This is a genomic window from Pleionea sp. CnH1-48 (assembly GCF_024124665.1).
In the GTDB taxonomy this organism is placed as follows: domain Bacteria; phylum Pseudomonadota; class Gammaproteobacteria; order Enterobacterales; family Kangiellaceae; genus JAMXSB01.
This window is the reverse complement of the sequence record NZ_JAMXSB010000015.1, coordinates 115,343-173,013: the sequence shown is the minus strand read 5'-3', so window position 1 is coordinate 173,013 and position 57,671 is coordinate 115,343. Positions and strand designations below refer to the sequence as shown.

At 42.6% G+C, this 57,671-nt stretch carries 47 protein-coding genes (2 of these 47 running past the window's edge); 25 read left to right on the top strand and 22 right to left on the bottom strand.

The window, feature by feature from the left end; genetic code table 11:
- The 4 genes in view from NH399_RS21280 to NH399_RS21265 are tightly spaced (at most 23 nt apart) and all read right to left on the bottom strand, a layout consistent with a single transcriptional unit that may run on beyond the window.
- Positions 1 to 609, bottom strand: the beginning of a protein-coding gene (locus NH399_RS21280; RefSeq protein WP_253043221.1) for a hypothetical protein. The gene continues 816 nt to the left of window position 1, outside the view; the window shows 609 of its 1,425 coding nt (coding positions 1–609); it begins with the start codon at positions 607 to 609; the stop codon falls past the left edge of the window.
- Positions 610 to 632: 23 nt separating this feature from the next.
- Positions 633 to 7,040 (bottom strand): non-ribosomal peptide synthetase, encoded by a 6,408-nt coding sequence (locus NH399_RS21275; protein ID WP_253043220.1) that lies wholly within the window; start codon positions 7,038 to 7,040, stop codon positions 633 to 635.
- 19 nt (positions 7,041 to 7,059) lie between these two features.
- Positions 7,060 to 8,769 (bottom strand): cyclic peptide export ABC transporter, encoded by a 1,710-nt coding sequence (locus NH399_RS21270; protein ID WP_253043219.1) that lies wholly within the window; start codon positions 8,767 to 8,769, stop codon positions 7,060 to 7,062.
- A complete protein-coding gene (locus NH399_RS21265; RefSeq protein WP_253043218.1) occupies positions 8,766 to 11,219 on the bottom strand; it encodes a penicillin acylase family protein in 2,454 nt (817 codons plus the stop codon). Before NH399_RS21265 ends, NH399_RS21270 begins: the two co-directional genes overlap by 4 nt.
- A 966-nt stretch (positions 11,220 to 12,185) precedes the next feature.
- Between NH399_RS21265 and NH399_RS21260 the strand changes: the two genes are divergently transcribed.
- Genes NH399_RS21260 through NH399_RS21250 form a run of 3 tightly spaced genes read left to right on the top strand, consistent with a single transcriptional unit; the run spans position 12,186 to position 14,309 of the window.
- Positions 12,186 to 12,500, top strand: a complete 315-nt coding sequence (locus NH399_RS21260; RefSeq protein WP_253043217.1) for a Spx/MgsR family RNA polymerase-binding regulatory protein — start codon at positions 12,186 to 12,188, stop codon at positions 12,498 to 12,500.
- The gene (dapE, locus tag NH399_RS21255) at positions 12,493 to 13,623 is read left to right on the top strand and encodes a succinyl-diaminopimelate desuccinylase (protein WP_253043216.1); all 1,131 of its coding nucleotides are present in this window, start codon (positions 12,493 to 12,495) and stop codon (positions 13,621 to 13,623) included. The genes NH399_RS21260 and dapE overlap by 8 nt, the downstream gene beginning before the upstream one ends.
- Positions 13,620 to 14,309, top strand: a complete 690-nt coding sequence (locus NH399_RS21250; protein ID WP_253043215.1) for a D-alanyl-D-alanine carboxypeptidase family protein — start codon at positions 13,620 to 13,622, stop codon at positions 14,307 to 14,309. The genes dapE and NH399_RS21250 overlap by 4 nt, the downstream gene beginning before the upstream one ends.
- On the opposite strand, the gene NH399_RS21245 is transcribed toward NH399_RS21250, so the two are convergent.
- Together NH399_RS21245 and phbB are read right to left on the bottom strand one after the other, a co-directional pair.
- Positions 14,306 to 15,088 carry a DUF4339 domain-containing protein gene (locus NH399_RS21245; protein WP_253043214.1) on the bottom strand — a complete coding sequence of 261 codons (783 nt, stop codon included), beginning with the start codon at positions 15,086 to 15,088 and terminating at the stop codon, positions 14,306 to 14,308. The two genes, NH399_RS21250 and NH399_RS21245, sit on opposite strands and share 4 nt — an antisense overlap.
- A gap of 222 nt (positions 15,089 to 15,310) precedes the next feature.
- The gene (gene phbB / locus NH399_RS21240) at positions 15,311 to 16,057 is read right to left on the bottom strand and encodes an acetoacetyl-CoA reductase (protein WP_253043213.1); all 747 of its coding nucleotides are present in this window, start codon (positions 16,055 to 16,057) and stop codon (positions 15,311 to 15,313) included.
- A gap of 154 nt (positions 16,058 to 16,211) precedes the next feature.
- Here phbB and NH399_RS21235 point away from each other — a divergent pair, with 154 nt between their 5' ends.
- The 7 genes from NH399_RS21235 (at position 16,212) to NH399_RS21205 (ending at position 24,050) form a co-directional block, all read left to right on the top strand.
- On the top strand, positions 16,212 to 17,321 hold the full coding sequence (locus NH399_RS21235; RefSeq protein ID WP_253043212.1) for a methyltransferase: 1,110 nt from the start codon (positions 16,212 to 16,214) through the stop codon (positions 17,319 to 17,321).
- A 16-nt stretch (positions 17,322 to 17,337) separates the two neighbouring features.
- Positions 17,338 to 17,901, top strand: a complete 564-nt coding sequence (locus tag NH399_RS21230; protein WP_253043211.1) for a YajG family lipoprotein — start codon at positions 17,338 to 17,340, stop codon at positions 17,899 to 17,901.
- 318 nt (positions 17,902 to 18,219) lie between these two features.
- Positions 18,220 to 18,981 carry a TIGR04219 family outer membrane beta-barrel protein gene (locus NH399_RS21225; protein WP_253043210.1) on the top strand — a complete coding sequence of 254 codons (762 nt, stop codon included), beginning with the start codon at positions 18,220 to 18,222 and terminating at the stop codon, positions 18,979 to 18,981.
- Between the two features lie 94 nt (positions 18,982 to 19,075).
- The gene (locus tag NH399_RS21220) at positions 19,076 to 19,954 is read left to right on the top strand and encodes an ABC transporter ATP-binding protein (protein WP_253043209.1); all 879 of its coding nucleotides are present in this window, start codon (positions 19,076 to 19,078) and stop codon (positions 19,952 to 19,954) included.
- Positions 19,954 to 20,961, top strand: coding sequence for an ABC transporter permease (locus NH399_RS21215; RefSeq protein ID WP_253043208.1), 1,008 nt, complete (start codon positions 19,954 to 19,956; stop codon positions 20,959 to 20,961). The genes NH399_RS21220 and NH399_RS21215 overlap by 1 nt, the downstream gene beginning before the upstream one ends.
- 262 nt (positions 20,962 to 21,223) lie before the next feature.
- Positions 21,224 to 23,551, top strand: coding sequence for a lipopolysaccharide assembly protein LapB (locus NH399_RS21210; RefSeq protein ID WP_253043207.1), 2,328 nt, complete (start codon positions 21,224 to 21,226; stop codon positions 23,549 to 23,551).
- A gap of 163 nt (positions 23,552 to 23,714) precedes the next feature.
- Positions 23,715 to 24,050, top strand: a complete 336-nt coding sequence (locus NH399_RS21205) for a hypothetical protein (protein WP_253043206.1) — start codon at positions 23,715 to 23,717, stop codon at positions 24,048 to 24,050.
- Between the two features lie 128 nt (positions 24,051 to 24,178).
- On the opposite strand, the gene NH399_RS21200 is transcribed toward NH399_RS21205, so the two are convergent.
- Together NH399_RS21200 and NH399_RS21195 are read right to left on the bottom strand one after the other, a co-directional pair.
- Positions 24,179 to 24,610 (bottom strand): hypothetical protein, encoded by a 432-nt coding sequence (locus NH399_RS21200; protein WP_253043205.1) that lies wholly within the window; start codon positions 24,608 to 24,610, stop codon positions 24,179 to 24,181.
- Between the two features lie 57 nt (positions 24,611 to 24,667).
- Entirely contained in the window at positions 24,668 to 25,969 is a 1,302-nt protein-coding gene (locus NH399_RS21195; protein WP_253043204.1) for an AmpG family muropeptide MFS transporter, read from the bottom strand.
- 26 nt (positions 25,970 to 25,995) lie between these two features.
- On the opposite strand from NH399_RS21195, the gene NH399_RS21190 reads away from it, so the two are divergent.
- The 3 genes from NH399_RS21190 (at position 25,996) to msrB (ending at position 29,285) form a co-directional block, all read left to right on the top strand.
- On the top strand, positions 25,996 to 26,901 hold the full coding sequence (locus NH399_RS21190; RefSeq protein ID WP_253043203.1) for a 2-dehydropantoate 2-reductase: 906 nt from the start codon (positions 25,996 to 25,998) through the stop codon (positions 26,899 to 26,901).
- Between the two features lie 259 nt (positions 26,902 to 27,160).
- Positions 27,161 to 28,897, top strand: a complete 1,737-nt coding sequence (locus NH399_RS21185; protein WP_253043202.1) for a HAMP domain-containing sensor histidine kinase — start codon at positions 27,161 to 27,163, stop codon at positions 28,895 to 28,897.
- A 1-nt stretch (position 28,898) separates the two neighbouring features.
- Positions 28,899 to 29,285: a peptide-methionine (R)-S-oxide reductase MsrB gene (msrB, locus tag NH399_RS21180; RefSeq protein WP_253043201.1), complete on the top strand. Its 387-nt coding sequence runs from the start codon at positions 28,899 to 28,901 to the stop codon at positions 29,283 to 29,285.
- 9 nt (positions 29,286 to 29,294) lie between these two features.
- Here msrB and NH399_RS21175 read toward each other — a convergent pair whose 3' ends face one another.
- The 4 genes from NH399_RS21175 to NH399_RS21160 all read right to left on the bottom strand — a co-directional run bounded on the left by NH399_RS21175 (position 29,295) and on the right by NH399_RS21160 (position 32,645).
- Positions 29,295 to 29,873: a hypothetical protein gene (locus tag NH399_RS21175; RefSeq protein ID WP_253043200.1), complete on the bottom strand. Its 579-nt coding sequence runs from the start codon at positions 29,871 to 29,873 to the stop codon at positions 29,295 to 29,297.
- Positions 29,874 to 29,906: 33 nt separating this feature from the next.
- Entirely contained in the window at positions 29,907 to 30,404 is a 498-nt protein-coding gene (locus tag NH399_RS21170; protein ID WP_253043199.1) for an RNA polymerase sigma factor, read from the bottom strand.
- A gap of 180 nt (positions 30,405 to 30,584) precedes the next feature.
- Positions 30,585 to 31,631 (bottom strand): medium chain dehydrogenase/reductase family protein, encoded by a 1,047-nt coding sequence (locus NH399_RS21165; protein ID WP_253043198.1) that lies wholly within the window; start codon positions 31,629 to 31,631, stop codon positions 30,585 to 30,587.
- A gap of 102 nt (positions 31,632 to 31,733) precedes the next feature.
- The gene (locus tag NH399_RS21160) at positions 31,734 to 32,645 is read right to left on the bottom strand and encodes a sel1 repeat family protein (RefSeq protein WP_253043197.1); all 912 of its coding nucleotides are present in this window, start codon (positions 32,643 to 32,645) and stop codon (positions 31,734 to 31,736) included.
- A 424-nt stretch (positions 32,646 to 33,069) separates the two neighbouring features.
- Between NH399_RS21160 and NH399_RS21155 the strand changes: the two genes are divergently transcribed.
- Positions 33,070 to 33,408: a hypothetical protein gene (locus NH399_RS21155; RefSeq protein WP_253043196.1), complete on the top strand. Its 339-nt coding sequence runs from the start codon at positions 33,070 to 33,072 to the stop codon at positions 33,406 to 33,408.
- 26 nt (positions 33,409 to 33,434) lie between these two features.
- Here the strand turns inward: NH399_RS21155 and NH399_RS21150 are convergent, their stop codons facing one another.
- From NH399_RS21150 to NH399_RS21140, 3 genes are all read right to left on the bottom strand, one after another.
- Entirely contained in the window at positions 33,435 to 34,130 is a 696-nt protein-coding gene (locus NH399_RS21150) for a 2OG-Fe(II) oxygenase (RefSeq protein ID WP_253043195.1), read from the bottom strand.
- A gap of 256 nt (positions 34,131 to 34,386) precedes the next feature.
- A complete protein-coding gene (locus tag NH399_RS21145; RefSeq protein WP_253043194.1) occupies positions 34,387 to 36,816 on the bottom strand; it encodes a S9 family peptidase in 2,430 nt (809 codons plus the stop codon).
- Between the two features lie 212 nt (positions 36,817 to 37,028).
- Positions 37,029 to 38,348 carry a diguanylate cyclase gene (locus tag NH399_RS21140; protein WP_253043193.1) on the bottom strand — a complete coding sequence of 440 codons (1,320 nt, stop codon included), beginning with the start codon at positions 38,346 to 38,348 and terminating at the stop codon, positions 37,029 to 37,031.
- 155 nt (positions 38,349 to 38,503) lie between these two features.
- Here NH399_RS21140 and NH399_RS21135 point away from each other — a divergent pair, with 155 nt between their 5' ends.
- Entirely contained in the window at positions 38,504 to 39,340 is an 837-nt protein-coding gene (locus NH399_RS21135; RefSeq protein WP_253043192.1) for a BPSS1780 family membrane protein, read from the top strand.
- A 239-nt stretch (positions 39,341 to 39,579) separates the two neighbouring features.
- The gene (locus tag NH399_RS21130) at positions 39,580 to 41,289 is read left to right on the top strand and encodes a GGDEF domain-containing protein (protein WP_253043191.1); all 1,710 of its coding nucleotides are present in this window, start codon (positions 39,580 to 39,582) and stop codon (positions 41,287 to 41,289) included.
- On the opposite strand, the gene NH399_RS21125 is transcribed toward NH399_RS21130, so the two are convergent.
- The 3 genes from NH399_RS21125 to NH399_RS21115 are packed head-to-tail and all read right to left on the bottom strand — an operon-like array spanning position 41,286 to position 44,245.
- Entirely contained in the window at positions 41,286 to 42,017 is a 732-nt protein-coding gene (locus NH399_RS21125; protein ID WP_253043190.1) for a hypothetical protein, read from the bottom strand. The two genes, NH399_RS21130 and NH399_RS21125, sit on opposite strands and share 4 nt — an antisense overlap.
- A gap of 23 nt (positions 42,018 to 42,040) precedes the next feature.
- Complete coding sequence (locus tag NH399_RS21120) at positions 42,041 to 43,732, bottom strand: TIGR03545 family protein (RefSeq protein ID WP_253043189.1); 1,692 nt, start codon at positions 43,730 to 43,732, stop codon at positions 42,041 to 42,043.
- Positions 43,733 to 43,741: 9 nt separating this feature from the next.
- Positions 43,742 to 44,245 carry a TIGR03546 family protein gene (locus NH399_RS21115; RefSeq protein ID WP_253043188.1) on the bottom strand — a complete coding sequence of 168 codons (504 nt, stop codon included), beginning with the start codon at positions 44,243 to 44,245 and terminating at the stop codon, positions 43,742 to 43,744.
- A 710-nt stretch (positions 44,246 to 44,955) separates the two neighbouring features.
- On the opposite strand from NH399_RS21115, the gene egtB reads away from it, so the two are divergent.
- Positions 44,956 to 46,191, top strand: a complete 1,236-nt coding sequence (gene egtB, locus NH399_RS21110; RefSeq protein ID WP_253043187.1) for an ergothioneine biosynthesis protein EgtB — start codon at positions 44,956 to 44,958, stop codon at positions 46,189 to 46,191.
- A complete protein-coding gene (egtD, locus tag NH399_RS21105) occupies positions 46,192 to 47,163 on the top strand; it encodes an L-histidine N(alpha)-methyltransferase (protein WP_253043186.1) in 972 nt (323 codons plus the stop codon).
- Between the two features lie 132 nt (positions 47,164 to 47,295).
- On the opposite strand, the gene NH399_RS21100 is transcribed toward egtD, so the two are convergent.
- Positions 47,296 to 48,207 carry a transcriptional regulator GcvA gene (locus NH399_RS21100; RefSeq protein ID WP_253043185.1) on the bottom strand — a complete coding sequence of 304 codons (912 nt, stop codon included), beginning with the start codon at positions 48,205 to 48,207 and terminating at the stop codon, positions 47,296 to 47,298.
- A 246-nt stretch (positions 48,208 to 48,453) separates the two neighbouring features.
- On the opposite strand from NH399_RS21100, the gene NH399_RS21095 reads away from it, so the two are divergent.
- The 3 genes from NH399_RS21095 to NH399_RS21085 all read left to right on the top strand — a co-directional run bounded on the left by NH399_RS21095 (position 48,454) and on the right by NH399_RS21085 (position 51,906).
- Entirely contained in the window at positions 48,454 to 48,741 is a 288-nt protein-coding gene (locus tag NH399_RS21095) for a hypothetical protein (RefSeq protein ID WP_253043184.1), read from the top strand.
- A gap of 273 nt (positions 48,742 to 49,014) precedes the next feature.
- A complete protein-coding gene (locus NH399_RS21090) occupies positions 49,015 to 49,950 on the top strand; it encodes an arginine deiminase-related protein (RefSeq protein WP_253043183.1) in 936 nt (311 codons plus the stop codon).
- Between the two features lie 201 nt (positions 49,951 to 50,151).
- The gene (locus tag NH399_RS21085) at positions 50,152 to 51,906 is read left to right on the top strand and encodes a protein kinase (protein WP_253043182.1); all 1,755 of its coding nucleotides are present in this window, start codon (positions 50,152 to 50,154) and stop codon (positions 51,904 to 51,906) included.
- 52 nt (positions 51,907 to 51,958) lie between these two features.
- Here the strand turns inward: NH399_RS21085 and NH399_RS21080 are convergent, their stop codons facing one another.
- Positions 51,959 to 53,176 (bottom strand): FHA domain-containing protein, encoded by a 1,218-nt coding sequence (locus NH399_RS21080; RefSeq protein ID WP_253043181.1) that lies wholly within the window; start codon positions 53,174 to 53,176, stop codon positions 51,959 to 51,961.
- Between the two features lie 487 nt (positions 53,177 to 53,663).
- On the bottom strand, positions 53,664 to 54,134 hold the full coding sequence (locus tag NH399_RS21075) for a DUF962 domain-containing protein (RefSeq protein WP_253043180.1): 471 nt from the start codon (positions 54,132 to 54,134) through the stop codon (positions 53,664 to 53,666).
- 161 nt (positions 54,135 to 54,295) lie between these two features.
- On the opposite strand from NH399_RS21075, the gene NH399_RS21070 reads away from it, so the two are divergent.
- From NH399_RS21070 to NH399_RS21055, 4 genes are all read left to right on the top strand, one after another.
- Positions 54,296 to 55,081, top strand: coding sequence for an S-adenosyl-l-methionine hydroxide adenosyltransferase family protein (locus tag NH399_RS21070; RefSeq protein WP_253043179.1), 786 nt, complete (start codon positions 54,296 to 54,298; stop codon positions 55,079 to 55,081).
- A 169-nt stretch (positions 55,082 to 55,250) separates the two neighbouring features.
- Positions 55,251 to 55,811: an RNA polymerase sigma factor gene (locus NH399_RS21065; RefSeq protein WP_253043178.1), complete on the top strand. Its 561-nt coding sequence runs from the start codon at positions 55,251 to 55,253 to the stop codon at positions 55,809 to 55,811.
- Positions 55,801 to 56,469, top strand: a complete 669-nt coding sequence (locus tag NH399_RS21060; protein WP_253043177.1) for an anti-sigma factor — start codon at positions 55,801 to 55,803, stop codon at positions 56,467 to 56,469. The genes NH399_RS21065 and NH399_RS21060 overlap by 11 nt, the downstream gene beginning before the upstream one ends.
- Before the next feature lie 11 nt (positions 56,470 to 56,480).
- Entirely contained in the window at positions 56,481 to 57,383 is a 903-nt protein-coding gene (locus NH399_RS21055) for a hypothetical protein (RefSeq protein ID WP_253043176.1), read from the top strand.
- A gap of 30 nt (positions 57,384 to 57,413) precedes the next feature.
- On the opposite strand, the gene NH399_RS21050 is transcribed toward NH399_RS21055, so the two are convergent.
- On the bottom strand, positions 57,414 to 57,671 hold the 3' portion of the coding sequence (locus tag NH399_RS21050) for an amidohydrolase family protein (protein WP_253043175.1). The gene runs 1,005 nt beyond the window's last position; the window shows 258 of its 1,263 coding nt (coding positions 1,006–1,263); its start codon lies beyond the right edge, outside the window; the stop codon is at positions 57,414 to 57,416.

Sequence of the window (57,671 nt, the reverse complement as noted above, 5' to 3'; positions counted from 1 at the left end):
AAAAAACAAGATATTGCCTGTTGCCGAATCACCTTTCTTACGATTAATTGATTGAATCAACCATTTGAAAAGGCTTTCGCAAACAGGGTGATGACGTAAATTCCAATCTTTTGAGTCAGAAAAATCTTGCAATGAAGACAACACTTCTCTTTGTAGCCAGTCCATCTGCCATCCACCTAAAGAAGCCCCGCAATTCAACTCAAGAAGTTTAAAGTCGCCTTGCTCTACGATAGCATCGTATCGAATAGGGATATCATTAGCATTAAGTTCATACTGAGCAAAAAACTCAAAGATAATAGGAGGCACGTTTAAATAGTCGCAAAAGTTATCTCGGCCTCTAGAGTGCAGAATTTTGAGCGCTTTAAAGAAAATGGCAGGAAAAGATCGAACCATATCTTTCATTTTATTCAAGAAAGATTCGTCGACTATGCACGGCCAAGGACTAACCACATGGCTATCATTATAATTGTGCATAAACACATCAATACGCTCTGAACGATAATTGAAAGGTTTATTTGCAGTGCTCTCGTGATTAACCAAAAGCCCCGCTAGCTTCTCATATAACTTAGAATAGTGACCATTATTCTTTTCAATACCTTCTTGATACATTTTTTACTCCCAAAATAAAAACACTAGAGTGATATTTTGTTCTTCTTTTCTTTTTTATCTGTCACTCTATTTAGCAATACTTTTTGCTCAATTAACTGCGCAACCTCTTTCACACTATGACGCTCAAAAAAGTCACGATAATCTAACTCGATATCAAAAGACTCTTTAACCATCGAAAAGAACCTCGTAACCAATAAAGAATGACCTCCGATATCAAAAAAAGCATCTGAAACACAAATATCTTGCGTTTCTAACAACATCTTCCACATGTCAATAACAGCTTGCTCATATTCATTAGCAGGAGCAATTAACTCACGAGGTTTCCCTATTTGAACTTTCGACCTTAACTGCTTATGGTCGACCTTCCCGTTTCCAGTCAATGGAATATCATTCAATAAAATGATATCTGCTGGAATCATATAACTCATAAGAGACTGGCGAAGGTGGCTTTTGATCAATGAAATGTCTATAGACTTATTGTCTTTTGTTGATACAAAGGCAATAATTTGTTCATCAGAATGTTCTTTCTTGATTGCATCAACAACAACTTTTTCGACACCATCAATATTTAAAATTGCGCGCTCAATTTCTGCAGGTTCGATACGAAAGCCACGGATCTTAATTTGTCTATCCATTCGTCCCATACACACGATATCGCCATTAGCGAGATAATACCCAAGATCACCCGTCAAGTAGATTCGATCTCGCACATCGCCGGTATATGGGTTAGTGATGAATTTAACTGAAGTCCGTGTAGCGTCGTTATGATATCCCAGTGTTAAAAACGGGCTTCTAATCCCTATCTGCCCTAGCTCTCCGATAGAACAAGTATTCAAGTCATCACTTAGAATAACGGCTTGAACATCAGCGACACCGGTACCAACAGGCACGGTAGAAAGCTCTAAATCGCGCTCACTTTTAACATGACAATAACTAACAGCACGGCTGGTTTCTGTAGAGCCATATACGTTGATGATATCAACTCGAGGAGCTAAGTTTTTAAGCCGCTTTACATGCTCAACCACCAAGGGCTCTCCAGAGAAAAAGATATGCTGAAGATCAGGCAAGCTTTGAATAGATTCCGATAATATAAAACGAGACAAGCTGGGCGTTAGATGAAGGCTCGTTATTTCTTTTTCTTGTACCCAATGACCCAACACCCCGGGTTGATAATCAGCATCACCAGGGATAAAAAGCGAGGCGCCTATGGATAGCGGTGTAAAAATGTCGCGTTGCAAAGGGTCATGCATTAGACCTGATAACATGCCAAACCTGGAACATTCATCAAGCTTAAAGGTTTGTGCCATCCAGGGTGTGTAGGCTGTCAACGAACCATGACAACCTCGAATCACTTTAGGCTGACCTTCCGTTCCAGACGTGAAAGTAAGGTAAGCGACATCAAGAGGATCGACAGAAAGCTCCAAAGCATCAAGATCGGAGAAGTCATCAAAGTTATGATGACAAATATTTATTACACAACATCGATTCTCTTCGACCCAGTTATTAATGGCAATAGATTGAATGGAGCTTTCATCTAATGTCATCAAAAAACAAGGTTCTGTCACATCAAGCTGATATGTCAATCGGGATGCAGGTGAATCTTCAGTTACTAAAACGTATGCTCCACCAGACTTAAATACTGCAAGCATGGCAACAACCAGCCAGTCGTTTCGCTTCGCTACAATCGCTACGACATCGCCTTTTTTTAGCCCTAACTCTTTCAGTCGCTTTGCATAACCATCAGATATTTTATCAAGCTGTTGATAAGTCCAGTTCCTCTGACTACTAGACAATGCAACCTGCTCAGGACTGCTGGAGGCATGCTGTCTGAAGCACTCATGAACGGGTCCAGGCCAACTCATGCTCAATGATTGGTTTAAACGAGGTAGGCAATCGACAATGGGTGCTAATTCATTAACATTCTGCTGTGCAGTTCCATTAAGATCGTACTGAGAACAAGGCAAAGATTCATCTAGAGCAATGCCTTCAATTAAACGAATGTATTGACTTACCATTAGCTTTATTGCACTGCGACTGTATTTTGATAAGTCGAAATGGAACTTCAGCTCAACTTCGTCATGACTATCATCAATATAAAGGGTCAATTCAAATTTGCTGTCGATCTCTGGCGCATATTCATACTCCGCCTTAAGGCGCGAGTTCTCCATTTCTATCTGTGGAATATTAAGGAAGTTAATAAACACCTGAAAAAGTGGTGTTGAATCGCTACGTTCCACTTCGACTTCTTGCAAGATGTGCTCAAATGGAACATCTTGATTCGACAGCACATTGGCTACATTATCAATCTGCTGTTTAAAATACCCTACAAACGATTGGGAACTATCAACCTGGCTTCTAATTGGAAGATTGTTAAGAAAAACACCCAACATATCTTCCGTTCCAGGAATATTTCTACCCGCAACGGGGGCACCAATAATTAAATCTTTTTCGCCTGTTAGTCGAGATAGCAACAAAGAAAATGATGACTGAAAAAAGTTAAATAGACTGCCTTGATATTGGCGTGACAGTAGTCTAATTTGGTGCGATAAGTCTGAAGGCAACTTATACACAACCTCATTAGATACATTCTCTTTCTCCCAGTTTTTTGCAGAGACAGGAAACAAAGAAAGTTTCTGCTGAGCACCGTCAAGATAAGATATCCAGAAGTCTTTCTGTTCTTGGTAGTGGTGAGTCTTAAAGAATTCTTGTTGCCATATAGAATAGTCAAAAAAGTCTAACTGGTGTTCATTTTCCTTAGGGATAGACTCTATATTTTCATAACGAGAAAATAGTTGGTTAACAAATAAAGAGAGAGACCAGCCATCAGCAATCAAATGATGGAAACTAAGATAAAGCATCCACTCTTGGTCTGATAGTTTTATAACCATAACTCTGAGAAGCAGGTCATTTTTTAGATCAAAATGCTTTACACTATGTTCATGGCCAATTGCTCTCGCTTCCAACTCTTGTTTATCAGTATTAAAGCTTGATAAATCATGAAAGCTAATATCAAGACTCTCTGCATGATGTGTTGACTGAAAAACATCATCTCCCAACTGTGCCACTTTAGCTTTTAACACTCGATGTTCTCTAAATAGCGAGTTAACCGCTAACTGAAGATGCTCAAAGTTTAACTCTCCTCGGACCCTGACACCTCCAGAAATGTTATGAGCATTCGAATCTTTATTGAGTTGCTCAGCGAACCATATCCGAAACTGCGTTGTCGACAATGTTACCTGTTCAACGCTTGTTGTTTTCTCTATCGGTGCAAAAGCGCGACCATGGGTACCTTGAATACATCGAGCTATTGCTCTGATCGTCATATCCTTGAACACATCTCTAGATGACAGTTGGCTATCAAAGGTATGTGCAATGGCTTCGATCATCCGAGGAATCAGCAGTGAATGCCCTCCCATTTCGAAAAAATGAGTATTCACACAGACCTGCTCTTTTGACATCGTGAGCAAATCAGCCCAGATATCGCGCAATTTCTCTTCTAACGAGCTGCCAGGCTCCTCTATGCTCTCTGCATCCAGAGTTAAATCCGGTTTAGGCAATGCGCCCCAATCAATTTTTCCATTTGTTGTTAATGGGAAGTTATCTATCACTACAAACGCTTGCGGACGCATATACTCAGGCAAAAGTTCTTTAACTTTTTGTTTAACCTTACCGAGAGTATCACTAACTTCCAGTGAGTCGTCAGCCAACACTAAGTATGCCGCCAGATAGGGTTCGTTCGTTATGTGATAACAACATCGAATAGCAGCCAGCTTAACGTCTGCTAGCTCAATGATTACAGTCTCAATTTCTGCGGGTTCTATTCGATAGCCACGAATCTTTATTTGCTCATCTATTCGACCAGCAAAAACCAGCTCGCCAGTCGGTAATCGATAAGCCAGATCACCAGAGCGATATAGCTTTCCGTTGCCGTAAGGATTGTTTATAAACGCTTTACTGGTAATATCTTCTTTGTTCAGATAATGGGACGCGAGTGGACCACCAATATAGATTTCACCAGTCATACCAATTGGGGCCATACTCTGGTTTTCATCAAGTAAATAGACGGATCGATTCTTTAATGGCTTGCCAATACGGACACAATGGCCATCAAACTCAGAAATTTCCTGAATAAGTGAGGTAATAACCGCCTCGGTAGGGCCATAAGCATTATATAATTTGCAGTGCTGAGATGCGCCTTGGCTAAACCACTCGTTAACTACGCCATGGCTTAACGCTTCTCCGCCCACAACAACACGACCTAAACTCAACTCTGACCAAAGCTGTTTATCACTGTGTTTTAATAATAAAGATAAGTAAGCCGGGGTTAAGTCAGTAATCGACACATTGTGTTGTCGAACATATTGAATGAAAGCATCGGGAGCTATCAGTTGATCGCTGGATAAAACAACAGCAGCACCAGAAAATAAGCAAGCCAGAGTTTGCTCGAGGAAGGTATCAAAACTGTATGCATTCAATTGCAAAGAAACATCATGCTCATCAATGCTCAAATAATCGATAATGCTTTCGATATGCTTTACTATAGCTTGCTGTTCGACAGCAACACCTTTTGGTTTTCCTGTTGAGCCAGATGTATAAATAACATAGGCGATGGCTTCTTCGTGTCCATAACAGATAGAAGCTAAATCTGCACTAATAGGCGCTTGAGACTCTGCTTGAGAATCCCAACATAGTTGAGCCACGCTCTGCTCTGCTATCTTACCGCTTGTCATGGATGAGGTAAGTACTAAAGCCACGTTGGCATCAGATAATATGTATTTAACACGTTCTTCTGGTGCAGAAGGGTCAATGGGTACAAAAACCAGTCCAGATCGTTGTGACGCAAGAAGTGTAACAAGAAGATCGGTGGAGCGCTCCATACATACAGCAAGTGATGCGCCTACTGGTAAATTCAACTTATGCGTCAAATGCTCAGATAAAGTCGTAACTTTATGTATTAGATCAACGTAAGAAAGGACCTTGTGTTCACAAATTGCTGCTGTCCTATCTAAATGCAAAGTGGCCGTTTTATAAAACGCGCCATAAACGCCTTGATTAGCACAGTGTACTTTTTGCTCAACTGGATAATTAGAAAAATTGAGCAACTGTTCATGCTCTTGTTCTGATAACAATGAAATCTTATCTATCGGAAGATGGGCATCCGTTAACATCTGTTCGAACAACCACGACATGCGTTGACAAAACCAGTTGATCTCTTTTGCGCAAAACATGCTTGTTTGGTAATCAATTAGGATATCAGTGCAATCTGTACCAGCACTGTCCCAAATGGTAAAAGTAAAAGGAGTTCGCTCATGGAAATGCGAAAGGTAATGCAGCTCAGTGGATTCAGAGTCAAACTCAATATCATTGCCAAGTTTTAAATAATTGAAGTCGACGTCAAACGGAGCCTTTTGTGATTCAGCAATCTTTAACTTACGTAGCAACTCACCTATTGGATAACGTTGGTGACGATAAATCTGCTTTTGTTGACGAGCAACCTCCGCTATGAGACAGCTTAAAGTCATTTCGCTTCGAATATTACCAGCGAAGGCATTGATTCCAGTAAAGACGCCAATGGTATGCTTTTCTTTGGCTGTACGGCGATTATGAACAGGCAGCCCAATAGTTAGCTGACTACGATGATAACCACGATAAAAGTAGATAAGAAGAGCAGCCAAATAAACTTGGCTTTCTGCGACACCATGAACTTCTGCTAACTGAGTAACTCGTCTTTTATCGCTGGATGATAAATGCCAAGTTTTCCTTTCGCTTTTCTTTCCTACACTTTTGTCCTCAAAACGATGATAGCGATTACCAAACATCCCCGAAGAAATTTTTTGGATGTGTTCTTCCCAAAATGCTTTATCTTTTCTATAACGCTCACTCTCAAGATATTCTGTTTCTTTAACAACAATTTCATGCCATTTTAAACTTGCTTTATCTGTTGTCTCTCCACGATATAATTGTCCAATCACCTGAGCCCAGTTATAAAAGCCCACACCATCCATAATGATATGGTGCGCAATGCCGACATATCGATATCCCTGAGTCCCCAAGTCGAGGAGAAAAGCTTTAAACAGCGCCTCTCCATCGACATCAATAACCTGACAAAATAAATTTTCCAACCAATTATCAGCATACTGTTCTGGCTCTTTCATTGAAGAAAAGTCGAGCACTTCTAGTTCTGAGTTACGTTCCTTACTGATATATTGCGATACGACGCCAGACTCAACTTTCAACCGAACACCAAAGGCATCATAAGTTTCTACTAACTGTTTGTGAGCATTACATAATTTGTGAATATCTACCTTGCTAATTTGAATATACCCGCCTACATTATAAAAGGGCTGCTCCAAACTTTTTATTTGATCAAAGTATATATCTTGTTGGGTAAGAGTTAATGCGCTATCAATATCAGAATGCTCTACTAACATGTCATAGACTCCTTTCTAATTAACAATATTCAGATGCCAGTAGCTCTGGTTCATTAACCATTTGCTCGGTTTTTTCTTTTGAAGCCAGCTTACCCTGATCCATGATGAGCAAATGATCAGCCACATCAAAATAGCGCTCGTCATGGCTAATCACGACGATGGCCTTACCTTTTTGCTTTAGCTCCGGTAACAACTCTCGATAAAAGACTCGCTTAAAAACAGGATCCTGATCGGCTGCCCACTCATCAAAAAGGTAAAGTTCTTTATCTTCGAGATATGCTACTAATAACGCCAGGCGCTTTCTCTGACCATCGGATAAAGAAAGCGTAGAAAAACGTTTGTTTTTTATTGAGACCTTACTTGATAGGTGCAGCTTCTCTAAATAGTGTTGCGCCTTCTCTTCCATTTCGGGTGTTAGAGCGATCAACAATCGGTCGAACAAAAAGTAGTCAGAAAAAATGGCGCTGATGTTTTGTCTTAATGTTGCTGTAGTTTCGGCATTCAAAGCTTCGTCACCGAACTTAATGTTTCCAGAAACAGGTAAGTAATGAAGAGTGATCAGCTTACTAAGCGTTGATTTTCCAGAGCCGTTTGCCCCAATAATAAAAGTAACTTCACCCTTATTTAGAGTAAAATTAACAGGACCAATACCAAAACCCGACTCATCTTCTTTCGCATCATAGCGGAAGACAACATCATCGAAAGACACTTGAGACCAAGCAGGAGAAGCTCCAACCTCTAAGGAAACTTCTTCTTGAGGTATTTCCTTTAACAGTTGGTTGATTTTCCTGACAGAAACAAAAGCCACAGTTAGTTGCGGTATGGAGTTGAGAATAATAGCCATGGGACCAATGAGGTATAACAGCGCCATGATCACACCAACCAGTTCTTCCTGCGTGATAGCGTGGTAGTTCACAAAAACAAAACTAACCAACCCAATGACAAAAAAGCTAAGTAACTCGCCAAAGCTCGCTGTGGCATTAACTATGGTATGTGCAGTCTTCTCATTCTTTAAAATATCATTTTCATGCTGTATCAGTACTTCTTCAAAAAAGGCCTTCTTTTTTTCGTCGTTAATTTTTAGCTCTTTGGCGCCATATACTAATCCTCTGATGCCTTCCTGTAAGTCATCTCGAATGTGCCGTGCTCGAGTAAAGATCTTACGACCAAATATCATCGGTATTTGATAAGCAATAACACCACAAATGATAGAGAGTATGACCAGCTTAAAAACACTGGCATTTAGATAAAGCAAAAAGCCCAGCATTCCCATGAGAGAAACACCATTTACCAATAGCGCAGGGAAGACCCTTGCTCCCATGACCACTCTAGGCACATCCAAATTAATAGAAGCTATAAGTTTCGATGAACCAATTTTTTCGATGGCCGATATCGGAGCTTCAGTAATCTGCTTGTAAAACTGCAACCGATAGTCCCTGGATACCAAGGTTGCAACTCGCAAAAGAATAACTTCGGATATTGTTCTTACAAACAAGATCAGTATGCAAGAAACAAAAAACAATAAAGCAATTTCGTATTGCGCAACTTCTAATGACAAGAAGCTTGCAACATCTTTTTCAACCTCGGCAAAAGCAGGGTCTTTGGGTGCAACACTCATTAGAACCAAAGGAATCAGTGCAGAGTAGCCAACACCAGCCAGCGCACCTAAGACAATAGAAATGAATACCTTGTTAGGTGCTTTCTGTATAAAGCTTTCAAACAATCTCACGGTGCTTCTCCTGACAACTTTTTGGGAGAAAGGATGTAAGAAGATTCAGCCTTAGTCGGCGTTTTCATCGGATAAAACTTAACATCCCTAAACGGCTCCACCATATCATCATAATGTGAACTTCCGACCTGCCCTGATTGTCCAGTGGAGTTCATATAGATATGTGAGGAATTATCTTTAGCGAACGCCATAATTTGACGAAAACCTGCGCCAAAGGTTTGGATATAACCATCCGATTTATGAAAGGCAGAGTTCGCAACATTAATCGTATTAATTGCGCCACCCGATGGTATTTTTCTTTCAAATAACGAATCTAGCAGCTTCACATTACTAAAGGGGGTATGTGAGTAACGCGTATTTTGGATACCAGCCCACTTCCAATCCTCAGCATCATTACCAACCAGCTTTTGATATTGCTTGATAGTTGCTTCTAAAGCAGACTGGACGATATCTTCACATGTCTCAGCAACGGCGGTGTCTATGTTATTGCATAAAGGATCTTCAGACTTAAGTATCTTTAAGACTGCTGCTGAAGGTACATTAGATATTAAACTATTAAGATGTATTCGATGTGCACTATGATTCCAATAGTTTTTCAACTCGTCAGTGAATAGTTGATTGTTAAGGTTTCTCGACCAATTATAAAATATTGATGCTCCAATGCTATCTGAGTGGGCAAATCCATCCCATTGGCTTAACAGTTCAATCGCCTGTTTTTGCCAAATATTTTGCGGCTTGGTCAGAGCTAAATAGTTTCGCAGATGGGTAACACTGAGATCTTTGGTATCCGCTTGCATTTTTGCCATGTCATCCAAGCTGAATTTTTTATTGGAGTTAAGAGCATCTTTAATTAACTCTTCTATGCGTTCAGCTCGGGCAGGAAGAGCCCAATCTTGAGAAATAAAGTAAGGGTAATCATCACTTACATTTTGATTATTTGCTGAGACTAGATAGCCGCTCTTGGGATTATAAATTTGTGGCATTTCTGCAAATGGAATATACCCCAGCCACCGTTGGCTAGCCTCTGCTCCATTGGCCGGCAAAGCCCCTTTCCATCCTGCTCGCTGCGGAATTTTTCCAACACCAATAAATCCAATATTATTGCTTGTATCGGCATAAAGCAGATTGAGTGTTGGCGCCACGTGGTAGCTTGCAGCCTCTTTAAAACTATCCCAATTATCGGCATAGCTGAGACGATAAAATGATTCATAGGTAGTATCATTCGCTGCCAGGGCGGTCCAACGAAGGGACACCACCTGATCAGCTCCCTTCACTACATCACTAACAACGGGACCATTAACGGATTCTCTAACACTGATCTCTACGGGTTTTAAAGCCTTACGTAAACCGGATGGAAAATCGGCTTTTACATCGATTAATTCAACGCGTGTTTTAAATGATAACCATTGCTCATTATTCCAATAACGTTCGGGATCAGTGGGCGATACCTTTTCGATAAACAAGTCCTGAACATCGGCCATCATGCTGGTTCCCCCCCAAGCTATGTGCTGGTTTTTACCGAACACAACGACTGGCAGGCCGACCAAGCTCATTCCTTCTGTTTGTAAGCTAGCTCCCCGCTGAGTCACCGCATACCAAAGCGAAGGTATCTGCAAACCAAGATGAGGATCGTTGGCTAGAATAGGAAAGCCAGATTGAGTAAGACGCCCAGAGACTACCCAAGCGTTACTGCCAACATAGCGCCCGCCGATGTTCAACTCAGACTCTAAATGTTCTTGAATGTCTAATAAGTGATCTAGATTATTTTTAGCTGAGGCAACTTGAGAACTGCGCTGTATCTCAGATAAGTCTGTTGATGGGAACAAAGCAGAAAACTCACGATCAGATAAATAATGAGCTGCGATATATCTTTGTAGTTCTAAACGAAAATTTCCCCCGAGATCCAGAGCGAACATTTTTGCCCAGGCCAGAGAGTCTATTGGCTTCCATGGCTCAGGCTCCACTCCCATCAGAGTAAATTCGATAGGAAGGCTTGAGTGATGTTGCAGCCATGTATTTATTCCCTCAGAGTAAGCTTCTAGTGACGCTTTTGCCTCGGGACTAAGCAACTCCAAGGAACGTTCAGCAGCTTGATAAATACCAAGGGTGCGAATCCAAATATCTTGATCTAAGCTTCCACGCCCAAAAACTTCGCTCAACCGTCCTTGACTCAATCGACGTTGAACCTCTAGTTGCCACAAACGATCCTGCGCGTGAAGATAGCCCATAGCAAAATAAACATCGTTGTCTTTATTCGCTACGATATTTACTAGCCCATGCTCATCACGCGATATGCGAACGTCTTCACTGATCCCTTTCAGCTCATAAAGACTCATCTCATTTGGCAAAGGCCTAACAATGAACTCGTTATAAATAACGCCCGAAAGGATCACCAATGGAATGACAACGAACAATACTGTTCTTGTTAATAACGGATACTTAATAAACAATTAAAACTCCATTTTATTTTAAACAAGACTACTTTTTATTGCTTCTATAAAACGCAGGCATGAGCTTTTTTTTAAATTCTTTTTTTGTCAGCAATGATAAAAAATTGCCGACATCTCGATTTGAGCGAAAGAACTTTACATCCAACCTTTATAAACAATCAAGATATTATTCAGTTATGGATAATATCTTTTTTGCCAATACTAAACGTTTTCATTAGAGCACAAGAATATGAAAATAATTTTTCTTTAAAAATTAAATAAAAAACATTTTCTAAAATTTCCATAAGAGATATTTTTGCTTTTTTTCGAGTTTTCTAGGTGCAATTAAATGAATAAAAACATTAGATAAAGTACTATTTTGATATCACCAAGAGATAAGTTAACCTATTTATTTAGGGTAAATAAATTACCGCCTCTGCACCTTTCGAAATAAATAAACTCATAAAGAAATATTGGCGCATCGCAGCAGCATGTCATCAAAAAAAGCATTTATATTGGTTGAGATATGAAACTTTTATTTAGTAAATATAAAAAAATAATTTCATTGTTAAGGGAGCATTTAAAACTTTTTTTGTTAAATAAAGCTCTAAAAATAATTAAAATGATTTTGCGATTTGCGAGCACAAAAAAGTGAATTAAAACCGATAAAGTGACACACAAAAAATAATGCATGAAAATTGATAGTACAAACAGGATAGAAAATTTTCTAAGGTAAATGGCAAATACTTGGGCGTATAGCGTCTATATAAAAAGGAGTGCGAAGCGACTCCAAAAAGAAAGAACAAAAAATAACCAGCAAAACCATTTCAATGCTTTTTGATTAGCTCTGAACTGCAACCATCTCAAACGATTATATAGCAACTTGCAAAGGTGTCAGGCAGCAGTTTATCATAGTTGTCACTCCACAATACCTCAACTCAAAATCCTATGACTGTGAATATCTTTGGAATAAAAAACTGTGACACCATGAAAAAAGCTTTGCGCTGGCTTGATGATAACAATGTCGAATATCACTTTCACGACTACAAGAAAGAAGGTTTGTCAGAGCAACAGGCCAAGACCTTTCTTGAACATTGTGATATGAATCTTGTCATCAACAAGCGAGGAACCACCTGGCGTAAACTGGATGATGACATCAAAAATAATCTCGATGAAGATCTGGCCGTTAAACTGATGTTAGATAACCCTAGCATTATTAAGCGTCCATTAGTCGAGTTTAAAGGTAACTACCACCTTGGCTTTAAAGCCGCAGAATTCGAGGCTTTTTTTGCCAATGCATGATTCCGTTATTGAATTAACCAAAGCACTTATTGAGCGCCCTTCGGTTACTCCTGAAGATTGTGGCTGCCAGCAGTTAATGATGGACCGTTTGAAAGCCATCGGTTTTGATTGTGAAAAAATGGATTTCGGCGATACCGAAAACTTCTGGGCCACTCGTGGCAATGCAGAACCCGTGTTCGTTTTTGCAGGCCATACGGATGTTGTCCCTCCTGGTAATCTCGAAGAGTGGCATACAGATCCTTTTGAGGCGGTAGAAAAGGACGGCATCTTGTATGGCCGTGGCGCTGCTGATATGAAAGGCAGTCTTGCAGCCATGATTACTGCGACAGAAAGCTTTATCGCTAATCATCCCGATCACAAAGGCTGCATCGGCTTTTTGATTACCAGCGATGAAGAAGGCCACTTCATCAATGGAACTATTAAAGTTGTTGAAGCATTAATGGCACGAAATCAACCAATCACCTACTCGTTGGTGGGTGAACCTTCTTCTGGGCAGGTATTGGGCGATGTCGTTAAAAACGGCCGTCGCGGTTCATTAAGCGGTCATTTAACAGTAAAAGGTATACAGGGACACGTTGCTTATCCCCACCTTGCTAAGAACGCGGTTCACTCTTCTCTTGCTGCTTTATCTGAACTGGCTGAGCAACAATGGGATCAAGGCAACGCTAATTTCCCTCCTACCAGCTTTCAAATTACTCGCATCGAGACAGGCGCTGGTGCAGGTAATATTGTGCCTGGTATTGTGACTCTCGATTTCAATTTCCGTTATTCTACAGAACAAAGTGCTGACGGCTTAAAAGCAAAAGTTGAGTCCATTCTAAATGCCCATAAGGTTGATTACGAGCTATCATGGAAGTTGAATGGAGAGCCTTTTTTGACGCCCTCCGGAGCTTTATTAGAAGCTTCCTCTCAAGCGATTTATGAGCAATTGGGTATCAAAACACGTGCAGAAACCACTGGAGGAACCTCTGATGGACGTTTTATTGCCAAAACAGGCGCGCAGGTGGTTGAATTAGGTCCTATCAATGCCACTATTCATAAAGTGAATGAGTGTGTTTCAACTCAGGATCTGGTTGCTCTATCAAAAGTTTATGAGCAAATTCTGGAGAAGCTATTATTGTGAACGAGCAAAAGACAGAACAACTGTTACTGGGTTTAGAGCATCCTGCTTTAACCCAGCTCGAACACAATGATCAAACGATCATTCTCCACCAGGCGGTAGTGCAACCACTCAAGCAGCTTATGGATGCATCGGCCAAAGCCGGGTTAGATATTCATATCGTCAGCAGCTGGCGTTCATTCCAACATCAAGCCTCGATATGGAACAGAAAATGGAATGGAGAAAGAGCGGTACTTGATAAACATTCACAACCTATCGATCTAACACAGCTGTCCGATCACGAAAAGTTCAAAAGTATTGCATTCTGGAGTGCGGTCCCAGGAACCAGTCGTCATCATTGGGGCACCGATTTTGATCTATTTTTGCAGGCACTGGTAAAAAAAGGTTATTCCGTACAATTAGTGCCCGAAGAATTTGCAGCGGGAGGCCCCTGTGAATCGTTAGAGTGTTGGTTGCAGGAGAATCTAGGTCAGTTTGAGTTCTTTCGTCCTTATCAAACCTATCGTGGTGGTGTCGCTCATGAGCCCTGGCATATTTCTTATCGTCCAGTCTCTGAACCCTTATTAAAAAACGTGGAGGCTAAATCCATAGCCTCCCAACTAATGTTGCAAGACGTTCAGGGAAAACAGACGATCACCGCAGCACTTGATGACTATCTTGAGCGCTACGTTTTCAATATTGACGATTAACGACGACGGCGGCGGCGACGCACCACACGCTTCATCATTTGCTGCTTGTCTTCTTTTTCTACGGCCTGGGTATTTTCTGACACAACCAGCTTGAGTTGATCTTGCAATAACGACTGGCCCTCTATCTCAATCATTTCTGGCTGAGCCATAGAACTTTCGTTTGCAGCAACTAAAGAATCTAGCGGATGAACTTTGCGTCGATTTTCTGCAGCCAGACGAATTTGTCGTGCAGCCTGAGCGCTTCTGTTGCCAGAGCCACTCGTTGCCTGAAGCATTCGCTGCGTAGGCGTTTTGCTAGGCAAACGCTTTACTGAAGCCTTTTTTTTGGCCACCGCAGTTCGACGGGCACGACCTTCACTTTGCTTCATATTCTGCAGATGTAACTTAGCATTCTCCAGATTGGTATGCTGTTTTTGGATAAACTGCATCAATGCCGCACGGCGATCGCTTTCTGGAGCTTGTTCTAATTGCAGTGACTTTTGGGCAAATTCTTTCAGCGACTTGGCAACCATGGCCTTACTGCGAACTTCCCACAACTTTTTCTCTTGTCGCAGTCGCTTTAGACCAGCATCGGATGGAGAGTCAGCCACTTTGTTAAGGGCAGGAGGAACTGCTCTTTCGACTTTTTTCATCAACAAACGGGCTTTTTGCCATCCATCCAAAGAAGGATTCCAAACTAAAGCGTCATCAAAGATCTTTACCCGCGCTTGAATTTGCTCAGAGGTAAATGGTCCTTCAACGCGTCCACTACGACTAAAATACCAAGTTTTACCCAGCATGCTCTCAACCCAATAAGAAATAGGACAAATAATGAGCGTAATTCTATTACATCTGACGCAAACTTCTTGTGACTCTAATCACACGGGATCTGTGAGCTGCGTAACAAACTTTGCAATGAGCTCAAAATTCGTGACTCAGGTCATATAATAGAGAAGTGGCTTAGTAAGAAAAGAACTAATAAAAGAGAAATAGAATAGTGGCTCCCTAAGGAGCCACTAAGATTAAAACATGTGCTGACCGCCATTAACAGACAAGTTTGAGCCGGTAATAAAGCCCGAGCTTTCTGCCGCTAAAAACGCAACGGCATGAGCCACTTCTTCTGGTTCACCCAAGCGTCCAACAGGAATGCCGCTAACAATCTGCTCGCGTACATCTTCTGGCACCGCCATCACCATTTTTGTTGCAATATATCCAGGTGAGACCGTGTTCACCGTAACACCTTTTCGTGCCACTTCTTGAGATAAGGCTTTAGTGAAGCCGTGCATCCCGGCCTTAGCAGCGGAGTAATTGGTTTGTCCAAGTTGGCCTTTTTGAGCATTAATGGAAGAAACATTAATAATGCGGCCAAACTTTCTTTCGATCATGCCATTCACAACCTGTCGGGTCATGTTAAACACACTATCCAGATTTGCGCTTAACACGTCAGTCCATTGCCCTTCACTCATGCGTTTTAGAGTTGCATCACGAGTGATGCCTGCATTGTTAACTAAAATATCGATAGGGCCTAAGGTTTCTTCGACGTGCTTAATGCACTCGCCACAAGAAGCATAATCTCGAACATCACCGTAACTGATATCAAAATCAAACCCTTGCTCTTTTTGTATTGATTGCCAAGTTTTCGCTTTATCATGGTCACCACCGCTATTGTATCCAGCAGCCACTTTATAGCCTTCTTTTGCTAGTCGTTGACAAATCGCAGTACCAATACCACCGGTTCCACCGGTAACTAACGCAACTCTACCTGACATAACCTAATTTCCTCCTGAATGAATGGACACAGCAAAGCATAGTTATGCTTTATTGCTGAAATATGAAATTATCAGAAACAGCCCTCAAACGCTACACTCGTTTTATAAGATCAAAGCATGTTAAAATCCCAAAAAATGGCTTTAATTCACTATTATGAAACGCTTTTCATCATCTCTCGGCGAATATACATTAAGCCGATATCCCAAAACCCAGGATAATACTTTGCAAGCCTGGGATGCTGCTGACGAATATTTACTAAATGAAATATCCCAACAGCAATGGCATCAAGATAAAAACCACATACTCGTCGTTAACGATAGTTTTGGAGCTTTATCTGTCATTCTTTCTCAGTACACACAAGTGACTCATTGGCACGATTCACTGCTTGCTCAAATCGCGTGTCAAAAAAATGCTCAGCACAATAACACCGAACACCCGCTCCAATATTGTGCATCGACGGAGATACCTGCACCAGACATTGACCTGGTTATCATAAAACCGCCGAAAAACCTGCGCCTACTAAAACATCAACTGCAAATACTGAACCAACATTTCGCAAATATTCCTGTTGTTATCGGTATGATGCAAAAACACATAACATCAGGATTAAAATCGCTTGTTGAGCATTTTATTGATAACCCAGAACCTTCCAGAGCAGTTAAAAAAGCACGCTTGGTATCAGGCCAATTACTCAATCATGCGATTTATGAAGATGATTACCACTACTTTGAAGTCGACGATTTGATCATTGCTAATCAACCCAATGTTTTTTCGTCTGAATCTTTAGACATAGGTTCACGCTTTTTGCTCGAACATTTTCCTGATTTAGCTCATTGCAAACAGGTATTCGATTTGGGTTGCGGTAACGGTGTGCTATCAGCAGTGGCGGCTTATAAAAATCCAAATGTTGCCGTATTGGGTGTTGACGAATCTTATATGGCAGTCGCATCTGCTCAACAAACGTTTTTAATGAATCAGCTGAATACGGGAACCTTTCGGGTTAACAATGCTCTATCGAATATTGAGCAAAAAGCGGATGCCATCTTATGCAATCCTCCGTTTCATCAACAACGACAGGTTTCAACAGGCATTGCTCATCAGATGATTCGTCAATCCAAACAATGTCTAACGCAAGGAGGGCAGCTTTGGATTGTGGCCAACCGACATCTTGGTTACCACACATTAATGAAAAAAACATTTGGTAACCTAGAAGTCGCTCAAGCGAATTCAAAGTTTGTTATTCTGCAAAGTATTCATCATTAAACGGAGATAATAATCAATGAAATACTGGCTCCTGATTATCACCCTTTTGCTAACGACCAGCTGTGCTAATCGCCCAACTCAATTCACCATTGATCCCGAGATCAACTTAAGTCAGTTAGCCAAGGCAAAAGACACTCACATTATGTTGTCGATTGTTGGTCCTCAACCTCAGGCAGCGTCAACATCCGAAGAAGTGCTCCTTAATTCGAGCAACAACTTTACGTCAACGATAAAACAAAGCTTTATTAAAGCCCTGACCAAGAAAGGTTATAAAATCTCATCTAATAAGCATTTTTCGGACGTTATTCTGGAGCTAGATTTCTCTAATCTGAAAATGGCGATTAAACCAGGCTTAGTTAAAGATTCACTCGAAGCCAATGGCAAGCTCAGCTTAAAGCTCACTAAGAAACCTCATTCGTTAAGCAAAAGCTTTTCGCGTTCGCAAACCTTAATGGTGGCAGGACGGGCAAATGATGCAGAAGTGACAGGACTAGCCAACGATTTGATAGGCAACCTGCTTTCGAGAGCCCTTACGGATCCGCAAATCATTGCTTTCTTGAATAAACCAGCAGCCCAATAACCAGACGGCTTTAAGCCCAAAAGCTTCCTAAGGGATCGCTTTATAGAACATATAGTAATAGCAGAGAAAAATAACACAATATGTAGTTGAAAATCTTGAGTTTTCGAAGACATCATCTAAACTGAAAAGTGCCACAAGGTACTTTTCTAGTCCAACAAAGTGCTTTGTTGGTTCTTCAAACTCAAATTTTTCCACACAGGCGCTCAAGGGCGCCTTTTTTTCGTTTTGAGGTCTGTGTCAAAAATTGCCCCATAAAAAGTGTTCATAATCTATAATGATGCATAATTTTTTCATTTATCAACAAAAATCGAGAATACTATGATAAAAAAGCCAATCGTGTTAGCGACTTTGAGTGTGTTGTTTTCAGCATTAAGCCACGCAGATACACTGGGTGTTTATGCTGGTACCGGTAACTGGAAACCCGAATTTAAAGGAAACTTTCAAGACGGCACCACCCAAATAGGTCTCGGCTCAGGCACCAACTCACTGAACATCGAAGAAAAGAATCAAACCAACTTTTATATAGCCTTAGAACACCCCATTCCATTTTTGCCTAATTTTAAGCTGGCGACCTTAGACTTAGAGTCTGGCGGCTCAGGAACATTCAATCAGGTCGTCAACTTTGGTGGTCAGAACTTCACCATCAATGATACGTTAGTTTCAAGCTTTGACTTATCTCACCAAGACTTTGTGTTTTACTACGAGCTGTTGGATAACTGGGTTAATCTGGATTTAGGTTTAACCTTGCGTAAATTTGATGGTTTTGTCACTTTAACCTCACAGAACAATGCATCAGATACGGCTACAGAAACCTTCGATGAAACCATTCCAATGCTTTACGGAAAAGCTCGATTCGATCTGCCACTAACAGGATTAAGCTTCAATGCTGATATTAACTACATCAGCGCTTCTGGTGATACCGTAACCGATACCGCTTTTTATGTTGGTTATGAGACCAGCGTTGGGCTTGGTATCGAGGGTGGAGTGAGAACTTTTTCATTAGAAGTAGACGATGCCAATGATCTGAGTGCTGATCTGGATTTTGAAGGCGCATTTGTCCACGTTACTTTCCATTTCTAAATCAGGCATCCTCAAATAAAGAAGTCTTAGAAAACTCGAACCTTTTGCAACGAAAGGTTCGACATTCCCCCCGCTAACTCGTTACACTGCCCACATGACTGATGTACTTACTGTAAATAATCTAAGCAAACACTATGGCGATTTAAAAGCGGTTAATGATATTTCATTTACTGTAAAGAAAGGCCACTGTTTTGGTTTGCTCGGCCCGAATGGAGCCGGAAAAACGACCACTCTGGAAATTCTGGAAGGTATTAACTCTGCTGACTCCGGTGATGTTCACTACCCGTTAATTGATCCTAAACAATCTCTGCAACAACATATCGGTATTCAATTTCAGAATACCGCGTTACAAGATTTCATTCGGGTCAAAGAAACACTGGTGATGTTTGCCGACCTTTATGGTAGTCGCCGTCTGGTCGATGAGCTGATCGAGCTCTGCTCGTTGCAAGAGTTTCTCGACCGAGACTGTAAGAAACTCTCTGGAGGGCAACGCCAACGCCTATTATTAGCTTTGGCTTTGATACACGATCCAGACATCGTTTTTCTTGATGAACCCACAACGGGACTCGATCCTCAATCTCGCCGCAACTTCTGGCAACTAGTCAAAGATATTAAAGCGAGAGGGAAAACCCTGGTGCTAACCACTCACTATATGGATGAGGCGCATCAGCTGTGTGATGACATTGCGATTATGGATCATGGCAAGATCATTGAACAGGGTTCACCAGAAAGCTTGCTACAAAAACATTTTAGTGGTGCATTGATTCGTATTCCTAAAGCCAATATTGCCTCTCCTTTACCCTTTGAACAAATCAGAGAATATGGTGATACATTAGAAATCAACTCGTCACACATAGACCAGGACTTAAAACGTCTTATTGATCTCAATGTATCCTTAGAAGGGCTTTATATCCATAACCCCAACCTGGATGACTTATTCTTAAAGTTAACAGGACATGAGTTAAGAGCATAATGTTTAATTTTCGACGATTTGGCGCTATTTTTGGCGCGAGAAATAAAGAGTTTTGGCGTGACCGCTCCTCTCTGTCCTGGAACTTTGCTTTTCCTTTGTTACTGATATTTGGTTTTTCCGTCGTTTTCTCTGACAACAATCAAAACCAGTTTAAGATGGGTTTGCTTAATCAAGTAGATGCGCCAGCGGCATTGGAGTCCCTGAAGTATACCGCCTATGTAGAATACAAAGACAAAACCATCGCCCTGAAAAAAGTCGGTCAACATCAAATTGACTTGTTACTGGACTGGGACAATCAAGAATACTGGGTCAACAATTCCTCGCCTAAGGGTTATATACTGGAGAAACTGTTACTGCATTCGTCTTCTCAATTAAAACGCAATGAAGTAACTGGCGATGCCATTGAATATATTGACTGGGTCATTCCAGGTATTCTCGGTATGAACATTATGTTTAGCTGTTTATTTGGCGTAGGTTACGTCATTGTGCGTTATCGAAAAAACGGTGTTCTTAAACGCTTGCAGGCCACTCCGGTCAAAACCTTTGAGTTTGTGGCAGCCCAAATCGTTTCTCGCATGCTTATCGTTATGACTGTATCGAGTATAGTCTTTATGGGCACTTGGTTAACACTCGACTTTCGAGTCGAGGGAAGTTTGTGGACCTTGCTGTTGATCTTAATGATAGGCTCTATCTGTCTCGTCGCACTGGGCTTGTTGGTCGCCTCTCGTAGCGAAAGTGAAGAGTTGGTAGGTGGCCTGCTTAACTTTGCCTCCTGGCCAATGATGTTGTTATCAGGAGTCTGGTTCAGTCTTGAAGGAGCACCTGAGTTTATCAAGATAATAAGCCAGATGCTGCCCCTCACTCACTTTGTCGACGCTGCGCGTCTGGTGATGACAGAAGGTGCCACTCTGACCGATGTGAGCCAGCAGCTGTTCATATTAATGCTCATGGCACTCGCCTTCTTTATCTGCAGCGGACTCATGTTTAATTGGGGCAAAAACCGTTAAGTAACTAAACCTTAAATAAGAAAATACAAACAAGCTGGTAGCTTTTTACACCAGCTTGTTTAAATCCCCACTTCTGAAAATATCCAATACATCCCCTTAGAAAGACATCACTTATAACCTTACCCTTACCAGGGCATTAAGCACTGACAAGATTCATCGTATCAGTCACTCTCGTGCGTCAAAAAGCACAATAAACTTCGGTAACAGTTTTTGATAAAATAATAGGCAACTCTCCTATTATTAACTAAGCACGGATCTCTAAATGTCTGATAATTCAAACTCTTTCATTAATGAGTTTATTCATCGCCGAATGCCTGTGGTGATTGCCTCCTTTATTGCAGGCTTGTGGCTAAGCATTGAGTTCACCTCTTTTTTTGTAGAGCGTTACCAACTATCAACGATATGGATAGATTTCGTACTGGTTATTGGGCTGGGTTTATTACCATCCATCCTTCTTGTAGGATGGAACCACGGTGCTCCTGGCAAAGATAGTTGGAGTCGTTTTGAAATGACTTTCATAGCCTCTAACCTGATATTAGCTTCTATAGCAGCTGGTTGGGGAGCATCAGTCCTCCAGAATGAAACCACTTCTCAAGCTCCCGAAGAAATGGCATCCTCAGCCACTCATACGACAGAAACAACAGATACAGAAGATAAAGACTTTAGAATTCAAGCATTCTTTCTTGACGTGGACTCATCAGTAGCAGACTCTGAGCGTTGGCTAGCTTATGGTATTCCCTCATTACTCGAAGACTATTTCTATCAAAGCAAAACGCTTTCTGTACGCTCTTTCTTTACTAAGTTTCGCAACGGCCCTTTCAATAAGCTATCAGCATTAGGTTTTTCTGACGGCTTAAATGTACCCGTCAGTCTTAAAAAGAAAATCACTAAGTCTGCTGGTAAAAAATATATGTTAACGGGGAAACTCACTAACGAAGAGAAACAACTCACAATACATCTGGAACTTATCGATGTGTATCAAAACAACACATTAGAGACCATCACCCTCCCTTATGAAAGTCTCTTTAAAACAACTGAACAAGTGTCAAACAAGTTGTTTAAATATTTCAAGCTGGCGAATTCGAGTATGAGTATTCCGGTGAGTGAAGTTTCGACCTTAACGGAATCCAGTTACCAAAGATTCGTCAGTGCTCGACTCAAAAAGCTCCTGGACAATGACCGAGATGGCGCAATAAAAATATGGACCAGCCTCTTAGCAGATAAGCCTGGATGCTTAGGTTGTATCCAAAGTCTGATTCAGATGGAAGCTGAAAATGGAAGAAATGACAAAGCCGTTGAATATATCGATCAGGCGTTAAAGTTATCTTACCGCTTAGGAGACTGGAGAATCTTGTACTACAAAGCTTACCGCTCTCTTTTCTTAAAGGATTATGATAAAGCAGAAGAGGCCTTTAAAGTTTGGATCAAGACATTACCCAATGATCCCTTAGCTTACTTTGAATATGCCAGCTTCCTATTTAAACAAAAAGGAAAAGTGGAAGAAGCGATTCAGATGTATCAAAGCTCTTTGGATATTGCCCCTTACCTGGATCAAACGATTCTGGATATCGGACTGCTTTACAGCTTTATAAGACGTTCGGAAAAAGCCAGAGAAATGTATGCAAACTACCTCAAACTACACCCCGAACACGAAATGGCTCTTTATTATATTGGTGCCTCTTATTATCACGATGCTAAATTAGAAACAGCAAAAGAGTATTTTACTCAAGCCAGTTTGTTAACGGTCAATAATGCGAGTGCTTATAGCTACCTTTCTGACATATACCTTCGGTTAGGCAATCCAGACGAGGCAGAATCAGTACTCCATAACGCCATGGCACTACCTCTAACCGACAGTGGCAAAAGCACCATTTATAAACGTTATATGGTCAATAACTTTCATTTGGGGCGTTACCAACTAGCAACAGAGAACTTTGACAAGAAGAAGGCGCTACTAGAGAAAACAGACGTACCCTTTAACGTCTATAAGTACACTATGTGGAGTCACCATAGTACTTTGCTCAAGATGAAGCACTACGACAAACTGGAACAGTTAATTCAGGAGTTTTATCAGTTAGTGGGGCATAAAAACTCGGGCTACGGGAACATTCCATACTTTAAATTGCTAGCAACAAAAAAAGAGTTATCTAAGGCCAGCGAACTGTTGGTCACTATAAAAAGCAAGTTCCAACAACAGACAGAAAACTATCTTGACCTCTATTTGTTGCAAGCAAAAGAGAAGTACCAAGAAGCCTACGAATTATATTTAAAGCTAAAAAGCACTCGGCCAGAAGGTATTCCTGAAGAAACAAAAGAGCTTAAATTGAGCCACCTGATGGATACGGTCGATACTTTTATCGCTTTAAATAAATGGCAAGAGCTACGAGACTTAATCTTAGAAAATATTGAAGCCTTTCCCTATCATCCAGAGGCTAACTACTATCTTGCATTAAGCTATGTTAAATTAGGTACTAAAGAGCAAGCCACAGAGCCACTGCAAAAATCATTAGCTATGTGGAAAAACGCAGATCCCGAGTTTGAGTTTAAAAAAGAAGCGCTTGCATTAGAATCCTTTATTAATGAAGGCTGAAACTTGATATCACCTTATACTTTGCTAAATAGTTAAAGAAAGGGGGAGAAAATATGAGTAAAGTGGGTTGTTTCTCTATATGATAGATGTGACAGAACTCCTGAGACGGATAAATAATATGCGGTTCCTAGTGTCCACTTATCACTATATGAAGGAGTTTTAAATGCCGGAAATCAGGTCGGATAAATCCCACTATCAACATCTTGGTAATTTTTTTTATATCGGTGGCATAATATGGCTTATCTCTTCTGCACTTTTGATTTCCTTTACCGAAGATTGGATTGATGTTCATCCATTCTGGTTAGTGTTGCCCGGGTTTATTATCTTTATTGTTTTGCTTATAAAGAAGATATTAACAACAAATGAAGAGTTTAAATGCAAGGAATGTGGTCAGGTAATCAAGGAGTCATTAAAAAATAGCGGAGCTTCCAATGAAGCTATTATATTCCATTGTGAGCATTGCGATATTCTGTGGCATGTTGGTGAAACAGCCGGTTAGATTGAGAGAGTCGCATAATAGTATTAGATAAAATAAAAGCCGAATTTTATTACTGTAATTTCGAGCCTCAGCTTTTTCAACACATTCTTATTCTAAGTTGATTAGTGCACGGACTCACTTTTACCGAGTCACTCCACCTCATGCTCAATGAGACACTTGGATATATCACCCTTCTCTAGTGCCACCTTGTCTTTGAACATTTGCACTTCTTTTCTGCTTTGAGTGCCACCGCCAACACGCACCAACACATCGATGTAATCAATAAAAACGTCAGATTCATCGCCAAACTCTTTGCCGATGATTATTTGCTTATCGCAAGGAAATACGCCGCACTTTACTTCTAGTGCTTTTTGCGCAGAAATCCCCACGGTTTTAATTCCTTGCTCCACGGCAATTTCGTAGGCAATTTTGGGAACGCCGACATTGGTTAATCCACTGACAATTTCATAATCCGAAATTTTCTCGTCATTAACCCAATTGCTCAGAGCTTGCTCTAGCCATTTTCGCGCGGCCTTTTGATCAAACCCTGAGTTGCTAAATCCCACAATACCAATTTTCATTGACGATCCTCCCAAGCAACGAATCAACAGAGACTATCTGTCACTCTAATGCCCTGCTTATTTGCTACTTGGCGATAATTCCGTGTCAGCCTCTTCGGTAACTTGCTCCTCTTCTTTGCTGTTCCATGGAGCAATGTAAAACAGCATCAACATACCAGGAATAGCGCACAGGAAACAAATCAAAAAGAACTGGGTATAGCCAACAGATTCTATAATGAACCCAGTTGTCGCACTGGCACCTACTCGAGGGATAGTCGTAATACTCGAAAACAACGCAAATTGCGTAGCCGTAAAGTGTTTATTGCTGTTCTTTGCCATAAAGGCCAGCAATCCTACGGTGCCTAACCCAACGCCGAAGTACTCAAAACCACTGGCCAAAGCCAACATATAGATGTCATAGCCCACCATCGATAAAGCGACATAACCCAAGATGGAAGCAATCTGGAAAAAGCCAAAAATCCACAAACACCGATTAATGCCTAGTTTCACCATCACAATGCCGCCTAATACAGTGCCTGCAATAGCACCAGCGGTTTTAGAAAACTTGGCAACAGAGCCGACTTCTACCGGAGAAAACCCCATATCCAGAAAAAACGGTGTTTCCAGGGCTGTGGCCATGGTATCACCCAACTTATATAACAACAGAAAGCCCAAAAACATGAACGCACTGCGCACATCATTGCGCAGGAAAAACTCTCTAAAAGGCCCAATAACCGCTTCATAGAGCGTTGCAGGAGCACGAATATCATCTGCAGGCTCAGGGATCAGGAGTGTCGTAACAATGCCTACCAGCATGAACATGGCAACGACAGCGTTGGCCATCTCCCACGAAACCAGCCCAGAAATAATCAAGCCCAGAGACCCAGGTATAAATGAAGACAGGCGATAAGCCTGTGCGCCAAATCCGTTACCCGCCCCTAATTCATCGTCTGGTAGTAACTCCCGTCGATAGGCATCAATGGCGATATCCTGAGTCGCAGAAACAAAAGCGATAGCACTCACCAGCTGCACAATGCTGGTGAGATCTTTCATAGGGTCAAAAAATGAAAAACTTAAAATCAACCCAAGCAATAACACCTGAGAGATCAACATCCAACCACGTCGGCGTCCCAAAAAAGGTGGCGTCCATCGATCCAGTAAAGGCGACCATAAAAACTTAAACACATAAGGCGATGTAGCAAGACTAAACAATCCAATGGTGCCCAAATCGACGCCATGGGTACGCAGCCAGGCAGGTACAAACTGAATCAAGACATATAAAGGCAACCCGGATGAGAACCCAATAAAAATACAGATGGCCATCCTTTTATTTAACAAAGCTTGTAGAAGTGATTTTTTTTCTTTTATCATTTGCGTCATAGGGTCTTTTCTTTATTGGGTAATGCGTGAGCGAATCTCAACCAGTGTTTATATTAGGTGCAGGAGCCATTGGTTCTCTGTGGGCGTGTTCTCTGGCACATTCGGGCGTCGAAACTCGACTGATTCCCCGCCGTGTCAGCGATGACAGCATAACATTAACCCTGACTCACCAAGGCCAGAATATAACGCAGTCTATTCCACAACAATCTGCAAAACAAATATCACGCATTACTAACTTGCTGATTTGTGTAAAGTCTTATCAACTCGAGCAGGCTTTGCTCTCTGTTCAACATGCCGTGAACGCCCAAAGTCGTGTTATCTTGCTACAAAATGGTATGGGGCATAAAGAATTAGCACAAAAGCACCTGCCTCATGCTCAGCTTTTTTTAGCATCGAATACCCACGGAGTATTTCGACAATCTCAACATCAGTTTGTTCACGCAGGTTGGGGTAAAACCTTGCTGGGACCAGCAAACATCAATACACAAGCTCCAGAGGCGTTATTGGCACAACTTCATCAAGCACTGCCAGCGGTCACCTGGGAAGCAGATATAACACCTCTGCTGTGGCGCAAACTGGCGGTCAACGCTGTTATTAATCCATTAACAGCATTATATGACTGCAACAATGGCGCCTTGCTAGAACATACTGAGTGGCGCCAACAAATGCACCAATTGGTCATCGAGATGCGCCCTGTCATAGAGTATCAGTGCCCGGCTCTGAAACACTATGATTTTGTTACCGAAATAGAATCGGTTGCCGCGACAACGGCCATGAATTATTCGTCAATGCATCAAGATTATCATCTGGGTAGAAGAACAGAAATCGATCAAATAAGTGGCTACTTGCTTAACAAAGCCTCTGAACAAGGCGTTGTCATGCCTACTCATCAAGACATTTATCTGCGACTCACTCAGCCAACTGAATCCTAATATACCCAAAGTATTTCAAGGCGCAGCCAACACCGCTGCACCTTAAAAGGCGACGGGTATAAATACAAGCTTCGAGCCTCTATTCAGTAGTCTATAATTAAGCGTTAGGTGATTTAAAAAGCACTCAGACTACAACCAATGACTTCAGTCGCTTGCGGGAAAAAATCTTACGACTGCGCTTACCAATAATGTGACGAACTAGGCAATCTGAGTCGAGTTATGCAGTAAAATAAAATAGTCTCCAGAACAGAGAAATCTTATGAATACAAGAATAACCTTACTAACAGCTGTGATAGCAGCGGCTATTTTAAGCAGCCTCCTGTTGCTGATTGCTAACTCCAAAAGCAGCGCAGATGTTTCAAACATCAACACGCATAACACCAGTCACTTTCAAAATGTCTCATACAATTCCTTTTTAGCTTTGTTCAATCGTGTTCATGAGATGAGCAATCGACTGGGCCGCTCAGAGAGTTTAAAAGAAGCCATCAACCTTCAGCAATGGAATCACTTTCTTCAGGCAGCCGATCCAGGCACCAGTTTGCCTGTTGAGCTGGCTCTCTACGATTCTGTTAGTAATGTTCTTCACTTCAAAGACGGCACTTCACCCAAAGGCCAATATCTCGGATTAGAAAATACCTTATTAAACCAAATTAAACAGCCTGGTCGACGCAACGATGTTGTCACTTTTCGTGACAGCGAAGCGATTGTTTTTAGCAATGGCATCCACCAGGACCAAAAACTAACGGGTATTCTTTTTGTTATTATGCCATTTAATAAAAGCTTAATTGAGCACCTTAAACAAACCACAAACCTGGATTATGTTCTCAAAGTAAAAGGGCAAACCTACACCACCGACCCGCAGTTTAATTTAACCAACACTCAAACGACCGAGTGGCCAAGCGCACTTAAGCTAAAAGGACAATTGAACTATCACCAACCTTCATGGAGTATTCACCCAGGTATCGCGTTCAATTGGACCGCTATGGTGGTGATAGTCATCATTTTTGTTGTCATTGTCGGGCTCGTTATCTGGATGCAAATGCAGCAGCAACGACGCTTTAAAATACTGTCTCATGTGGTTAACAAAGAACGGGCATTAGCCAATATTGTTGAAGATCTGCAACGATTAGATGATATGGCCGAGCTAGAGACGATGAAAAACGATTTGCAGCAAGTATTGCAACTACAACAAGCCAACATAAAGCAACTGAATGGGCAAATTAAGCAAGCCAAGTTAGTTAACGATAAGCTCAAGTCAGAAGCCCAGACAATAAAACAAGAGTTATCCACAGCAGCGGCTGCGCCAAAAACCAAATCAGAGTTTCTGTCACGCATGGGTGATGAAATCACGACCCCCATGAAAACCTTAACCAGTATGCTGCATCTGCTTAGCGAATATAATTTAAATGATGAACCTAAAGAGCTATTGACGATAGCGCGCCGTGCCGCAGGCACATTGATTAACAATCTGAATAATATTCTCGACTTTTCCAAGTTGGATGCCAACCTATTAAAACTGCAAAAAGTCGAGTTTGAAGTCCAACAGTTACTGGATGAAATCTCAGCAGAATATAGCCCTCATGCAAAATCAAAAGGATTAAAATTCTCTGTCAATTTATCGCCAGAAGTCGGTGAGAAAGTATTTAATGATCCCAAGCGTATTAAACAGATCATTAAAAACCTTATTGGTAATGCCATCCGATTTACCAAAGAGGGCGAAGTATCTCTGTTCGCCGATCTTATGGTTAACGATTCTAAACAGTTCTTAAAATTCACAGTAAAAGATACCGGTGTCGGTATTCCAGAAGATGCACAAAAAGGTCTCTTTGATTCACTGGAACAAAAAACCCGACTTACCAATAGCAGTTTTGCAGGACGCTTACGTTTGATAGTATCTAAGAGTCTGGCAGAACTAATGGGCGGTAGAATAGGCATTAACAGTGACTCCGGTCAGGGTTCTCGTTTTTGGTTTACCGTTTCAATGACAAAAGACTAGAATGATGAAAAAAACGGACAGCGAATGGAAAAATACACTATCTGATGATGTGTATCGGATCACCCGAGAAAAGGGAACCGAGCCACCTGGCAGCGGCCAATACTATCTCAATGAGGCTTCGGGCACTTATCACTGTGCCTGTTGCCAGGCTCCTTTATTTAGCTCTAACAATAAGTACCACTCGGGCAGCGGCTGGCCGAGTTTTTTTCAACCCATCAATGACAATTGCATTCTGGAACACAGAGATACTAGCCATGGTATGGTGCGAGTAGAAATCACTTGCCGTCAGTGTGATGGTCATCTGGGGCATGTATTCCCTGATGGCCCACAGCCAACAGGGTTACGTTACTGCGTTAACTCGCTCTCGTTGGATTTTAAAGAAGAATAAAGACAGAAATTAACTTTCTTGATACTGCCGCAGCATTCCGGTGAGCTGTTCGGCTTCTTGTTTCTTTTTGCGGCCAAACAATATCCCTCCAACCAAAACACCCGCAGACACGACCAGCGAAACAACTAACGCGAACCAGCGTTCTTCTTGGGACAATATCGCCATTTCGTAAACCGAAAGGTAAGCCACCCAGCCGATAAGTGCCATCATGAAGATAGCAATATAAATAACGGTAAACCGCGCGATATGAACACCAGCATTCGCTCGTTTTAGAGCAAACTCCAACATGTGTCGAGTGCTGCTTCCATCCTGCTGCCAAAGTCCTTGACGTAAACGCAAATCAAAATAGGCTCCAATGACCGCCCATATACTCAAAAACACAAAGAACACTTTAAAGCTGGTAGTGTGTTCACCAGAAAACAAATAAGCCATGGCAGGAATTAATGCCAACAGGGCAATAAAGTCCATTACAATAATAAGCTTCATGCGCCAGGTTTCCCAACGCATGGTTCTTTTTAAAGCTGGCAAATCAGGAGTATGATGCTGCCATTCGTTAACCGCATCATCCCAATTAAAGTCATCACTCATAAGTCATCAAACCGCTTTGTATACCTGTGCCAATCACGATCGCTCCACCGCATCTTTCAGCGCTTTTTTTGCCCTATTCAATCTCACTCCAACATTATTGACAGTGATCCCCAGCACTTCGGCAATTTCGTCATAACTCAGCCCTTCTAGTGCTAAACCTAATAGCTGACGTTGAACAACGGGCAGGCGATGCATCGCCTTGGTCAAACGCGACATTTTACGTGCTGACTCCAAATCCAGCACCGGGCATTCATCACCAGCAATAGCCATATCATCCGTACTGGTTGAGACACCTTCGCGGACGTGTTTAGCCACATGACTGATAGAACGGTTATGGGCAATGCTCAGAATATAGGTCTTGATTGAGCTTTGATGGTTAAATCGAGGTAAGGAACGCCACACCGCAACTGCAATATCTTGTTGCAGCTCCTCCTGCAAAGCCGGGATCGCTTCGTAAGACTGTACAACCCGAGCTATGGCAGGAAAATACTGCTGCCATACATCGTTAAACAGGCGATCTTGCTGTGACATGTAAAATGGACATCCCCAATTAATGTATCAGGATCGTGAAATCCCAATGAATGTGGATGGCATTCTACAACCATTCTCAACTGAGCCCAAGCGCAAATCTATTCTTGATAATCCAGTCAATGAGAAAAAAATTTTCTTACAAAGAAAATAGCGAACATCTCAACATCAGAGTAATAGTAATCAAACCGAGAACTCATCGGGGACGGTAACCACCACTTTACCAATGGATTGACCGGAGCGTAGCCACTGAAGGGCAGCAGGCATTTGCTCAAAATCATACTCAGCGCTCACCAAAGGAGCTGGCAACGACATTTGCTCCAATTGCTCAAACATCTGCTGAAATAACTCAATATGTTGCCATAGCCAGATCAAATTAAAACCGCATACCGATTTGTTGTCACTGATCATTGATAAGGCATCGTATCTTGGTCGAGTCAGATACAACCATAAGGTTTTGAGCCATCGGGGCTTGTTTTTACCCGGTGTGTACTGGGCAGCACCAAAAGTAACTAATCGTCCCGTGGGTGCCAGAGCATCAAAGGAGTGGCGCTGAATTACACCACCAATGCCGTCTAGCACCAAATGCAGTGGTCGGCCATCTAAGACCCGATCAAGTTCGCGACGAAAGTGCTGCTGATCACGCAATAATCCGTCGCTGTATCCCTGTTCCTTTAGCCAATCGAGCTTTTGCTGATTGCCAACACAGACAATAGGATTGGCTTTCGCTCGACTGATCATATTAAGCGCCTGTAAACCGACACCCCCAGCGGCACTATGCACCAGCACCTGTTGGCCTGGTTTTAGATTTCCTAACTCATACAGCGCATACCAGGCTGTCAGTGCCTGAACGAGAAAGGCAGCCCCTTGAGACCAACTCCATCCCTCAGGCAGCAATGAACATTGGTTTTCGGCCACATCCACAAGTTCGCTAAAGGCACCAAAGCGAGTTAATCCCATGACCCTGTCACCAGGTTTCAGGTGAGACACTTCGGCTCCACATTCAATGACTTCTCCAGCAAACTCCAGCCCTGGGGTAAAAGCGCCTGAAGGTGTTGCAGAATACAAACCCGTAATGGCAAAAACATCGGCAAAGTTTAGCCCTATGGCTTTTACCCGAATGCGGACCTGTGTGGGTTCTAATGATGACGGAATAGAACGGGTGGTTAAGGTTAACTTTTGGAAGCTGCCTGCTTTAGGTAGAGTCCAGCAGCGGTAGGTTGTTCCCATGAAATATCCTGAGTCTCAGCATGAGTCATTGGGGCAAAGTATAAAACGAGCCCCACACTGACTCAATGACTCTAATAGCGCATACAAAGCGCTTGGCGTGATTTATTGTTCGGATGAACTCGAAGGCTCCTGCTCTGAAGGCTCCTGCTCTGAAGGCTCCTGCTCTAAAGACTCTTGCTCTTCTTCACTTGCGTTTTCTTCTTCGTCTTCTGGCCATGCAGGCGTATCTTCGCGCCAAGGCTGATGATTTTGATAACTTTGCAAGCGTTCAATATAACCCGCTTTTTCTTTTTCGTTGGTTTGAGGCGGCAAGTAATCAACCGCTTTTTGTTGCGCTTCAACCGCTTGCTCAAATTGCTCTGCCTCAGCATAGGCAGCAGCTAAGGTATCCAGAAAAATATACTGCTCTGGTGCTTTTTCTACCAGAGGCGTCATGATCTTAATAGCCAGGCTGCCATTTCTTAATGACTTATTATGACTGGTGGAATAAATCCAGGCAGCATTATTTGTAGCCATTGAGTGTCCAAACGAAGAAGCTCGCTTAAACCAATTCAATGCTGATGAAGGATCGGCTTTTCCATTAAAGCCACCAAGATAGATAACACCTATCAAAAATTGCGCTTCAGGACTTTTTTTCGCAGCTTTGTTGAGCCACTCCATTGCGTTAGAAACACTGCGCTCCACTCCTCTACCATAAAGATAGGCTCTGCCAGTTTCCAGTTGTGCTCCTGCATGGTTGCTATTAGCAGCCTTCAATAACCATTGAAAAGCCACTTTTTCGTCGCGCTGTTCTTTGGGTCCGCGGCTCAATAAATTGGCTAACAATAACTGGCTGTTCACATGGCCTTTTTCTGCCGCAATCAGGCATTCTTTTTTAGCAACCTGATAACTCTTTGCCTTAAAGTGCTGTGCACAATAGCCGATGGACTCGTGAGGCTCTTCTGACCCACAGCCACTAAGCAGTACAACAAAAAGTAAGGCTATTAGCGTCACAACTCTGACTTCAAATTTCACAATGTTAATCTCTAATTTTTATTACGTTGGTTTAAATACGACTTTTCAAAAACCATCAATGGTTCTACGTGCTTATTATAAAGCAAATGGCTTTATCTTATCAGGGAATAAATTGTCAATATTCTTTACAAGACAGAAAACAACGGCCAACTAATCCAATGATAAAAAGCGTTAAACAACGCAAATTATGTATGTCAAAAAATTTAACACTTACCCTAAGCACATTAAAGTTACTGAACTATCTCTTACAAAAACCATGTCTTTTTATAGTTCATGTCTATAAGAGAAGAGACTTTTTGTGTCGATAGTCCAAAAGATTTTTAAGGCTCTTTCCCAAAACAGAATTTATGAGACCTACTTATCATTGCCTCCGAAATACTATGCTATACTAACGGGGTATTTGAGGGAATAAACAGGAGCAAGTATGGAACAACAATTAACTCAGAAAGATAGAGATTATATCTGGCAGATAGTTCACCATGCAGCACAGAGCGTGGGCGGCTACGATCACTTATTTTCTTCTCCACTTAACTTTTCTGAAGACAACAACCGAATTCATTTTGACTGGCCAGTTTGGATGCGAGCCATTAAAGCGTATATCACCAGTCAATATGGCGAAGACAGTGTTGACTCTCGTTTGATTGAGATTTTGGCCGAAGTGTATGACCCCGGCAAATATCGAAATTATCTAGAAAACGCGCCCCTTACAACACCGCTGCCGGGCAATCAGCATCCAACCCAACTTAATATTAAAGTTGGCTAATAAAATCCCACCTAGCGTGGGATTTTTTATGCCTGCCCATATAAATGTTCAGCACGACGAAACATCGCCCAGGAAGCCAAAATATACTTGTTGCCCGATAGAGGAAAGTTACCACGATGTGTGTGAGTAAAACCAGCGGGTGCAATCAACATACGCCCTTTTTTAGCCTGAACTTTTTCTTTTTGATATAAGAACTCAGTCTCTCCACCTTCGGCCACATCATTAAGATAAAAAATATAAAATAAAACTCTATGCAGCGGCTCGCACATATTATCCTGCGGATAAATCTCAGAATGCCAGTAAGGATATCCACCAACCCGTTGTTCATAACGCTGAATGTTAATCACACCACTGCGCAAAATAAACTGAGCAAGCGCATCGATGTGAGGCACTCCCAACTCAGCAAAATTATCTAAGGTTAAAGTAACTGGTTGGCCAGTTTGAGGATGAATGACCGTTGGCGAGATTGCACCGACAAAAGCGCCGGGTATTTCGAGCAAATAATTTTTAATATGCTGAAACGCATGACCTAAAACCTGCTGATGCAAAGGTGAAAGATCAGCATGAGCATCCAAAGTTAGATCACGACTGTTCTTTTTACTTTTATCGACACCGGCTCCGGTTTTGCCATCAATGACCCCAGGATGTTTGTCGAATGTTTGTATGAGTTCATCACACAGCGCGTCGGGTAGCGCATTATCAATGACTCGAACAAATTGCATATATCCCCCTAAAATCCAAATCTTTATTATTGCTTTAATATAAAGTGGCGAACTATTTTGTTCAACGGATAGAGCGTTAAAGCTCTATCCGATACATAACCGACACCCATGCAGCGTGAAAGGCGACAGGTGCATCCCCAAAGCATTTCGCGTTGCACCTAGGCGGCAAGCAAGCGAATCCCCTGAACTTAGATCACTAAGTGACTGGGGTGAGTGCGCGCAGCCAACACCCGTGCAGCGTGAAAGGCGACGGGGATTACTTTACGTGCTCCTCAAACAACATATAAATCCGCGTATACTCATCCAGCCAACTGCTTGGCTCTCTAAACCCATGAGGCTCAACAGGATAAATAGCCGTTTCGAAGTAGCGGGTTTTCTCAAGCTCGATCAAACGCTGAACCAGGCGCACGCTATCTTTAAAAAAGACATTATCATCAACCATCCCATGAGCAATAAGCAGAGGCTTCTTTAACCCCTGTGCAAACTCAATAGGAGAGCTGCGATTATAAGCTTCGGGGTCTACCTGCGGCGTGTTCAAAATATTGGAGGTATAAGCGTGGTTGTAAGAAGCCCAATCAGTTACGGGGCGCAAGGATGCTCCAGCGGCAAAAGCGTCAGGCGCTTTAAACAATGACATAAACGTCATAAATCCACCGTAAGAACCGCCGTAGATGCCTACTTTTTGAGTATCAACATTAAGCTGCTCGACCATCCAACGCTTACCATCCAAAAGGTCTTCCAATTCTGGAGTGCCCATTTGTTGATAAATCGCCGTTCGCCAATCTCGCCCATAACCTTTTGATGCTCGGTAATCCATATCCAGTACAACATAACCCTGCTGAGTTAAAAAGGTATGGAACATAAATTCACGAAAGTAACCCGACCAACCCTGATGAGAGTTTTGCAAATAGCCTGCGCCGTGAATAAAAATAACGGCAGGATATTTATCTGCACGTTTTGGATCAAAGTTTTTGGGTTTATAGAGTCGCGAATAGATTGGCTGATCCGCATGATTAGAAGGCACCGCGACAATCTCTGGCTTCACCCAGGGTTTAACCTGAAATGCACTAGAAACGGTATTCGTTAAACGCTTAGCTTTAGCAGTTGTTGTCGCCGCTTGCCAGTATAACTCTGGCGGCTCTGTCGTCGTAGAATGCGTAATCAACAACTGCTTTTCGTCAGGTGATAAGCGATATTGATTAACGCCACCGAGTTGGGTTAAGCGCTCGTTTTTTCTTGTCTTTAAATTGACTCGGTATATTTCGTATATTCCTGGATGCTCTTCATTAGCCTGATAATAAATATACTGGTCATCATCGGTTAAGGTCAGAGAGCTAACTTCGAACTTGCCTTTTGTTAGTGCTCTAGCTTTTTTATTCCAGGGCTTTAAATAAAGGTGGCTGTATCCTGACTGTTCAGACAAATAATAAAAACTTTTATTATCATTAAGCCATCCCATCTCATTAAAGGTCCAGTCGTTAACCCAGGCTTCATTATGCAAGTGGTGCAGCGACTTAAACTCAAACTTGTCAAAGTCTACACGCGCCATCCAACGATCTTTATTATCATAAGAAAATAAATTAACGGCTAAATTAGAGCCATCTGGACTCCATTGAACGCCATCACCAAACCAGTTATGAATGTAGACAGCACGAGGCTTTTTTGTAGGCTTAAAAGTATCGCCCCTGCTCTTTGCTGCTTTCTTCTTTAACGAAGCTAAAGGATCTTTACTAATACTCGGTAGCTTTTTAATGCTCAGAGGATGCTGGCTGCCATCGGCTAAATCCAGAACGTAAAAAGACTGCTTATTGGGTTGAGCGGTGCCAACCAAAGCGCGTACTTTGTCATTATCAACATAACCATGTTCGGTAATAAAGCGCGGCATATTATCGGCTTTGCCTTTGTCACGCTTTTTGGATGATACAGCGACAAAAACCCAGCGCCCATTGGGAGATAACTCAAGGCTTTCGATGTTAACGCCCTTGCCCAAATAAAACTCAGGCACTTTGCCTGTTATGGTCGCTTTTTGTTTTTCGACACGGCGTTTTTTGGCATGGACTTTTTCATCTTGTTGCGTTCTAACATAGTCAAATAATCGACGCTGTTGTGCACCTAAAAAGTCTTTCGGCTCTTTCCAGTCTTCTGGTTTACTTTTGGTGTAGATACCAGCAAGTTGGCGTTGCAAACCACTGGTGACATCCACACTATATAGCTGATGGTTCACTTGAAAACTTAGCTGACCATTGCTTAAAAAGCGCGGCGAATGCTCTCGACTTGTCGTCGAAGTGATGGCCTTGATTTTTCCGCTCGAAAGCTCTTTAAGATAGATGTCACCATCATAACTGTATGCTTTGTAACGTTTGTCAGCACTGATAACGCCACCACGAGCATCTACTTTATCTAACTGCCCATCAGATACAGCAGAAGCTTGATGCTCAGTAAGATTTTGGCGCATCAATTGTCGAGTATTATGCCCACGTTCTTTTTGATTAAAAAATATTGTCTGGCTGTCATCAGACCAATAAGGTTGCTCAGGAAATCGTCCCATCCAATCAGGATCACTCATGATCACTTCGAGCGAGACCTTGGTTGAAGGATCAGCAACAACGGTTTTAGCTTCAACCAGTTCGAGATGAAAACAAGGTATAGACAGAACCGCCGCAGCCATTATGGATATCTTTTTCATAGTGCTTCCCAACAGCAATAAGTGTAAAAAATAGGCCTTGCAGCATATCACTCTACGCCTCTTAAGCCTATTCTTTTGAGATAGCAAATACCCACTGATGGCTGGATGTTTTTTCAGCAAAACAATACTGAAGTTTCATCCTTGAGATAAAGGGGGAGGGACAAACTAGAATATGCGATTTATAAGGTTCCGGCTCTAATTACATACCAACACTAAGTGTCCTCAGAGCTACTCAAGTCATCTTCCATGGATGAAAGGTCTTTGTACACGACTCGATTACGTCCTGCTTCCTTAGCTTCATAAACCGCTTTATCAGCACAGGCAAAGAGATCTGAAAAACCAATGTTCGCACCGTTTGACGAAGTGGTCACTCCAAAACTTATCGTAATTGCCAAGCCCGATGGATTCAGTTTTTCAACCTCTTTGCGTAGCATTTCGGCTTTTTCTTGAGCACCTTTTTCGTTGCAGTGTGGCAACAGTAAGATAAATTCTTCGCCGCCCAGACGAATAGCCATGTCCTCTCGTCGGCAATTATCTTTAAGCACTAAGGCGACCGCTTTGAGTACGGCGTCTCCAGTTTCATGGCCGTGGTTATCATTGATCGATTTAAAATGATCTATATCGGCCACTATCAAACTCAGATCCTGCTGATGACGTTGCGCTTCCCGAATGCGTTTAGGCGCAACTTCAGCTAGAAAGTGTCGATTGTATAAGGTGGTTAGCTGGTCGGTCATTGCCAAGTTTTGTAGCTTTTCTTGCTGCATTTCGACCTTGTCAAACAGACGCTTCTGAGTAATAAGATTCGTTAAACGAGCCACCAGTTCTTCATCAACCACTGGTTTAGCCACATAATCATTGGCTCCAATTTGCAATAACTCAATGCGACGAGAAATATTCTCCTGTCCTGACAACATCAAAATAGGTACCCGAGCGATTTTTCCCTTTAACTGACGAATATGCCTCACCACATCAACCCCGGACATCTGTCCCTCTAAAATCACATCAGCCACCACAGCATCATAATCTTGTTGCTCAACCAGCTTGCAGGCCTCCTCTCCACTGGCGCAATGTACGACTTCAGCTCCCATACGCTCGATAATGGCTCGAACAACAATGGCAATGGCTAAGTTATCCTCGATATAAAGCACATTCCATCTATGGCCATGACGTTCACGGTAGTCACGGATGAACTCTCTGATGTAATTTTCAATTTCAATAGGAGACGAACGAAATAAAACTTCAGAAACCCCGGCAGAAACCGCATCGATGAGTTTTTCGCGGCTCTCTTCAGATGTCAGCATCACCACCTTTATATCACTGAGATTTTGCTCACGTACGTAAGACGCAAGTTCGGCCCCGGAACCATCAGGCAATTTGAAAGCAGTGCATATAAAACAATACTCTCCGCTATCAATAGCGGCTTTCGCTTCGGCAGCACTTTCAACGACTTTCGCAGCCATCTCGCTGTTATCAAAAATACTCGTCAAGATGGCTTGGTGAAGTCTTGAGGGTTCGACAATTAGTCCCTTCATTTGAACTTCTTTATGATCTCTTTACGTTAATTATAGTGTATTCGTCAAGACTATTCTCAAAACGCTTCACGTAGGCAGGTTTGACTGCTTATTTGTCCCGTGTACAATGGTAATAGCTTGAATTTAAATGCTTTTCTTCATAAAGGATACTGTAAATGGCAACGACTTTGGACCCACAGATACCCGTAAACAAGCCTGATGCTTCATCCCCCCCTACTATGGTGCTGCGCAAGGCAACCAATCAGGAAGCCGTCTCCTGGCTGGTTAAAGGTGTCCAGGGCTGGTTGTCAGGAGTAACCACCTGGACAGCTATCTCTTTGTTAAATATTGTTATCACCGTCTTACTGATGGTCTTTTCGTTTATCATTCCTTTTCTTCAACAAATAGCGTTACCTTTTATCAGCGCAGGTCTACTCAAAGCCAGTCATGAGCAAACTCTAGATAATCTTAAAGTTGACCACTTATTTGCTGGCATCTCAGAACAACCAAAAGACTTATTCATTGTGGGAGCCGTTTATGCTGGAGGCATGATGATCATTATGTTGCTCAGTACCATTTTGGTACTGGCGCTAGCCTTTGCTACCGGCTTAAGTCTGGAACAAATTCAATCGGACATCACACAGCTCATCCTCTATGCTGCACTTTTTATGTTGCTTATTATTGGTTTGACTTTGCCACTGGTTATGGCTTTGTGGTTTGCCCCGGCGCTCATTATGTTTCATCAAATCAAAGCGATTGAGGCCATGACCTTGAGCTTTAAAGCCTGCTTAAAAAACATTGTTCCCTATCTTGTATACAGTCTGGTCGCGCTAATAGCACTACTGGCTTTGGGTTTATTACCTGTGGTGGGTTATTGGTTGATGCCCACAGCCGGCTTTGTAGCGCTAAGCATAATCTATACTCTATTACTCATGTTGATACTCATACCGATTTTTTATATTTCTATCTATGAGTCTTACAGAGATATCTTTGTCACCTCTGAAACCGTCTGAGCCTGATGAATAGACATTTGGATCAGTGGTTGCTCTTTGGCTGAGCCTACAGGTTGCAGCTAAAATAATATCGATCGCGGTACAAAGAGTAGAACTTGCTTGATGCCAAATAAACCATAAGCAACATAGAGTGATGCTATTTTAACCGCAACTCATAATACCCTGTGATTGAGCCATCTACGGATTAAGTGTAGAGTTAAATAAGAACCAGCTAAAACAAACTGTCAGCAGATAGAATAATGAAACCCATAACGCTTTTACTACTCCTGTTATCCTTATCTATTCTAGCGAATGCCAAAGAACAAACTGTACTGGCTGACAATACACTGTATATTGATAGTTTTCCTGTTGACCTTTCCCACCGATGGCAGTTGTGTAATCACCAACAACCTAATCCGAACCCATTTCGCTCTGAATGTGAACTGATCAATGACACTCATACATTAAAAGACAGCGAATCAAACATTGCTGTTTTACGAGTTCGTTTTATTCTGGATGAATCCCTGCTTACCCGTATTTTTGGTCTTTATATCAATGAGCTTCACAGTGCTGATGAGCTCTATCTAAATGGACACTTTGTTGCAAGAAGCGGTCATTTTCCCCCCTCTTTCGAAAACGCCTCTTATTATAAGCGTTATTATCTGCTCCCAAGCGAGTGGCTTTATGTTAACAAGCCCAACGAGCTTGAATTGCGCATCTATGATAAAGATGTTTTACATAGCCTGAATACCATTTCGGCAGAACTCCACAATGCCAAAGAGCTCGGCATTAAGTTGTTGCTATCTGAGGTGATGTACATGGTGATTGCCGCCATGTTAATGGTGATTGCCACCTTCAAGGCTTACTACTTTATCCGAATTCCTTCCAGCCGCGAAACCTTGAGCCTGGCTTTATTCTGCATCTGTACCTCCTTGGCCATCGTATTGCAAAGCCAGCTTTTTTTGATGAGCGGTTTTGATCTCAATGGCATCTTTCGTATTCGCATCGTACTGTATGCATTTGCTCAAATATCCTTATTGCACTTTTTATTGATCATTTTTGATATCACTATCACCACAACGAAGCGATTTACCTTAACCATCTATTCAATCATTGGAGTATCAGCATTAATCTGGCCTCAAGTAGAGCATCTCAACACATTTTTTGTGATATCACAGGTATTGGCAATTGTTTTTCCTGCGGGAGTGCTCAGTCTGGTATTTGTAATGCAGCGAGCACGACTTTCCTCAACTCAGGAATGGCTCTCTTACATGCTCATCGTTTACTTACTGGCAACGACAGCAGAACTCGCACGAGAGCTCTTACAAAGTACCGGTTGGTTTAGCTGGCAACATGGTGCTCTCTTTATCTTGGCCGCACTGATGTTTGCTCTGGTAGCCGGTTTATCTACTACGCATCGTTATTGGCAGTTCTTTAAAGGCTCTACCTATGATCACTTGACTGGCACTTTACTAAAACCATCTTTTATTCGTCGTCTGTCTGAAGAAATGCAACGCTGCCAACGAGGAGACTTCTATCTGCTGGTTGCCGTATTAGATTTGGATCAGTTTAAAATGATCAATCAAAACTATGGGCACAATATTGGAGATCGCTCAGTTGTGGTGGTATCTGCCATTTTAACTCGCGTACTGCGTCAGTTTGATCTCATTTGCCGCTTGAGTGATGACGAGTTCTGTATTGCGGCCACACTCCCTTCTAATCAGGATGCAGACAACTTCCTCAAACGTTTGCATGAAGAGATTAACTCAGCGACTCTAACGTTAGACAGTAATCATGTACTAGGGCTGCAGACAACAACGGGCGCTGTGATGTTTGATGCCGAACGGCATAAGAATCCAGATATACTAATTTATGATGCAGAACATGCGGTGACAGAAGCAAAAATGAAAAAGCGCGGCAGCATTCAATGGTTTGACATCGAAAACCCGCCGCTACAAATTACTTTTTAAGAAGCCGTTTTACATAAAGGACTGGCTTCGGGATCATCTTCAATGGCAGGGATTTCTGCGGGATCCGTCACTCGTAATATCAGCGGATTAGAGACATCAGAAATAAAACGAAAACCTAGCAACGCTGAGGCTGTCTGTACTTCGATGCTGTCATGACGGCCATCGATATCTCGCACCACCTTCATGTCAGGAAAAATATTCTTCAGCTCTTTTTTTACATTATTCAACATAGCTGCGTCGCGAGGGCGGATGTGAGGCGACATAATATTAAATTGCTTTTCTAACCGAACAACGCGCAACTTGCCTCGACTGCCTTTGTCAGCTGTTACACGAAAAGTAACAAACAAACGGCTACTGGACTCACGTTCTACCTCACCGGTTAATGTAAGAGAGGAGCAAATAGCTCTTACTTTAGATAACTCTCTGAGTACTGTTGAGTCGAACTGCTGCTTGCGTATTACATAGGGCAGAATCGTTTTAAGCACAGAGTCATCAGCTACCAAGACTTCATAGAAGTCAGCATAAACATCCTTAGCGGTACGACCCGCTAACTCTGTTTCAACAAACTTCTCATCGTAATAAGTTAACTTGATGGGCTTCCATTTAGAGCCAAGCGCTTCAACATCATCACCAATGCACACATCTTCAACACACAGCTGTTCTGCGGCCAGCTGCGTGCTAAATAAAATTAAAAACAAGATAAACCCTAACGGTTTATGCATCATCATACGCTTACTCCTCACTACTGCTTTTACTTCAGCTTGTCGAGCGACTGTATCGCTTCAGACAAACTGTCTTCAATTTGGACCATCCCTGCGAGTTGAGATTCAATCTTTTTTGATACAGACGCTACTTGCTGTTCAATTTTTGCCTGAACCTTTTGTTTCACCTGCTTGGATTTCTCTTTAAGTTCACCTTTCACCTGATTGTAAAGCAAGTCATCCAGATTGCTGGATAGCTTAACGTCTTGATGCGTCAGATCCCCAGTCAGAGTCACTTTCATCTCTATCTGGTCTGCCTGCTGTAATAATTTAGATAAGCTATTGATAAGCTTAGCACTATTTTCAGATTGTGTGGCGACCTTGTAATTCGATAGTGATATATCCATTTCGACAGCAAACTGGTTGTAGTTACTATGAGCCGACAAGTTAACCTGAGCATCAATGTCTGTCAGAGCAACGCCTTCGGCACCTCCAACTAGCCACTGCTGTATCGGCCAGTCCGTCATGTTAAATGACAACTGCAAAGGCTTTTTATGGCTGTCTGGATGCATAATGCTGCTTTGTAGATTTGCCTTACCTTCGCTTTCATGCAGATCAATCGACAGTGCAACATCGGTCTTTTGGCCAGGTAACAAGGCATTTGTCAGATTCTTAGCTTCTCCATTGAGTCGCCCTGCCAATGCCTGCCAACGAAAATCACCGCCCAAAGCCGCTTGCTGGACCCAAAAATCCGGCTCTTTGCTCATGCCGGGTAACAAAACGTCTATACCTTCTCGCGGACCTGACGGTTTGGTTTGTTCTTGTTCAGTGGCGGGAGGATTCACTTTCGACATTACCGATACCAGTAACTCTAACCAATGGGCCATTTCTTTACCCAATAGGCTCGAGGCAACATGACGCATGCCCTCTGGAGACATACTGGCAATCGAAAGCGCTAAATCGGCATCTTTGCCAACCTGCTTTTGCAGCGCAGACCATTCACCACGGGTTTGCTTAATATCGTTTTTTAGCTTTTTGTTCAGTGAGCTAATGGCCTCTTTTTCGCCCTTAACTTCTCTAACTAACTTTTTAAGATCTTTGAGTACCGATAGCTTTTCTAGCCCTTTAGCTTTTTTCTCCCGTTGCCGAATATCTTTGTAGCGTTGTTCATATTCGGCAATCTTGGCTTCATCAGGCAGTTGTTTAATAGCTGTTTGCCACTCGGTTTTTTTGCTATCCAGCCCTTCAGAAAACGCTTCAAATTTTTTCGGTGACTGGATATCAAGCTGCGTGAGAATCGCGTCAACATCGACTTCTTTTGCTTCATTGGCCACGGCCTCTGGCCACTGCCACGAGCCAGGAGAGGTGATCGAGCGTTCTATTTTTTTGGCCGCCGAATCCCGTTTACCGTCCAATATCAAATCTTGAATATTCAGCTGTTCAACATGCAGTTTGCCTTGCAACAACGGCAACCAGGCAACATCAAATTCAAGCGTATTCACCTGTAGGCGATTACGCATTAAATCATCTGGATTTGCGACCTCTAAATCTTCCAGCGCCAGGCCACCCTTTAACAAACTCAGACTGGTTGACGCTAACGAAACTGAAGCCCCGTTAACCTCACCACCTTTTTCTTCGACTTCACCTTTAAACCAACTATTGATACTCAGTTGCGCAAGTAACCCTAAAATCACAAGAGTTACAACGAGTAAGATGACTCCCGATAATCGAATCGCTTTCATAACGGCTCCCTAGCGTAATCCCTGATAGATTTGAAAAAAGTGACTGGATTTAATGACTTTAACTAAATGCAGTTTTTCAAAGGATTCCATAAACTTTTCACGGTACTTTTCGACCAACCAACGACTCGCAAAAAATAAGGGAACAAACATCACAGCTCCCAGCAATAAACTGCTCAAAGCCAGAGTGTTGTTAAGCGCCAAACTGTCCAAAACAGGCAACGCCATCAGCGAAGCAATCGTTTCACCCAAAGAAGGGCTTTGTAGCAAGGCCAGTCCAAATTGGTTAAATAGAGGATCAAGAGCGTAAGCCAATACAGAGAAAAGCCCCGTCATCACTAAAAAAGTACTTAAGTTCACACGGAACAGAAGCACCACAAGAAGCAGTATCCACTTTAAACCACTAAACAGGGGTAATATAGAAAACCAGAAGGCCAAAGCAACAGCCCAGGATATCTGCGCAGGATTATCTTCAGAATTTAAAGCTGACAATAGTTTTGCCAATAGGGTCAACATGTTATCGCTCCTACAGACCATGTAAGAAAATGATTGTTTGAAGTTAAGTGGATCATAGCACCCTGTCTACCTAATGGGTCTAGTAATATCTGAAGCCTCAATGGATTGGCGCGAGATGATATCACTTTTTAAGATATTAGCCATCTTCTATCGACATCCTCAACCACTGAGGTTTATTCAGTGACGAAGGCCAGAGACGCCAAGCCAACCCCCCTCTTTATAAAGAGCGACCATAACGACTGACTAACCCCATCAATTTGCTTCGCTATCTAAAATCATAGACAGTAAATAGCCTTATAGTTTCATCAACATAGGCAGACTGTCTGTAGGCTTTATGTATCAGACTATTTACTTTTTGCAATACCAGCTATCGAAAGGGCGAAACCCACTCAAAACAAAGAACGAAGGACGAAGGACAATAAGCAGAATACGGCATTGAGACAAGAGCGAATTATTTCCATTTTCAATATTGCAGAGCAACAAACTAAAGTACAAAAAATGAGAGCTACCCCACAAGATCAAAGCAACATTTATAACGATGTATATCTCTCAAGCCTTCTACCCAATAAGTGGCATAAATTTATTTCTTCGTCATATACCTATATAGTTTGAGATAACCTTGTAATAAATCCTCGTTTATGTGCTCTATTAAGTTGATAAATATAACAATAGCTTTATCCTAAACTAGACAACAAAAATAAGAGTGTCCCATGACGATCACTGCTCAAAAGGAAGTGCTCACCCTGCAATTCACGGCCTCGCGTGAATACAGTCTCTCGCTCTGTGAAAATTTATTGGTTGAAGATTTTGGACTTCAGGCAATGCCAGAAACGAGTCCAGTAAAATGGCATCTTGCGCATACAAGCTGGTTTTATGAGACTTTTCTACTAAAACCTTATCTCGAAAATTATCACTGTTTTCACCCGCAGTTTGAGCACTTGTTTAACTCCTACTACAACGGTGTAGGTCAGCCTTTTTTACGACCTAAACGAGGTTTGCTTTCGCGCCCATCCGTTGATGAAATTTATCGATATCGAGCGCACATCGATGAACAAATGCTTAAGCTACTCAGTCAGCCAAATGATCGGCTGTCTTCGTTGGTTCAGCTCGGTATTCAACATGAGAAACAACACCAGGAGCTTATCCTCACGGATCTCAAATACTGTTTCTTCCAAAATCCTTTGTACCCACAATACGAACCGACTCCGTTACCCCAATCAATGGCGATGGCGCCCACTTGGTCGAATCAGTCTGCAACCTTAACCACCATAGGTCATAACGAAGAATCCTTCTGTTTTGATAACGAAACTCCTCAACATAAGACCTATCTAACAGATCACGCTCTGGCCGATCGCCCGGTAACCAATGGTGAGTATCTGGAATTTATAAACAACAACGGATATCAAAACTCCTTGTTATGGCTGTCTGATGGCTGGGCCTGGTTGCAGCAACAGCAAATCACACATCCTTTATATTGGGTACAACAGGACGACGAGTGGTTTGAATACACACTGCACGGCCTACGACCTCTCGATATGCACGCCCCGGTCAGTCATATCAATCTTTATGAAGCCGATGCGTACGCCCGTTGGGCAGAATGTCGCTTGCCAACAGAGTTTGAATGGGAACATCGCTTTGCCAGCGAATTTAAACAATCCAACACTGAGCGTTGTTTTCATCCTTTAATAAACACGACTGGAACACCACAGAATCACTATGGTCAGGTCTGGGAATGGACTCAGTCCAGCTACCAGCCTTACCCCGGCTTTAAAGTCGCAAGCGGGGCTGTGGGCGAATACAACGGCAAGTTTATGTGCAATCAAATGGTACTTAAGGGCGGCAGCTGCCTGAGTCCCAATCAACATATTCGAGCCTCCTATCGTAACTTCTTCTATCCTTCTGATCGGTGGCAAATGACCGGCATTCGTTTAGCTAAGGAGCTATAAATGAATCAAGCAGTAAAGAAAAACAATATTTATTTTCACCAACACAGTCCTGCATCCGCCGATATGATGAAAGAAATTCATCAAGGTCTGTCAAAAAAGCAGAAATCTATTTCTCCTAAGTACTTTTATAACGAAAAAGGCTCTCAGCTGTTTGATTCGATCACTCAGCTTCCAGAGTATTACCCAACGCGAACCGAAGTCGGTCTATTAAAAGCTCATGCCAGTGAGTTTGCCGAGTTGATGGGAAAAGACAGTATCTTGCTGGAACTCGGTAGTGGCAGCAGCATCAAAATTCGGCTCTTACTGGAAGCCTTAAAGCCTAAAATCTATGTCCCTATGGATATTTCGGAAGAGCACCTCATTCGTTCAGCCGAAAGATTAGCAAAAGACTACCCCTGGTTGGAGATCCATGCCACCTGCGTTGATTACTCCAAACCTTGGCAAGTGCCCGATTTTGGTCCCGGCCGATACAATGCTTTTTTTCCTGGCTCAAGCATCGGTAATTTTGAGCCTGCAGACGCACAAAAATTGCTGACTCAAATAGCCAAACTGGTTGGTAAGCAAGGTGGATTGTTGATTGGTGTGGATCTAAAGAAAGACTCCAACACACTGGAATCAGCTTACAATGATAAGCAAGGTGTCACGGCGGAGTTTAACCTCAATTTGCTGCATCATTTAAACGAACAACGGGATGTGGATTTTGACACCTCACAGTTCGAGCACAAAGCCCTCTACAATCTGGACAAAGGCCGCATCGAAATGCATTTGGTGAGCAAAGAAAATCAAGAGGTGCAGATAGAAGACAAAACCTATCACTTTGATGTCGGCGAAACCATTCACACGGAGAACTCTTATAAGTACTCTCCCGATGAGTTTCATGCACTTGCGCACAAGGCTGGCTTCTCACCCGAAAAGGTTTGGATCGATGAGAAGAACCTCTTCAGCATCCATTACCTCAAAGTATTTGAATAATAAAGAGAAAAGCTCGATGTTGCTCTTGGCTCTGCGGCCAATGAGCAACACATTAAATCGCTTACTCAGATATTAAAATCTCTATTTAAACACTGCTTCCATTTTACGACCCGAGCGAAAAATGATGCTTCCTTAGAACAGGGACTCCAATGCCTCTTCTGAAGCGACCAGCTCGGTAATCCAGTCTCTAAACGCTTTTACCTTGGGCCGCTCTGCCGACTCTTCTGGGCACACCAGATCGTATTTGTAATCACTTGGTAATACGATATCAAAGGGTCTGATCAAACGGTTAGCCTGAATATCTGGCTTCGACAACACATTATGGCCTAAAGCTACCCCTTGGCCGTGTATTGCCGCCTGAATCACCATGCTTGAATGAGAAAACACAGGGCCGTGGCGCAAATCAGCTCCTTTAACCCCTGCCAGCTTTAACCAGGCACGCCACTCATCAGTAGAAGCATCGTGCAACAATGTATGCTGTTTAAGGTCTTGAGGCTCGTTGAGAGGCAAATCTCCGTCCAGCAAGGATGGGGAACACACAGGCGTTAAAAACTCATGAAGTAACGTTTCGCTATAAAGGCCAGGACCGTAGTCGCCTTTTTCGTAATAAATGGCAATGTCAACATCTTCCTGTAAAAAATCGACAGTACGATCGACAGCTTTCAGTCGAACATCAATATCCGGATAAAGCTGACTAAAGCGAGATAAGCGTGGAACCAACCACACAATAGCAAAAGTTGGGACCACACTCACTGTTAAAGGTCCCGAAGCACCCAAGGCTTTTAACTGCTCTGTCGCCAAGGCTAACTTCTCGAAAATATCGCGGATTTTTGGCCAGTATTCCTGACCTTCGTCAGTAAGTAGTAACTTACGGTTTTTCCTTATGAATAATGGGACCCCCAAAAACTCTTCGAGGGATTTAATTTGATGGCTAACTGCGGCCTGCGTCACAAATAATTCTTCCGCAGCTCGAGTAAATGATAAGTGGCGCGCAGAAGCTTCAAAAGCCCTTAAGCTATTCAGTGGTGGTAGTCGTCTTGGCATTGTCTTTTACATTAGTTTTTCTAATCTGAAACATTATAAATGATCGTTTGAATAAATGCACCACGATCACTAATATACGCCCCGAAGCCGAGAGACACAGGGATAAACATTCTGTTTGACGCGTGTCCGCTGTTTAGGTTTCACACTTTTGACCTTAGCTAAATTGGCGGGTCAACGAAAAAGTAAAGGTTTTCGTTTAAGTAACTAGCGCAATCTCTATCAATTCGACGGAATGAGGACGTCAATATGAAACAGTCTGCAAGTGTTTTATTCGCATTGGCGATAATGTCTGGCGTGACATTAAATACGCAAGCAACCGAGTTAGATAACAAGTTAGCGTTTGAATCTAACATCGAAATGGGCTTTTCAATCCAAAAAGCTCAAGCGTTACAAGGTGTATCTGAGTTTTTAAAGCAAGCTCGTGAAGAGTTTCAAGCTCAGATGCTCAAATCGGTAACCTTTGTCAAAGCTGACAAAACGTTATCAAGTCAGGCTAGCCTGGCAAACGGCGCGGAGCGCCAACTGGCAGATTAACTGCCAACCCTGGTTTTTTGAAGGGGATCGAGAGATTCCCCTTCGCTGAGTGAGTAGCTCAAACTTATCTGTCCCAACAGTGATTTGTTAGCGAGGCCAGAGCACCTCCTACCCCTTATAGGTCCTATCTGTCTCTGCTGTTGCTAATAAGGCTTGCCCCCGCAAGCCTTTTTTTTTGCCTTGAAAAAATCCTCTAACCTCTCTTTTGACACAACCTGTGTGCAATGGTTAAATCGGCGCAATTAACTTTGATTGCAACTATCGAATAAATCTATGAGCCAACAAACCACCCACAGCATTATTATGTGCCGACCTGACGATTTCGGTTATAACGACGAAACAGGTACCGACAACGAATTTCAACACCGTCCAGAAACCTCGGCAGAACTGATTAAACAAACCGCTCTAACAGAATTTGAAGCGGCAGTAGCCAAACTTCAAAAGGCAGGGGTAGAAATACTCGAGTTAAAACAACAAAGCGAACATGCTCTACCGGATGCGGTTTTTCCCAATAACTGGTTCACGACCACAGTGGATGGCAAGCTCATCACCTATCCAATGAAAACCCTGAATCGTCAACGAGAGATAGCACCCAATTTATTAAGTGAGTTAGTCACTCAAGCAGGCTACCAACAACCGGAACATATTGATTTTGCCACTCCTCACACACCTCTTGCTCTTGAAGGAACGGGGGTTTTGGTATTCGATCATCCCAATCGTATTGTTTATGCAGCTTTGTCTGAGCGTTGTGATGGCAACGTTTTAGCTGAATATTGCCAGCAATATGATTGGCGCAGTGTTTCTTTTCAATCCACAAGCTCTCATCAAATTCCTATCTACCATACCAATGTCATGATGAGCGTTGGTAGCCAGTTTGTTGTGATCTGCCTGGAAAGTATAGCTGCTGATCAACGAGAAACAGTCACTAGAGCTATTGCTGAAAGTGGCAAAATACTGATCGACATTAGCTTCAAGCAAATGGAAGAGGGCTTTTGCGGCAATATTCTGGAAGTTAAAAATCATCAGGGCGAAGCTGTTATCGCCATGTCGCAAACGGCCTGGAATCACTTTACCCCTTCTCAACAACAGCAATTGCAATCTTATGGAACAGTCGTGGCCTGCCCTATTCCTACCATTGAATTTATTGGTGGAGGTAGCTTACGCTGCATGATGGCAGAAAACTTCTTACCCAAAGCGAGCTCCAGGTAACCTGAACCAAGGTAAAATTAAGCACTTGCTCATCCAGCTGCTACACTGATAAACATATTAATAATTAGAAGAATCAAGTCGGTAGGTTCTACTTTTAACATCGACTATCAAGATCTGGATGAGCCGCTCGATGCATATATGCCTTAAGCTTTTGATGTTCGTAGCCAGAACACCAGCCTTCCTTCGCGCATAAGGTCTGAAATGGAAATACCAGGCTACCAAATAGGCGATCTTATTGACCAGGGCGGTATGGCGTCTGTGTATCGGGCTGAGCAACTGTCGCTAAAACGTGAAGTAGCGGTTAAGTTCCTGTCTGAAAATCTGCTACATCATCCCTTAGCGCGAGAATTGTTTGCCAATGAACCATTAATTGTTGCTCAACTCAATCATCCCAAAATCATCCATATCATAGACAAAGGCATCACTGCCGACGGCAAACCTTACTTTATTATGGAGTATGTAAAAGGCACCACACTTCATGATCTGGTTCAGGACAAGCCGCTGTCTACCAGCGAGAAAATCCAATATATTATCCAAATTTGCAAAGGGCTTGCCTATGCCCATCGCAATGGCATTGTTCACCGTGATATCAAGCCCGCGAATATCATCATCGATGAAGAAAACAATGCGCGTATTCTGGACTTTGGGATAGCGAGTTTTTGTCAAGACAATCTCGGTATCGACGAATCCAAACAAGTTCTTGGCACCGCCGGCTACATGGCACCAGAAGTTAAAACGAATTCTGCCGCAGCCTCTATTTTGAGTGATATTTATTCGCTGGGGATCTTAATGTATGAGGTGTTTAGTGAAGATTTTTCTCAAGAGTTTGATGTAGCCACTTTGCACCAGCATCCTAAACTGAATAAAACCATCGGCAAAATTGTTTCCAGCTGCGTCCAGACACAGAGTGATCTCCGACCTTCGTCGGCCAGCGTCATCGAGCAGATTTTTTTGCAGTTGCTAAAAGGTGCTCATCTGGCCATCAGTCAAAAAGCCGAAGCAGAACGAGATTTATCTTCTCTGAGCAAAAACTTTCTGCTACTGGATGTGATAAAAGAAACTTCCTACAGCAGTGTCTATTTATACGAGAAACAAAAAAACCATCACTTGATCGTTATCAAAAAACGTAATCAGGATAACTCCGGACTCAAAGAAGCAAAACTACTCAGTAACCTAAAGCATCCCAATATCATTCATATTCACGGTACAGCCAGCAACCAAAGATCTTTTATCATTGTTATGGAGCACATGGATGGAGGCTCTTTATCAGATCGCCTGCTTACGCCTTTCGCGCCAGAAAACTTCTTTCCTATTGCCAGAAAAATCTGCCTGGCGCTTCAGTTTGCGCATCAAAATCGAATAATACATGGCAATTTACGCCCCAGTAATCTGCTTTTCGATCAAACTGGCGAAGTCAAAGTCACAGACTTTGGCCAATCAGAGCACTATCAAGACACCATAGAAGCAGAAAACTGGTATCGACCGCAAAAAACAGAAGCCCCGTCACCTGCACTGGATGTCTTTTCGCTAGGAGCCATTTTTTATCACATGCTGTGCGGGGAGCATCTCACCTGGAAGAACACTCACGTATCCTGGAAAGAATCTTACAGTGAGCTACCTCAGGTCTTACAACAACTACTATTAAAAATGTTGGCACTCGACCCCGCCTATCGATATCAACAAATGGCAGAAGTCATTAGTGAACTTGATAAACTGTCAGCTTCACCAAAAAGTCAGCTGAAACCTAAGGCAAAATCGCTCACAAAGCGAGTGCCCACGGCCAAACGTTCATTAGGGTATTGGTTAAAACAAGGATTTTTTATTTTGCTGGTGGCCGTTGTTGTTACCTATTTGCAGATCCACTGGTTTTTTCCAGAGCTCAAACAACTGCTACTACAAACGCTCAGTGAATGGTTGCAATTGTTGGCCACAGAACTCAACGAGGCATCAACTTAAGATTAAGCTAATGCCTTGTACAGTATGAAGGTGATAACTCGTTTAAGAAGGATCAGCGCAGCCACATAATGGCGACAAGTACACCGACAACAGCCAGAAAGATACCTGATACTTTTAGAATCATGGCCGTATTGCCCTCTTCTTCTTCAAAAAGTACTCGCGGTTTGTTTCCAATTCCCTGAAAAACCAGCTCCATGCCACCCACGATAATCTCGTCACCATCAGTCAAGGTAGCCGAGGTTGCCATTCTGCCGTTAATCAACAGGCCATTAGCGGCTCCATTGTTTTTGATATGCCAACGGGTGCCTTCTTTAAAAATATCGATATGACGTGCCGACACACTGGTTTCATCCCGCGAAAGGTGATGGCCTAGCATACGTCCAACAGCATTACCTTCTGGATTGAGCTGATAAACCTTACCCCGTAGCGACTGTGATTTGCCGTGCAAAAACGCAGGCGTAGGATCCGTAGGAATATCCATCACAGGTGGTGTGTTATAACGGCGGGTTGCTGCGAGTTCTGGTTTCATTTTAGGTGCGTCTTTCGCCCCTCTAATTTGAGTCTGAGGGCGCTTAGCTGCTGCCTTTTTTTCAGTGCTGGAGCTAAAAGAAGGATGATGGCTGGCCGGATTGATATCACCAGCAAATAACACCTTAAAAGAAAACTTATCGACCGTAAATTCATCTCCATCATTCAGAGGCATAGAGTCGACTTTCTTACCATCCACATAAGTTCCATTAGACGAGCCCATATCTTCAAGATATAGCTGTCCATTGTTTATGTACACGCGAGCATGACGTCGAGATACATGCTGCAACGGAACGGAAATATCGCATTCATGATCTCGCCCAATCACCAGACTTTCATTAACTGGAAACAACTGACCGTTGTATGGTGACGTTTGAGCTTGCAGCAACCAATCGCTAATGGCGGGACGCACTACGGTTTCTTGACGGACAGCGGACTTGATAGGACTACGATTCAACAATGGGTCTATCAGACGCATTTGCACGGAGCCAACACGAATCACATCCCAAGGTTTTAATTCTTGATCAAGAGGTACGAGGGAGTCGTTAACATAAGTACTGCGATTTTGCGCCTTATGCTTAAGCGTGACTACCTGATCATTAACATGAAGCTCAAAATGAAAAGGCTCAACGCCGTCTTCATTAATCACTATATTGCAGGAGGCATCACTACCTACTTTTAATAGCGGATCGACCAACCACAAATCAGGCTTCGACTGATCCACAAACTGCAATTTTAACATTCATCGCCTCCCTTTTGACGATCACTTATTAACACACTGAATGCGACAACACATAAAATATAAGAGCGCAAAATCACCGCCAACGTACCTAAAACATAGCCCAAAATAGCTCTAAGACATAGAGCCAGATGGTCATTAAGACACGGTTTGAAACAAAAGTTGCGGTGTAAACATTTTGTTTTAAAGCGACAAAGCACTCTCACTAAGAGATGCTGTTCTAGACAAGCCAGTCTTAATGCTAATCTCCACACGTCTTACAGATAACACGGATCTGAAGGCAATATATTGATCTACGAGATTAGTAAAAGGATAAACCACATGATAGCCAACGTAAGTGGCAAGGTATGAAATCCTAAATCAGCACGCAGTTTACAAACTATCTCGCGTGGAGTCTATCGCCACTACTCGGATATCGATGCATCTGCGTCAATTTACCACATTAAAAGGCCAAGTAAGAATCTTGACCTTACTAAACGCCCGTCAAAAATTAGCGATAAGAGATGCCCAGCTTTTGATAAACAAATCCCATCAACCAAGCAGGACCAATCAACAAAAAGAAAATATCCTGAAAGAAAGAAGGCTTTTTGCCTTCGATATGATGACCAATAAACTGAAGAATCCACGCCACCACAAAAATACCCACGCCAACTTGCCACAGTGGAATAGGAGATATCGACTGTAATGCTGCACAAGCCCACATAACAAGGACAGAAAATAGCAACATACCAATACTTAAACTCAGTGACATGAGCGTATAAAAAATCATCACAAAAGCTAACGTCAAAGTCGCCCAATTCAACCAAGCGTACTCGGCCATCCAGGACGGCTGAGGCACATCCCACAACATCAAAGCAACGCTCCAGAAAATCGCAGGTACACACAGCCAATGGATTAATTTATTGGTTTTATTCTGGTGGCTCTCGCCATACTCTTGAAACCATTGTGTAGCGCTTTTCATAATCTCCCCCTATTATTGGTCTAAAAGAAAATATAACACTGGGTTATGATTAAAATAAAGTCGTTATAGTCGCGTTTTTACGCGAAAAGACTCTAACCTGTTGAGATATTGCACTTTCATCATATCACTCAGTGCAAGCAGTCAGTTTTGGGGAGAACGCAATGGGGCATATCACGTTAATGACGGATTTTGGGCATCGCGATGGTTACGTTGCCTGTATGAAGGGCTATCTGCTCAGCCATACTCATGGATTTCAAATTCATGATGTCGCTCACGATGTTGCGCCACAAAATGTTTGGCAAGCCGCAATGGCCGCACAACGCTACACCCAGCACTACCCAGACAATAGTATTCATCTGGTGGTGGTTGATCCCGGTGTTGGTTCTGAGCGCAAAGCGCTAGCCTTGAAGTGTGATAGTCATTGGCTAGTAGGGCCAGATAACGGCGTGCTTTCATTTGCAGCCAAAGAATACAAAGAATGCCAGGCGTACGCCTTGCGCAGCCATACCCAATGGTGGCAAAAGCACGATAGTTTTGATGGGCTGGCGTTATTTGCTCCAGCAGCAGCTCAGCTGGCTCAGGGTACCCCTATCGAAAAAATGGCCGATCCCTTGCTGCACATTCACGAGTTGGTTTATCCCGAAGCAGAATTAGTCGGCAACTCACTTATCGGTCAGGTGGTTGCTTTTGATCACTTCGGTAATGCCATTACCAATATTTTTGCCAGCGACATTCCTAAAAATCAGCCATTAGAAATACAATGCCAGTCACTCAATTTTCCGCTCTGCCAACATTATTGTGCCGCACCTGCCCACGGTCGTCTGGCATTAATTAACAGCGATCAACAAATCGAACTGGCGGTTTATCAAAGCTCTATACGCCGTGAAGCTAATCTAAAAGTGGGCGATCTGGTCTCCATTGCGCTCAATCACCTCCAGCCCGCCTGACAGTCCCGTCGCCTATTAAAATGCAGCGGGTTAGCTGCATTTTGGAATACTTTGGGTATAGTCCTTATATTTCTTAAAAATATTCTGCTTAGAGGCAAACTTTTTTAATGAGGCCTACGACTAAGATTGTAAAGAACACAGGCCTTACTGACCAATAACGCTCATAAATATGATGTTACTCAACGATAGTGATGAAAAGTTAATCGACAAAGCACTGAATGGTTCGCAACGAGCCTGGGGGAAATTAGTGCGTCGCTATGAAGGCAAGGTGTACAACTATTGCCTGCGCATGAGCGGAAGTCAAAACGACGCGATGGACCTGATGCAAGAAGTGTTTCTTGCGGTGTATCGCAATTTACCGAATTTTCGGCAACAAAGCAGCTTTACCACCTGGTTATTTCGTATCGCCAGCAATAAGTCGACAGACTGGTTACGCTCGCGACACCGAGTACCCACACTGAATGCTGATGAGCTGCCTACCGACCATACACCCGGTTCTGGCTCGCCTCAGCAGAGTTTGCAGCAAGATCGCGATAACCAGCACATCATGCACATGTTGGGAGAGTTGAGCGCAGAACAACGAGTGGTTGTTGAACTTAAGTTCTTTCAGCACTTTACGTTTGAAGATATTGCCGCCCAATTGGGCATATCAACCAATACCGCCAAAACACGCCTTTATGCAGGTTTAAGACGGTTAAAAGGTAAAATGGAGATCCAAAATGCCATGTAATCATCAACAGGTCGAAGCCCATCTTTGCGACTATCTTGATGGCGCTCTGGACCCGGCACTGAATCGAGAAATCGAACATTGCATCGAAACCTGTGAAGAATGCCGCGAGGTTTACGAAAGCGCTCTGCAAGTACGCCAATGGTCCCATCAATGGCAACCGCAACCAGTGCCCGACTGGCACCGCACCGAGTACGCCATTCCCAAACGTAAAACTGCGTTTGAGTGGATGCCCTGGCTATCAATGGCGACATCGGCGTTAGCTATCTTAATGGTCGTCTTTAAAGTTGAAATAGTATCCACCCAACAAGGTGTGACCATCAGTTTTGGCGGACAGGCCAGCCAGGTTCAGCTAGCACAACATATCGATCAAAAAATTAACGAGTTAGCCATCAAACAACTGGGGTATATCGACAACCGTTTCGAAGAGCAGCAATTAGCTCAGGCCACGGTTACCAAAGGCATGTTGCAAGAGCTATTGGAACATAGTCGCCAAGAACGACGCCAGGATATGCAAACACTGATGGCAAGCTGGTTAAAGCAACGTGAATCGGATAACGCAGAAATGAATAAGCGCGTTGATTACATTCTTGATAACCAGATTGAAAACAATCAGTACCTGAACAGAGTGCTTCAGGTATCGAATACAAATCACCTTTAGTGGAGGTTCAAATGAAATTAAAACGTTTAGTGGTAAGCTGTTGCCTCCTAAGTGCATCAACCTTAGTGTTGGCAGCTCCAGATATGAAGCGAGTGCAAAAAGACATTCGCATTATGACAGGCATCTTTGAAACAGCCAGCAACGACAGCAGCTATAGCCCACGTAAAGTGAAAGTAGAAGCCACCTATCTCGCCAATCAGGGTATCGTATTTCGTTTCGGTGGCGGTGGTTTTTCTCACCACCTGTTTCCAAGCTCGAGTTTTGGCGATGCACATGACTGGGAAGTGTGGGGAGAAAGTCTGGGCAATAATGTTGCAGCCATCGTCGGAAACATTGCTTCCGTCATAGATCCTGTAGCACCAGAAGCGCCAGTGCCGCCCGATGTCGAAGGTGAACTAGCACACCTGCACCATGAGTCAGAACGTCAGGCAGAAATTCGCGAGCAACTTGCCGAAATGCGAGAAGCCCTAAGAGATTCAAAAGAAAACTATCGCGATTATCTACGTGAGTTACGTGAACTGGAAAGAGAAAGCTATCACGCAGAACAAGAACGTTCTGATGACATCGAACAAAAAAAGAAAGCTGTTGAAAAACGCATTGAATCTATAAAAGAACAGATGGGTGCTTATAAAGTTAAAATGAGCGAGTATCGAGAAGAAAAAACGCGCAAGTACCGCGTGAAAAAAGATAAGTTCATCAACGATACACTGGTAACACTGTGCGATTACTCGTCATCATTACGCAGCGTAGCTAACGACCAGCACATCACACTGATTTTCAGTAACTTTGCTAACGAGCGTAATGCAACAGACTTGACCTATGTCTTCAAAAAGTCGCACCTATCTCGTTGTGATTCAACATCAGAAAACGACATTGAGCGATTAAAATCTCGCGCCATTCATTATGTTCAATAAAGACAAAGGAGGCTCTTAGCCTCCTTACTTTTATGGCATTTTATAGACCACACCATCTTTCATGACAAAACTGACCGATTCCATCAATTCAATTTGAGTAAGAGGATCGCCTTCTACCGCAACAATGTCAGCCAGTTTACCGACTTCTATAGAACCTAATCGCTCGTTTATTCTTAATAGTTTGGCGGTCTCAATCGTTGCCGACTGAATGCTTTTCATCGGACTCATCCCCACCTCAACCATATACTTGAACTCACGTCCGTTCAGCCCATGCGGAAACACGCCCGC

What these genes read in the sequence shown, in the direction of transcription:
- NH399_RS21175 (WP_253043200.1), bottom strand. Translation starts at nt 29,873, where the DNA reads ATGAGTGATGACTTTAATTGGGATGATGCGGTTAACGAATGGCAGCAT.
- NH399_RS21065 (WP_253043178.1), top strand. Translation starts at nt 55,251, where the DNA reads ATGATGTTACTCAACGATAGTGATGAAAAGTTAATCGACAAAGCACTG.
- NH399_RS21205 (WP_253043206.1), top strand. Translation starts at nt 23,715, where the DNA reads ATGCCGGAAATCAGGTCGGATAAATCCCACTATCAACATCTTGGTAAT.
- NH399_RS21070 (WP_253043179.1), top strand. Translation starts at nt 54,296, where the DNA reads ATGGGGCATATCACGTTAATGACGGATTTTGGGCATCGCGATGGTTAC.
- NH399_RS21085 (WP_253043182.1), top strand. Translation starts at nt 50,152, where the DNA reads ATGGAAATACCAGGCTACCAAATAGGCGATCTTATTGACCAGGGCGGT.
- NH399_RS21140 (WP_253043193.1), bottom strand. Translation starts at nt 38,348, where the DNA reads ATGAAGGGACTAATTGTCGAACCCTCAAGACTTCACCAAGCCATCTTG.
- NH399_RS21090 (WP_253043183.1), top strand. Translation starts at nt 49,015, where the DNA reads ATGAGCCAACAAACCACCCACAGCATTATTATGTGCCGACCTGACGAT.
- NH399_RS21145 (WP_253043194.1), bottom strand. Translation starts at nt 36,816, where the DNA reads ATGAAAAAGATATCCATAATGGCTGCGGCGGTTCTGTCTATACCTTGT.
- NH399_RS21095 (WP_253043184.1), top strand. Translation starts at nt 48,454, where the DNA reads ATGAAACAGTCTGCAAGTGTTTTATTCGCATTGGCGATAATGTCTGGC.
- NH399_RS21165 (WP_253043198.1), bottom strand. Translation starts at nt 31,631, where the DNA reads ATGGGAACAACCTACCGCTGCTGGACTCTACCTAAAGCAGGCAGCTTC.
- NH399_RS21170 (WP_253043199.1), bottom strand. Translation starts at nt 30,404, where the DNA reads ATGTCACAGCAAGATCGCCTGTTTAACGATGTATGGCAGCAGTATTTT.
- phbB (WP_253043213.1), bottom strand. Translation starts at nt 16,057, where the DNA reads ATGTCAGGTAGAGTTGCGTTAGTTACCGGTGGAACCGGTGGTATTGGT.
- NH399_RS21275 (WP_253043220.1), bottom strand. Translation starts at nt 7,040, where the DNA reads ATGTTAGTAGAGCATTCTGATATTGATAGCGCATTAACTCTTACCCAA.
- NH399_RS21210 (WP_253043207.1), top strand. Translation starts at nt 21,224, where the DNA reads ATGTCTGATAATTCAAACTCTTTCATTAATGAGTTTATTCATCGCCGA.
- NH399_RS21115 (WP_253043188.1), bottom strand. Translation starts at nt 44,245, where the DNA reads ATGTTGACCCTATTGGCAAAACTATTGTCAGCTTTAAATTCTGAAGAT.
- egtD (WP_253043186.1), top strand. Translation starts at nt 46,192, where the DNA reads ATGAATCAAGCAGTAAAGAAAAACAATATTTATTTTCACCAACACAGT.
- NH399_RS21080 (WP_253043181.1), bottom strand. Translation starts at nt 53,176, where the DNA reads ATGTTAAAATTGCAGTTTGTGGATCAGTCGAAGCCTGATTTGTGGTTG.
- NH399_RS21230 (WP_253043211.1), top strand. Translation starts at nt 17,338, where the DNA reads ATGAAATACTGGCTCCTGATTATCACCCTTTTGCTAACGACCAGCTGT.
- NH399_RS21150 (WP_253043195.1), bottom strand. Translation starts at nt 34,130, where the DNA reads ATGCAATTTGTTCGAGTCATTGATAATGCGCTACCCGACGCGCTGTGT.
- NH399_RS21055 (WP_253043176.1), top strand. Translation starts at nt 56,481, where the DNA reads ATGAAATTAAAACGTTTAGTGGTAAGCTGTTGCCTCCTAAGTGCATCA.
- NH399_RS21220 (WP_253043209.1), top strand. Translation starts at nt 19,076, where the DNA reads ATGACTGATGTACTTACTGTAAATAATCTAAGCAAACACTATGGCGAT.
- NH399_RS21120 (WP_253043189.1), bottom strand. Translation starts at nt 43,732, where the DNA reads ATGAAAGCGATTCGATTATCGGGAGTCATCTTACTCGTTGTAACTCTT.
- NH399_RS21155 (WP_253043196.1), top strand. Translation starts at nt 33,070, where the DNA reads ATGGAACAACAATTAACTCAGAAAGATAGAGATTATATCTGGCAGATA.
- NH399_RS21245 (WP_253043214.1), bottom strand. Translation starts at nt 15,088, where the DNA reads ATGCTGGGTAAAACTTGGTATTTTAGTCGTAGTGGACGCGTTGAAGGA.
- NH399_RS21060 (WP_253043177.1), top strand. Translation starts at nt 55,801, where the DNA reads ATGCCATGTAATCATCAACAGGTCGAAGCCCATCTTTGCGACTATCTT.
- NH399_RS21185 (WP_253043202.1), top strand. Translation starts at nt 27,161, where the DNA reads ATGAATACAAGAATAACCTTACTAACAGCTGTGATAGCAGCGGCTATT.
- NH399_RS21075 (WP_253043180.1), bottom strand. Translation starts at nt 54,134, where the DNA reads ATGAAAAGCGCTACACAATGGTTTCAAGAGTATGGCGAGAGCCACCAG.
- NH399_RS21200 (WP_253043205.1), bottom strand. Translation starts at nt 24,610, where the DNA reads ATGAAAATTGGTATTGTGGGATTTAGCAACTCAGGGTTTGATCAAAAG.
- NH399_RS21135 (WP_253043192.1), top strand. Translation starts at nt 38,504, where the DNA reads ATGGCAACGACTTTGGACCCACAGATACCCGTAAACAAGCCTGATGCT.
- NH399_RS21215 (WP_253043208.1), top strand. Translation starts at nt 19,954, where the DNA reads ATGTTTAATTTTCGACGATTTGGCGCTATTTTTGGCGCGAGAAATAAA.
- NH399_RS21130 (WP_253043191.1), top strand. Translation starts at nt 39,580, where the DNA reads ATGAAACCCATAACGCTTTTACTACTCCTGTTATCCTTATCTATTCTA.
- egtB (WP_253043187.1), top strand. Translation starts at nt 44,956, where the DNA reads ATGACGATCACTGCTCAAAAGGAAGTGCTCACCCTGCAATTCACGGCC.
- NH399_RS21195 (WP_253043204.1), bottom strand. Translation starts at nt 25,969, where the DNA reads ATGACGCAAATGATAAAAGAAAAAAAATCACTTCTACAAGCTTTGTTA.
- NH399_RS21125 (WP_253043190.1), bottom strand. Translation starts at nt 42,017, where the DNA reads ATGATGATGCATAAACCGTTAGGGTTTATCTTGTTTTTAATTTTATTT.
- msrB (WP_253043201.1), top strand. Translation starts at nt 28,899, where the DNA reads ATGATGAAAAAAACGGACAGCGAATGGAAAAATACACTATCTGATGAT.
- NH399_RS21260 (WP_253043217.1), top strand. Translation starts at nt 12,186, where the DNA reads ATGAAAAAAGCTTTGCGCTGGCTTGATGATAACAATGTCGAATATCAC.
- NH399_RS21225 (WP_253043210.1), top strand. Translation starts at nt 18,220, where the DNA reads ATGATAAAAAAGCCAATCGTGTTAGCGACTTTGAGTGTGTTGTTTTCA.
- NH399_RS21100 (WP_253043185.1), bottom strand. Translation starts at nt 48,207, where the DNA reads ATGCCAAGACGACTACCACCACTGAATAGCTTAAGGGCTTTTGAAGCT.
- dapE (WP_253043216.1), top strand. Translation starts at nt 12,493, where the DNA reads ATGCATGATTCCGTTATTGAATTAACCAAAGCACTTATTGAGCGCCCT.
- NH399_RS21235 (WP_253043212.1), top strand. Translation starts at nt 16,212, where the DNA reads ATGAAACGCTTTTCATCATCTCTCGGCGAATATACATTAAGCCGATAT.